Source organism: Stutzerimonas stutzeri (genome assembly GCF_019090095.1).
Taxonomy (GTDB): Bacteria; Pseudomonadota; Gammaproteobacteria; order Pseudomonadales; family Pseudomonadaceae; genus Stutzerimonas; species Stutzerimonas stutzeri_AN.
Genome location: NZ_JAGQFP010000001.1, coordinates 1,032,822 through 1,088,883, shown reverse-complemented (window position 1 = coordinate 1,088,883; position 56,062 = coordinate 1,032,822). Strand labels below are relative to the sequence as shown.

At 60.9% G+C, this 56,062-nt stretch carries 52 protein-coding genes and 3 tRNA genes (2 of these 55 only partly in view); 27 read left to right on the top strand and 28 right to left on the bottom strand.

The window, feature by feature from the left end; translation table 11 throughout:
- The 13 genes from KVO92_RS04650 to KVO92_RS04590 form a co-directional block, all read right to left on the bottom strand.
- Positions 1–318, bottom strand: partial view of a hypothetical protein gene (locus KVO92_RS04650; RefSeq protein ID WP_217474472.1) — the 5' end (the start) only. Its footprint begins 378 nt before the window's first position; the window shows 318 of its 696 coding nt (coding positions 1–318); it begins with the start codon at positions 316–318; the stop codon falls past the left edge of the window.
- Between the two features lie 2 nt (positions 319–320).
- Positions 321–1,439: a methyl-accepting chemotaxis protein gene (locus tag KVO92_RS04645; RefSeq protein ID WP_217474471.1), complete on the bottom strand. Its 1,119-nt coding sequence runs from the start codon at positions 1,437–1,439 to the stop codon at positions 321–323.
- A gap of 38 nt (positions 1,440–1,477) precedes the next feature.
- Entirely contained in the window at positions 1,478–2,272 is a 795-nt protein-coding gene (locus tag KVO92_RS04640) for an ABC transporter ATP-binding protein (RefSeq protein ID WP_217474470.1), read from the bottom strand.
- A gap of 9 nt (positions 2,273–2,281) precedes the next feature.
- Positions 2,282–3,271, bottom strand: coding sequence for an ABC transporter permease (locus KVO92_RS04635; protein WP_217474469.1), 990 nt, complete (start codon positions 3,269–3,271; stop codon positions 2,282–2,284).
- Between the two features lie 46 nt (positions 3,272–3,317).
- Positions 3,318–4,679 carry a CmpA/NrtA family ABC transporter substrate-binding protein gene (locus KVO92_RS04630; RefSeq protein ID WP_217474468.1) on the bottom strand — a complete coding sequence of 454 codons (1,362 nt, stop codon included), beginning with the start codon at positions 4,677–4,679 and terminating at the stop codon, positions 3,318–3,320.
- Between the two features lie 1,535 nt (positions 4,680–6,214).
- Positions 6,215–6,793, bottom strand: a complete 579-nt coding sequence (locus tag KVO92_RS04625; protein WP_021207457.1) for an ANTAR domain-containing response regulator — start codon at positions 6,791–6,793, stop codon at positions 6,215–6,217.
- 14 nt (positions 6,794–6,807) lie between these two features.
- Entirely contained in the window at positions 6,808–8,031 is a 1,224-nt protein-coding gene (locus tag KVO92_RS04620) for a CmpA/NrtA family ABC transporter substrate-binding protein (protein ID WP_217474467.1), read from the bottom strand.
- A 180-nt stretch (positions 8,032–8,211) separates the two neighbouring features.
- Positions 8,212–9,834 (bottom strand): BatD family protein, encoded by a 1,623-nt coding sequence (locus KVO92_RS04615; RefSeq protein WP_217474466.1) that lies wholly within the window; start codon positions 9,832–9,834, stop codon positions 8,212–8,214.
- Complete coding sequence (locus KVO92_RS04610; RefSeq protein WP_217474465.1) at positions 9,831–11,561, bottom strand: VWA domain-containing protein; 1,731 nt, start codon at positions 11,559–11,561, stop codon at positions 9,831–9,833. Before KVO92_RS04610 ends, KVO92_RS04615 begins: the two co-directional genes overlap by 4 nt.
- A complete protein-coding gene (locus KVO92_RS04605; RefSeq protein ID WP_217474464.1) occupies positions 11,558–12,571 on the bottom strand; it encodes a vWA domain-containing protein in 1,014 nt (337 codons plus the stop codon). Before KVO92_RS04605 ends, KVO92_RS04610 begins: the two co-directional genes overlap by 4 nt.
- Positions 12,564–13,058: a DUF4381 domain-containing protein gene (locus tag KVO92_RS04600; RefSeq protein ID WP_217474463.1), complete on the bottom strand. Its 495-nt coding sequence runs from the start codon at positions 13,056–13,058 to the stop codon at positions 12,564–12,566. Before KVO92_RS04600 ends, KVO92_RS04605 begins: the two co-directional genes overlap by 8 nt.
- On the bottom strand, positions 13,055–14,023 hold the full coding sequence (locus tag KVO92_RS04595) for a DUF58 domain-containing protein (RefSeq protein WP_217474462.1): 969 nt from the start codon (positions 14,021–14,023) through the stop codon (positions 13,055–13,057). The genes KVO92_RS04600 and KVO92_RS04595 overlap by 4 nt, the downstream gene beginning before the upstream one ends.
- On the bottom strand, positions 14,023–14,982 hold the full coding sequence (locus KVO92_RS04590; protein ID WP_021207450.1) for an AAA family ATPase: 960 nt from the start codon (positions 14,980–14,982) through the stop codon (positions 14,023–14,025). The genes KVO92_RS04595 and KVO92_RS04590 overlap by 1 nt, the downstream gene beginning before the upstream one ends.
- A gap of 346 nt (positions 14,983–15,328) precedes the next feature.
- Between KVO92_RS04590 and KVO92_RS04585 the strand changes: the two genes are divergently transcribed.
- Complete coding sequence (locus KVO92_RS04585) at positions 15,329–20,176, top strand: NAD-glutamate dehydrogenase (protein ID WP_217474461.1); 4,848 nt, start codon at positions 15,329–15,331, stop codon at positions 20,174–20,176.
- A gap of 146 nt (positions 20,177–20,322) precedes the next feature.
- On the opposite strand, the gene KVO92_RS04580 is transcribed toward KVO92_RS04585, so the two are convergent.
- Positions 20,323–21,246: a DUF6685 family protein gene (locus KVO92_RS04580; protein ID WP_217475425.1), complete on the bottom strand. Its 924-nt coding sequence runs from the start codon at positions 21,244–21,246 to the stop codon at positions 20,323–20,325.
- A gap of 167 nt (positions 21,247–21,413) precedes the next feature.
- Between KVO92_RS04580 and KVO92_RS04575 the strand changes: the two genes are divergently transcribed.
- Positions 21,414–21,650, top strand: coding sequence for a DUF2835 domain-containing protein (locus tag KVO92_RS04575; RefSeq protein WP_217474460.1), 237 nt, complete (start codon positions 21,414–21,416; stop codon positions 21,648–21,650).
- A gap of 97 nt (positions 21,651–21,747) precedes the next feature.
- Entirely contained in the window at positions 21,748–22,779 is a 1,032-nt protein-coding gene (locus KVO92_RS04570; RefSeq protein ID WP_217474459.1) for a quinone-dependent dihydroorotate dehydrogenase, read from the top strand.
- 105 nt (positions 22,780–22,884) lie between these two features.
- Here KVO92_RS04570 and rmf read toward each other — a convergent pair whose 3' ends face one another.
- Positions 22,885–23,100, bottom strand: a complete 216-nt coding sequence (rmf, locus tag KVO92_RS04565) for a ribosome modulation factor (RefSeq protein WP_021207445.1) — start codon at positions 23,098–23,100, stop codon at positions 22,885–22,887.
- 354 nt (positions 23,101–23,454) lie between these two features.
- Here rmf and rlmKL point away from each other — a divergent pair, with 354 nt between their 5' ends.
- Positions 23,455–25,635, top strand: a complete 2,181-nt coding sequence (rlmKL, locus tag KVO92_RS04560; protein ID WP_217474458.1) for a bifunctional 23S rRNA (guanine(2069)-N(7))-methyltransferase RlmK/23S rRNA (guanine(2445)-N(2))-methyltransferase RlmL — start codon at positions 23,455–23,457, stop codon at positions 25,633–25,635.
- A 108-nt stretch (positions 25,636–25,743) separates the two neighbouring features.
- Here the strand turns inward: rlmKL and dacB are convergent, their stop codons facing one another.
- Positions 25,744–27,252: a D-alanyl-D-alanine carboxypeptidase/D-alanyl-D-alanine endopeptidase gene (gene dacB / locus KVO92_RS04555; RefSeq protein WP_217474457.1), complete on the bottom strand. Its 1,509-nt coding sequence runs from the start codon at positions 27,250–27,252 to the stop codon at positions 25,744–25,746.
- A 224-nt stretch (positions 27,253–27,476) separates the two neighbouring features.
- Here dacB and KVO92_RS04550 point away from each other — a divergent pair, with 224 nt between their 5' ends.
- Entirely contained in the window at positions 27,477–27,821 is a 345-nt protein-coding gene (locus KVO92_RS04550) for a YggL family protein (RefSeq protein ID WP_217474456.1), read from the top strand.
- 5 nt (positions 27,822–27,826) lie between these two features.
- Here KVO92_RS04550 and KVO92_RS04545 read toward each other — a convergent pair whose 3' ends face one another.
- The 6 genes from KVO92_RS04545 to KVO92_RS04520 form a co-directional block, all read right to left on the bottom strand.
- Positions 27,827–28,900, bottom strand: coding sequence for an FUSC family protein (locus tag KVO92_RS04545; RefSeq protein ID WP_217474455.1), 1,074 nt, complete (start codon positions 28,898–28,900; stop codon positions 27,827–27,829).
- A 5-nt stretch (positions 28,901–28,905) separates the two neighbouring features.
- Entirely contained in the window at positions 28,906–30,237 is a 1,332-nt protein-coding gene (locus KVO92_RS04540; RefSeq protein WP_217474454.1) for a deoxyguanosinetriphosphate triphosphohydrolase, read from the bottom strand.
- Positions 30,238–30,416: 179 nt separating this feature from the next.
- Positions 30,417–30,719 carry a hypothetical protein gene (locus tag KVO92_RS04535; RefSeq protein ID WP_217474453.1) on the bottom strand — a complete coding sequence of 101 codons (303 nt, stop codon included), beginning with the start codon at positions 30,717–30,719 and terminating at the stop codon, positions 30,417–30,419.
- Complete coding sequence (locus KVO92_RS04530) at positions 30,716–31,096, bottom strand: phage holin family protein (RefSeq protein WP_217474452.1); 381 nt, start codon at positions 31,094–31,096, stop codon at positions 30,716–30,718. The genes KVO92_RS04535 and KVO92_RS04530 overlap by 4 nt, the downstream gene beginning before the upstream one ends.
- Before the next feature lie 17 nt (positions 31,097–31,113).
- Positions 31,114–31,515, bottom strand: a complete 402-nt coding sequence (locus KVO92_RS04525; protein WP_217474451.1) for a DUF883 family protein — start codon at positions 31,513–31,515, stop codon at positions 31,114–31,116.
- A gap of 219 nt (positions 31,516–31,734) precedes the next feature.
- Entirely contained in the window at positions 31,735–32,982 is a 1,248-nt protein-coding gene (locus KVO92_RS04520; protein ID WP_217474450.1) for an OprD family porin, read from the bottom strand.
- A 409-nt stretch (positions 32,983–33,391) separates the two neighbouring features.
- Here KVO92_RS04520 and KVO92_RS04515 point away from each other — a divergent pair, with 409 nt between their 5' ends.
- The gene (locus KVO92_RS04515; protein WP_217474449.1) at positions 33,392–33,634 is read left to right on the top strand and encodes a glutaredoxin family protein; all 243 of its coding nucleotides are present in this window, start codon (positions 33,392–33,394) and stop codon (positions 33,632–33,634) included.
- 164 nt (positions 33,635–33,798) lie between these two features.
- Here the strand turns inward: KVO92_RS04515 and KVO92_RS04510 are convergent.
- The 3 genes from KVO92_RS04510 to mobA form a co-directional block, all read right to left on the bottom strand.
- Positions 33,799–33,875, bottom strand: a tRNA-Pro gene (locus tag KVO92_RS04510).
- Between the two features lie 106 nt (positions 33,876–33,981).
- Positions 33,982–34,200 (bottom strand): YgdI/YgdR family lipoprotein, encoded by a 219-nt coding sequence (locus tag KVO92_RS04505; protein WP_217474448.1) that lies wholly within the window; start codon positions 34,198–34,200, stop codon positions 33,982–33,984.
- Positions 34,201–34,246: 46 nt separating this feature from the next.
- Complete coding sequence (mobA, locus tag KVO92_RS04500) at positions 34,247–34,852, bottom strand: molybdenum cofactor guanylyltransferase MobA (protein WP_217474447.1); 606 nt, start codon at positions 34,850–34,852, stop codon at positions 34,247–34,249.
- A 66-nt stretch (positions 34,853–34,918) separates the two neighbouring features.
- On the opposite strand from mobA, the gene moaB reads away from it, so the two are divergent.
- From moaB to KVO92_RS04485, 3 genes are all read left to right on the top strand, one after another.
- On the top strand, positions 34,919–35,458 hold the full coding sequence (gene moaB / locus KVO92_RS04495) for a molybdenum cofactor biosynthesis protein B (protein WP_217474446.1): 540 nt from the start codon (positions 34,919–34,921) through the stop codon (positions 35,456–35,458).
- Positions 35,458–36,669: a gephyrin-like molybdotransferase Glp gene (gene glp / locus KVO92_RS04490; RefSeq protein WP_217474445.1), complete on the top strand. Its 1,212-nt coding sequence runs from the start codon at positions 35,458–35,460 to the stop codon at positions 36,667–36,669. The genes moaB and glp overlap by 1 nt, the downstream gene beginning before the upstream one ends.
- A 189-nt stretch (positions 36,670–36,858) precedes the next feature.
- Positions 36,859–37,890, top strand: a complete 1,032-nt coding sequence (locus KVO92_RS04485; protein WP_217474444.1) for an acyltransferase family protein — start codon at positions 36,859–36,861, stop codon at positions 37,888–37,890.
- Positions 37,891–37,984: 94 nt separating this feature from the next.
- Here the strand turns inward: KVO92_RS04485 and KVO92_RS04480 are convergent, their stop codons facing one another.
- Entirely contained in the window at positions 37,985–38,293 is a 309-nt protein-coding gene (locus KVO92_RS04480; RefSeq protein WP_217474443.1) for an I78 family peptidase inhibitor, read from the bottom strand.
- Between the two features lie 187 nt (positions 38,294–38,480).
- Here KVO92_RS04480 and KVO92_RS04475 point away from each other — a divergent pair, with 187 nt between their 5' ends.
- From KVO92_RS04475 to KVO92_RS04420, 12 genes are all read left to right on the top strand, one after another.
- A complete protein-coding gene (locus tag KVO92_RS04475) occupies positions 38,481–38,882 on the top strand; it encodes a PA2779 family protein (protein ID WP_217474442.1) in 402 nt (133 codons plus the stop codon).
- A complete protein-coding gene (locus KVO92_RS04470; protein ID WP_217475424.1) occupies positions 38,879–39,829 on the top strand; it encodes a PA2778 family cysteine peptidase in 951 nt (316 codons plus the stop codon). The genes KVO92_RS04475 and KVO92_RS04470 overlap by 4 nt, the downstream gene beginning before the upstream one ends.
- A gap of 252 nt (positions 39,830–40,081) precedes the next feature.
- Positions 40,082–40,158, top strand: a tRNA-Val gene (locus KVO92_RS04465).
- A gap of 225 nt (positions 40,159–40,383) precedes the next feature.
- Complete coding sequence (gene thrS / locus KVO92_RS04460) at positions 40,384–42,306, top strand: threonine--tRNA ligase (protein WP_217474441.1); 1,923 nt, start codon at positions 40,384–40,386, stop codon at positions 42,304–42,306.
- Positions 42,306–42,857 (top strand): translation initiation factor IF-3, encoded by a 552-nt coding sequence (gene infC, locus KVO92_RS04455; protein ID WP_177493022.1) that lies wholly within the window; start codon positions 42,306–42,308, stop codon positions 42,855–42,857. Before thrS ends, infC begins: the two co-directional genes overlap by 1 nt.
- Positions 42,858–42,919: 62 nt before the next feature.
- A complete protein-coding gene (gene rpmI / locus KVO92_RS04450) occupies positions 42,920–43,114 on the top strand; it encodes a 50S ribosomal protein L35 (RefSeq protein ID WP_019339386.1) in 195 nt (64 codons plus the stop codon).
- A 27-nt stretch (positions 43,115–43,141) separates the two neighbouring features.
- Positions 43,142–43,498 (top strand): 50S ribosomal protein L20, encoded by a 357-nt coding sequence (gene rplT / locus KVO92_RS04445; protein WP_019339387.1) that lies wholly within the window; start codon positions 43,142–43,144, stop codon positions 43,496–43,498.
- Positions 43,499–43,663: 165 nt separating this feature from the next.
- Positions 43,664–44,680, top strand: a complete 1,017-nt coding sequence (gene pheS, locus KVO92_RS04440) for a phenylalanine--tRNA ligase subunit alpha (RefSeq protein ID WP_217474440.1) — start codon at positions 43,664–43,666, stop codon at positions 44,678–44,680.
- A 35-nt stretch (positions 44,681–44,715) separates the two neighbouring features.
- Positions 44,716–47,094: a phenylalanine--tRNA ligase subunit beta gene (gene pheT, locus KVO92_RS04435; RefSeq protein ID WP_217474439.1), complete on the top strand. Its 2,379-nt coding sequence runs from the start codon at positions 44,716–44,718 to the stop codon at positions 47,092–47,094.
- 3 nt (positions 47,095–47,097) lie between these two features.
- On the top strand, positions 47,098–47,400 hold the full coding sequence (gene ihfA, locus KVO92_RS04430; RefSeq protein ID WP_003282572.1) for an integration host factor subunit alpha: 303 nt from the start codon (positions 47,098–47,100) through the stop codon (positions 47,398–47,400).
- Positions 47,381–47,737: a MerR family transcriptional regulator gene (locus KVO92_RS04425; protein ID WP_025242142.1), complete on the top strand. Its 357-nt coding sequence runs from the start codon at positions 47,381–47,383 to the stop codon at positions 47,735–47,737. The genes ihfA and KVO92_RS04425 overlap by 20 nt, the downstream gene beginning before the upstream one ends.
- Before the next feature lie 81 nt (positions 47,738–47,818).
- Positions 47,819–47,895: transfer RNA gene (locus tag KVO92_RS04420), tRNA-Pro, on the top strand.
- Between the two features lie 93 nt (positions 47,896–47,988).
- Here KVO92_RS04420 and KVO92_RS04415 read toward each other — a convergent pair.
- Complete coding sequence (locus tag KVO92_RS04415; RefSeq protein WP_013716018.1) at positions 47,989–49,188, bottom strand: tyrosine-type recombinase/integrase; 1,200 nt, start codon at positions 49,186–49,188, stop codon at positions 47,989–47,991.
- Between the two features lie 35 nt (positions 49,189–49,223).
- Between KVO92_RS04415 and KVO92_RS04410 the strand changes: the two genes are divergently transcribed.
- The 5 genes from KVO92_RS04410 to KVO92_RS04390 all read left to right on the top strand — a co-directional run bounded on the left by KVO92_RS04410 (position 49,224) and on the right by KVO92_RS04390 (position 54,611).
- Positions 49,224–49,385 carry a hypothetical protein gene (locus KVO92_RS04410; protein WP_010791794.1) on the top strand — a complete coding sequence of 54 codons (162 nt, stop codon included), beginning with the start codon at positions 49,224–49,226 and terminating at the stop codon, positions 49,383–49,385.
- Positions 49,386–49,752: 367 nt separating this feature from the next.
- A complete protein-coding gene (locus tag KVO92_RS04405; RefSeq protein ID WP_254621281.1) occupies positions 49,753–50,958 on the top strand; it encodes a hypothetical protein in 1,206 nt (401 codons plus the stop codon).
- Positions 50,959–51,505: 547 nt separating this feature from the next.
- Entirely contained in the window at positions 51,506–52,879 is a 1,374-nt protein-coding gene (locus tag KVO92_RS04400) for a hemolysin family protein (RefSeq protein ID WP_217474438.1), read from the top strand.
- The gene (locus tag KVO92_RS04395) at positions 52,876–53,892 is read left to right on the top strand and encodes a CNNM domain-containing protein (RefSeq protein ID WP_217474437.1); all 1,017 of its coding nucleotides are present in this window, start codon (positions 52,876–52,878) and stop codon (positions 53,890–53,892) included. The genes KVO92_RS04400 and KVO92_RS04395 overlap by 4 nt, the downstream gene beginning before the upstream one ends.
- Before the next feature lie 182 nt (positions 53,893–54,074).
- A complete protein-coding gene (locus tag KVO92_RS04390) occupies positions 54,075–54,611 on the top strand; it encodes a phosphatidylglycerophosphatase A family protein (RefSeq protein ID WP_254621280.1) in 537 nt (178 codons plus the stop codon).
- A gap of 115 nt (positions 54,612–54,726) precedes the next feature.
- Here KVO92_RS04390 and KVO92_RS04385 read toward each other — a convergent pair whose 3' ends face one another.
- Entirely contained in the window at positions 54,727–55,023 is a 297-nt protein-coding gene (locus tag KVO92_RS04385; RefSeq protein WP_217474436.1) for a helix-turn-helix domain-containing protein, read from the bottom strand.
- Between the two features lie 340 nt (positions 55,024–55,363).
- Here KVO92_RS04385 and KVO92_RS04380 point away from each other — a divergent pair, with 340 nt between their 5' ends.
- Positions 55,364–56,062 carry the 5' portion of a type IV toxin-antitoxin system AbiEi family antitoxin domain-containing protein gene (locus KVO92_RS04380; protein WP_217474435.1) on the top strand. Its footprint extends 123 nt past the window's final position, so 699 of the gene's 822 nt are visible here — the first part of the coding sequence; its start codon is at positions 55,364–55,366; the stop codon falls past the right edge of the window.

Genomic DNA, 56,062 nt, shown 5'->3' with positions numbered 1-56,062 from the left:
CTCGAAGTCCGCCGGGTTCTGGCGGATCTGCTGCCACAGCGCGCGCATCGCCGGACGGTTTTCCTCGCCTTTCCATTGCTGCCAGAGCCGGTCGACGTGGTGGGCGACCTCCAATCGCTGCGCGGCGGCTGCGGCATCGGGTTGGCCGCCCAGGCCCCGGTGTTTCTGCACGAATTGCAGTACTTCCAGCGCATGCTGCAAGGCCTGGACATCGGTTGTGCTGAGGCGCTTGCGGTGCCGCTCGGCTGCAACGCGACTGAGATGGTTGCCGAGCAGCACCAGGCAGGCGGCCAGGGTTAGGGCGATCGATACTTCCATGGTCAGGCTTCCGTACGGCTGAGACGAGTGAGGTAGAGGGTCAGGCTGTGCAGCTCTTGGGCCTGGATGCGTTGGCGCTCGACGCCGGTCTCGACGTGATCAAGCTGGTCGCGCAACAGGCGGTTGCCGTGTCGCTGCTCGTCGAGGGCCGCTTGCAGGTGATCGAGTTCGGCCAGGCTCAGCTGGCTGCGCTGCGCCAACTGATCGAGTTCGGCGGCCAAGGCGCTGCTCTGTTCGCCGCTTTGCTCGAGCAATTGCTGGTGCTGGACGACTTCGGCCTCGACGCGACGAACCGCGTTGCCGGTCGTGGCGACCACGCTGGTGATGTCCTGGGCCGCGCAGTCGCTGGTCAGCGCCAGTTGGCGAACCTCGTCGGCCACCACGGCGAAACCGCGACCGTGCTCGCCGGCTCGCGCGGCTTCGATGGACGCGTTCAGGGCGAGCAGCTGGGTTTGCTTGGCAACGTTCTGGATGCTCAGGGCGGCTTTGCCGACGGCGGCCGTGTCCTGCAACAGCTGGCCGACTGCATCCGAGGTGCGCTGCAGGCTCTGGCGCACCTCGGTCATGCGGGTGCTGACGGAGATCGCGTTGTCGCGACCGGCCTGGCTTTGCCGGTGGGTGTCGGCGAAGGCTTGCATGGCCTGCTGGCCCAAGGTGCCAACCCGCTCCAGGTTCTGACTCAGCGCCTGGCTGGCCTCGGTCATCGCCAGCACTCGCTCGCCCTGGTCGATACTACTGTGCTCGGCGGTAGCGGCCATGCGCTCGAGGGCATCGCTGGCGAACTGCACCTCACTTCGTAAACGTTCGCCGCGCAGCGACTGAGCGCCGAAGGCGGCGACCAGATCCTCACGAGGCTGGTCGAGCCCTTGCTGTTGGCCGAGCATGGCCAGCAAATGCTCTCGGTGGCGCTGATGTTCGCGGCGTTTGCGCTGTTGCGTCAGTTGCAGACCTGCGGCGATGCAGGCGAGGGCCAGGGCCAGCCATTGCTGCTGCCAGAGGCCCGCAATACAGGCCATGGCCCAGGCGGCGAGCACCAGCCAATCCACGTAGGACTGCAAGGCGGCGGTGGTTGCGTGCGGCGCGGCGTGCGTTGTACGCGTGCCGTTCAAAACTCTGTCCATGCGCGTGATCCTTTGTCGATGACCTTCCTGGTGGCTTGTCAGGCCGCCGGCCGCTGCTGGCGCTGGTAGAGGAACTCCAGAACCTGCGCCCGGTAGGCGTGGTACTGGGCGTCGTGGGCCAAGGTCATGCGGTCGCGGGGATTTTTGAGCTCGACACGCAGGATCTCGCCAATGGTGGCCGAGGGACCGTTGGTCATCATCACGATGCGATCGGACAGCAGCACGGCTTCGTCGACGTCATGGGTGATCATGATCACGGTGTTGCCAAGGTCGGCGTGGATCTCCATCAGCGAGTCCTGCAGATGCGCGCGGGTCAGCGCATCGAGGGCACCGAAGGGCTCGTCCATCAGCAACACCTTGGGTTGCATGGCCAGCGCACGGGCGATGCCGATGCGCTGTTTCATCCCGCCGGAAATTTCGCTGGGGCGTTTGTCGCGGGCGTGGGTCATGTGCACCAGCTCGAGGTTGTGCTCGATCCAGTCGCGCATTTCCCGTTTGCTTTTCTGGCCCCGGAAGACTTCCCGTACCGCCAGTTCGACGTTTTCGTAGCAGCTGAGCCAGGGCAGCAGGCTGTGGTTCTGGAACACCACGGCGCGCTCCGGGCCAGGTTCGTTGACCTCGCGGCCGTCGAGGATCACGCCGCCGGTGGTGGCCTGATACAGCCCGGCGACGATGTTGAGGACGGTCGACTTGCCGCAGCCGGAGTGGCCGATCAGCGAGACGAACTCGCCCTTGGCGATGCGCAGGTTGACGTTCTGTAGCGCGCAGTAGAGCCCCTTGTCCGTGGGAAAGCTGATACCGACGCCGGTGAGTTCGAGATGGGCGTTGTTCATGTGATTTCCTCAGCGCAGGTCTGCGTTCTTGTCCCAGCTCACGCGGCGCTGGAGCATCAGCATGATGCGGTCCAGGGCGAAGCCGATCAGGCCGATAACGATCACCGCGACCATGATCCGGCCGAGCGAGTTGGAGCTGCCGTTCTGGAACTCATCCCAGATGAATTTCCCGAGGCCGGGGTTCTGCGCCAGCATTTCCGCGGCAATCAGCACCATCCAGCTGGTCGCCAGCGACAGCCGCAGCCCGGTAAAGATCATCGGAATGGCAGCGGGCAGGACGATGCGGCGCACATGACTGAGCGGCGACAGGCGCAGCACGCGGCTGACGTTGGTCAGGTCCTTGTCCAGGTTCGCCACGCCGACCGTGGTGTTGATCACCGTCGGCCACAGGCAGCAGAGCGCGACGGTCAGCGCCGAGGTGACGAAGGACTTGGCGAACAGCGGGTCGTCGCTGACGTAGACGGCGCTGACCACCATGGTCACCAGCGGCAGCCAGGCCAGCGGCGACACCGGCTTGAAGATCTGGATCAGCGGGTTCACCGCGCTGTATACCGTCTTGCTCAGGCCGCAGACGATGCCCAGCGGTACGGCGATCAGCGAGGCGAGGGCGAAGCCGGTCATCACGGTGTAGAGGCTGGTGACGATCTGTTCGAAGAAGGTCGGCTTGCCGGTGTACGGACGGATCTTCACAACGGCGTCGGGGTTCTTGGCCAGCGTGGCGGCGTTGCGTTCCTCCTGCCGAAGGTAGAAGGCGGCGGCCTTTTCCCGCGACTGGATATGCGCATCGACCAGGCCGGTGAACTGCTCGGCGACCTGGCTCGGCCCGGGGAATTGGCCGAGGCTGGTCTGAATGTTCGATGCCAGCAACTGCCAGAACAGCAGGAAGGCAAGGACGCCCACCAGCGGCATGATCACTTGCGGCAGCCAGCGCTTGAGCCGCGCCTGACGGCCAGCCTCCAAGGTCTCTTTGATGTTTTGCACGACGGCTGGGTTGCTCATCGATGTGTCCTCCTGGATCGGGAGGCCTGCGCCTCCCATGCGCGGATCAGAGCGTGGTATCGCCTTTGAGGCCGATCGCGAACTGGTCGAGGTAGGCGTTAGGCGTATGGCCGTCGTAGGTGATGCCGTCGATGGTGTCGGCCAGCGGCTCGCGAATGCCGTCTTCATCGGCGGGCGGCACGTCTTCGGCGCTGAGCAGGCCGTCGGCGATCAGCTCGTCGGCCGCCTGGCGGTAGATGTCCGGGCGGTAGACGCGCTTGGCGGTTTCCAGGTACCAGCTGTCCGGCTTCGCCTCGGCGATCTGGCCCCAGCGGCGCATCTGGGTCAGGTACCAGATGGCGTCGGAGTAGTAGGGGTAGGTCGCGTGGTAACGGAAGAACACGTTGAAATCCGGCACTTCGCGCTTGTCGCCCTTTTCGAACTCGAACGTGCCGGTCATGGAGTTGGCGATGACTTTTGCGTCGGCGCCGACATACTCCGGACGCGAGAGGATTTCCACGGCTTCCCGGCGGTTGGCGTTGTTGTCCTCATCCAGCCATTTGCCGGCGCGGATCAGGGCCTTGACCAGGCGCTTGTGGGTTTCCGGATGGGCCTCGGCCCAGGCCTTGGAGACGCCGAAGACCTTCTCCGACATGTTCTTGCGGATCGCATAATCCGCCACCACCGGCACGCCGATGCCTTTGAACACCGCCTGCTGGTTCCAGGGTTCGCCGACGCTGTAACCGTTGATCGTGCCGGCTTCCATCGTTGAGGGCATCTGTGGCGGCGGGGTGACCGAAAGCAACGCCTGGGCATCGATCTGGCCACTGATGTCGCCCTTGGCGGGCGCGTAGTAGCCCGGATGGATGCCGCCAGCGGCCAGCCAGTAGCGCAACTCGTAATTATGGGTGGACACCGGGAAGACCATACCCAGGTTGAACGGCTTGCCGGCGGCGTGAAATTGCTCGATGACCGGCTTGAGCGCGTTGGCCTTGATCGGATGGACCGGCTTACCATCGGCCATGGCTAGGTGGGGCTTCATCTGCTCCCAAACGGCGTTGGACAGGGTGATGGCGTTGCCGTTGAGGTCCATGGTGAACGCCGTGATGATGTCGGCCTTGGTGCCGAAACCAATGGTGGCGCCGAGCGGCTGTCCGGAGAGCATATGCGCGCCGTCCAGTTCGCCGTCGATGACGCGGTCCAGCAACACCTTCCAGTTGGCCTGGGCTTCGAGGGTGACGTATAGCCCTTCGTCCTCGAAGAAGCCCTTTTCGTAGGCGATGGCGAGCGGCGCCATGTCGGTGAGCTTGATGAAACCGAGCTTGAGCTCTTCCTTTTCCGGCGCCGCGGCCCAGGCGGTCAATGGCAATAGCGGCAGCAGGGCGGAGGCCACTAGCGTTTTCAGCAGCGTACGGCGGGTCTTGCGCATGATTTATCCCTCAATCGCGAAACGAAAAAAAGGCGCAACGGACGCCCCTCTGCATGCGCAGAGCGGGCACCGTTGACGCCTTTGTCAATTCGTCCCGATCACCGCCGTTGGCGACCCGAAGACGTGGTGCCAAGGTGATTGCAAGGGGCTTGCCAGGTTCTGCTTCGGCGCGAAATTCCTTTAAAAATCGATTTAAATCAAATGGTTGTGATTGTTTGGTCGCGAGGTGCCGTCAGTTGGCGGCGCGACGAGTAGCCGGGCGCGGGGAGCGAAGTTCGTGCAGCACGAGGCGGTCGGGCGCGCTTTTGGGGCCGCCGGGGCATCGCCGTCGCAGTCTTGAGGTATCCAGCGGCGCAGCCAGGGTGGCAGGCAGAGCCTGCTCCTACAGGAGCTGCGGATGCTTGAGGGATTTGCAGCGTAGCGGTGCTGCCTGACGGGGTCGGGTCCGTCTGTAGGAGCGGGCTCTGCCCGCGACCTTTGGGGCATCCAGCGACGCAGTCTTGAGGTATTCAGCGGCGCAACCACGGTCGCAGGCAGAGCCTGCTCCTACAGGGGCTGCGCATGCTGGAGGCACGTGCAGCGTAGCGGTGCTGCGTGACGGGGTCGGGTCCGTCTGTAGGAGCGGGCTCTGCCCGCGACCTTTGGGGCATCCCGCGGCGCGGTCTTGAGGCAGCCACCGGCGGGGCCAGGGTCGCAGGCAGAGCCTGCTCCTACAGGGGCGGCGGATGCTTGAGGGATTTGCAGCGTAGCGGTGCTGCGTGACGGGGTCGGATCCGTCTGTAGGAGCGGGCTCTACCTTTGGGGCATCCCGCGACGCAGTCTTGAGGTATCCAGCGGCGCAGCCAGGGTCGCAGGCAGAGCCTGCTCCTACAGGAGCTGCGGATGCTTGAGGGATTTGCAGCGTAGCGGTGCTGCGTGACGGGATCGGGCCGTCTGTAGGAGCGGGCTGCCCGCGACCTTTGGGGCATCCCGCGACGCGATCTTGAGGTATTCACCGGCGCAGCCAGGGTCGCAGGCAGAGCCTGCTCCTACAGGGGCGGCGGATGCTTGAGGGATTTGCAGCGTAGCGGTGCTGCGTGACGGGGTCGGATCCGTCTGTAGGAGCGGGCTCTGCCCGCGACCTTTGGGGCATCCCGCGACGCGGTCTTGAGGTATCCAGCGGCGTGGCCAGGGTCGCAGGCAGAGCCTACTCCTACAGGAGCTGCGGATGCTTGAGGGATTTTCAGCGTAGCGGTGCTGCGTGACGGGGTCGGATCCGTCTGTAGGAGCGGGCTCTGCCCGCGACCTTTGGGGCATCCCGCGACGCGGTCTGAGGCATCCACCGGCGTGGCCAGGGTCGCAGGCAGAGCCTGCTCCTACAGGAGCTGCGGATGCTGGAGGGACTTGCAGCGTAGCGGTGCTGCCTGATGGGGTCGGGGCCGTCTGTAGGAGCGGGCTCTGCCCGCGACCTTTGGGGCGTCCAGCGGCGCGGCTTGAGGCATCCACCGGCGTGGCCAGGGTCGCAGGCAGAGCCTGCTCCTACTGGTGATGCGGGCTTACTGCCCCAGCAGATCGTTCATTGCGATGATTTGTTCGGCCACCTGGATCAGCTTCTGCTGGCGGCTCATGGCCTGGCGACGCATGAGGGTGTAGGCCTCTTCTTCGTTGCAGCTGCGCATCTTCATCAGCATGCCCTTGGCCAGCTCGATGCGCTTGCGTTCGACCAGTTGCTGGTCGCGCGCATGCAGTTGCGCACGGATGGCCTGGTCGCTCTCGAAGCGGGCCATGGCGACGTCGAGGATCGGCTTCAAGCGCTGGGCCTGAATACCCTCGACGATGTAGGCGCTGACGCCCGCACGGATCGCCTGGCGCATGGCGTCCGGGTTGCTGTCGTCGGTGAACATGACGATGGGCCGCGGCTGGTCCCGGGTCACCATCACCACTTGTTCCATCACGTCGCGGCCGGGGGAGTCGGTGTCGATCAGCACCACGTCGGGACGAATCGCCTCGACGCGCTCGGGCAGATCGATGGTCAGGCCGGACTCCTCGATCACCTCGAAGCCGGCCTCTATCAGGGCGGTGCGCAGGCGCCCGACCTTGCGCGGGGTATCGTCGATCAGGAGGACACGAAGCATGGCTGTCTCCCTCTTCAAGGCAAGCTGAGTGGCGGCTCGGCGTCCGCCATCGCATGCAGGGTGAAACTGCGCGCGTAGCCGGCGGGATCGCTGCCGTCCCAGCGGCTGCCGTCCATGAGTGTGGCGCTGCGCATGGGCGAGTCGGGTATGGCGATCTGCAGCGCGGTCGCCGCATCGCGGTAAAGGCCGGTCTGCTGAACACTTTGCGCCACGGCGAGGTAGTCGGGATCCTCACGCAGCAGGCCCCAGCGCCTCAGCTGGGTCATGAACCAGAGGCCGTCGGAGTGGTAGGGCATGTTCACCTCGCCGTTGCCAAAGAAGCGCAGCGGGTGCTTGTCCATCCAGGCGTGGCCGAGCCCGTCTTCATACTGGCCGAGAAAGCGCGGTTCGATGGCCGCTACCGGCGCATCGACATAGTCGCTGCCGGCAATCAGTCGTGCGGTACTGCGTCGATTTTCTGGGCTTGCGTCAATGAAGCGACTGGCCTCGAGAATCGCCATGACCAACGCCCGAGCGGTGTTGGGGTGCTGGTCGACGAACTCACGGGTACAGCCGAGGACTTTCTCCGGATGGTCAGCCCAGATCGACTGGCTGGTCGCGATGGTGTAGCCCAGGTTCTCTTCGATGGCCAAGGCGCCCCAGGGCTCGCCGGCGCAGAATCCGTCGATGCGGCGTGCACGCAGGTGGGCGACCATCCGCGAAGGCGGCACCACCAGGGTGCGCACGTCTTCGAGTGGATGGATGCCGTGGGCGGCGAGCCAGTAATAGAGCCAGAGGGCATGCGTCCCGGTCGGGAAGGTCTGTGCCAGCGTGAGTTTCGCACCACTGTGGCGCACGCAGCGGTGGAGCGCGTCAGGATCGATCACGCCAGCGGCTTTTAGCGCGCTGGACAGACTGATGCTCTGGCCGTTCTGCGCCAGTCCCATGAGCACGGCCATGTCCTTGCGCGGGCCGCCACCGATGCCCAGATGCACGGCATAGATCAGACCGTAGAGGCCGTGAGCGGCATCCAGTTCGCCTTCGACCAGTTTGTCGCGCAGGCTCGACCACGAACTCTGCCGCCGAAGATTGAGCGTGAGCCCGTACGGCTGGGCGAAGCCCTGCGTGGCCGCGACGATCAGCGAGGCCGCATCGGTCAGCGCCATGAATCCAAGCTCGACGACGTGCTTTTCCGGCGCGTCGCTGCCTGCGACCCAGGCCAGTGGATCAGGCTTAAGGGGGGGATTGGAAAGTGGCATACAGGCAGGACCTTCGAAAGGCACCCATCGCGGGGAAGCGACTCGGGTGTGGATGATCATGTGGCCTGCAAAGCAAGCCATATGCCAAGGTCCTGCTGTCCAGTGCCGTTGTGCTCGCGCCGCCTGGGCGAGCCGCGGCGCCGGCGACGCGGTTTGGTTCGCGTTGCGTGGGGCCTGTCGTCAGCGTGGATACAGTGGCGGCAAGGCCCCGGACGCCGCCTCGCCGGTTGTCGGCCGCGCGGCTGGGAGGCTCTGGATCGCCTGCCATAGCGCTTCGCCTTGCCAGCGCTGGCCGGTTTCGCTGTAGAGCGCGCCGTTCAGGCCATCCAGGGCGTCCGAGAGCGGAACGAAGCGTGCCGCCATTTCCGCCAGGGTTTCCGGTTGCTGGCGTGCCCAGGCGTCCAGCGCATGACGTGTTGCCTGGGTGTCGTTGGCCAGACAGGCGCGCTTGAGATCGTCCAGCAGGCTGCGTGGCGTCGGGCCGCTCTGCACCGTGCGGACCACCGCTGGCTGACTGCGCGCCCGCAGCCACAGGCCGAACCCGAGCAGGGTGGTCAGGGCCAGTACCGCGCTGCTCAACTGCCATGGCCACAACCGCCGCGGCGGTGACAACGGATGAGCCACATCGGCCTCTTCGAGGGCGGCTTGCTGGAGTTCGGGATTTTCGGCGACCTGCAGGGTGCGTTCGGCAAGCGTGGTGCGCTCGAGCCGATCTGCCACGGTGTTCCACCAGACGACTTCGGTGGCCGGCAGCCGGTAGTCGCCGGCGTCGCTCGCCACCAGTGCCTCGCGCTGCTCCCGGCTGCCGGTAATGCCGTTCTCGTTCACCGTGTCGTTCAGGCTTGGTTGGTCGGGGTAACGCCGTAGGCCCGGTACTGGCGGCGGCTCGATCGGAGGCAGTTGGGCGCTGGACAGCCCCTCTGCTTTGAGCAGCAGGCTGCGGGTCAGGGCTTCGCCCAGCTGTGCGTCCTGCGGCTGCGGACTCCAGGCTTCGACCAGGGTCAGGTTGGCAGCCGGTAGCCAGGGCGCATCCTCGGGGTAATCAGCGGGCTTGGGCTTGACCTGCAGTGGGATCTCCGGCGATTTGACCTGGGTCGTCTTGCCGAAACGGGAGCCGTAGTAGTCGCCGCTGGGAGCGACCGTGGTTGCGCTGAACAGCTGGGCGGGGATGGTCAGCGTGCCACTTCTCTGTGGATACAGCGCATAGCGGATCTCGATCACGCCATGGCGGATGCCGTTGATGTCCTTCTCGTAAGTACGCGGTTCGCCGAGACGTTCGACCAGCGCGTCGCCGAATTGCAGGGGCGACAGGGTGCTGTCGTCGTAGAGCGAGACGGAATGATAGATACGCAGGGTCAGCACCACCTGCGCCTGCACGTAGACGCTTTCCTTGTCGAGGCTGGAGTCGATGAAGATCGGGGCGAGCTTGTCGCCGCCCTCGGCGCTGGACTCGCTGACGTTGAGCATGATGGCCTCGCTGCGCCAGTCGCCCAGCTGCAACGGAGGAATGACGACGTAACCGGTCCGCTGGGGTTGCAGCGTGATCAGCCACTGGGTGACAGCCCGCGTTTCGCCGTAGCTGCTGGAGAGCCCGTTTGTCTGCCGCGTTCCGAGCACCCGGAAGAGTCCGTCGAGCGGTTGCAGATCCGGCTTGCCGAACACCGTGGTGTCACTGGTCTCCAAGGTGAGCTCAACGGTTTCGTCCAGGCTTAGCTGCGTACGATCGACTCGCGCGACCAACGTCGCCGCGCTGGCCTGGCAGGCGAGCAGCAGCGCTAACAGCAATAAGGTCACCCGCGTCATCGATTCAGCTCCTGGCGCTTGCGTTGTTCGAGGAGAAACTTGCGACGTAGCAGCTCGCCGGGGTTGTCCGGAATCCTGCGCAGCCATTGCGCCAGCGCCTGGTCCTGCTCCGGATCGACGGCGGCTTCGCGCGGCTGCTCCGGCATACCCTGCGGCTCGCCCTGTTCGTTTGCCGCTGGCGGCTGGGTCGGCAGGGCATCCGACGCTTCGTCAGCGTTGCCCGGCTCCTGCTGATCGGGTGCTTCGCTGGCGTCACGCCGGTTCACGGCAGGACTACCGGGCGCTGGCGGTGGTTCGCTCTGGTCGGCGGAGTTCGGTTCCTGCGGAGGGCTCTCGGAGGGCTGCTCCTGCTGCGCCTGTTGCTCGCGCTGACGCAGGAGTGCCTCGACGATGGCCTTGTTGCGACGGGCCGGTTCCAGATCCGGGTCGAGTTCCAGCGCCTGATCATACGCTTCGATCGCGGCCTGCAGCTCATCGTTGTGGGCCAACGCGTTGCCGCGGTTGAAGTGCGCCGAGGGGGTATCGCCCTTGGCGAATTGCTCGGCGGCGCCGGCAAAATCACCGGCCTGATAGCGGGCATAGCCCTGCCACTGCGGGTCCTCGAATCGCTGCGCCGCGTCAGCCGGGCGCTGCGCTTGCAGCAGGCGCATGCCTTGCTGATCCGGACGCAACCAAAGGTCTTGCAATGTCAGCGCACTGGCCGGCTGCGGCATGGCCGTGATCAGCAGTGGCAGGCAGAACAGCCAGCCGCGCCGTCCCGCACATGCCGCCAGCAACAGCAAGGGAAGCAGCAGCCAGTAGCCTTGGTCCAACCAGCTATCCAGCTGGGTGGTGTCGTCCTGGTTCAGCAGTTCACCGTTGCGCTCCAGCAGGCCGAGGCTGCGCAGGTCGCCGTCATCGATACGGGCACCTTGATAGCGGCCGCCGAGCTCGGTAGCGAAACGGCGCAGGGTGCGTTCATTCAGTCGCGGGATCAGGATCGCGCCCGCGTCATCCTTCAGGAAGCTGCCGTCTTCCCTGGCGATGGGCGCCCCTTGCTCGGTACCGATGCCGAGCATCAGCAGCTGTTGCCCGCTCTCACCGAGCAACGTGGCGATGCCGTCACGCTCCTGTGCGTCCAGGCTGCTGCCGATCAGCAACAGCCGTCCACGCCCGTTCGCCCCTTGCTCGAGCAACTCGAGGCCGCCTTGCACGGCCAGATCCGCGCGGTGCCCGGGCTCAGGCATCAGGGTGGGCTGCAGGGCATCCAGCAGATTCTGTGTGGTGGTGATGTCATTGGAGAGCGGCACCAGAACATGCGCGCTGCCGGCAAATGCGATGACTGCGGTCTGGGCATCCTGGCGCGCCCGCAGCAGGTCGAGAATCTTGCGTTTGGCCTGTTCCAACCGGTTGGGCTGGACGTCGGCTGCGAGCATGGCCGGCGTTGTGTCGAGCAATACCACCAGCGGGTCGGCACGTGACAGCCGAGGCTGTTCGGCCTGCTGCCAGCTCGGTCCGAGCAGCGCCAGGCATGCCAACAGCCAGGCCGAGCCGAGCACCAGCCAGGGACGCCTGCTGTTGCGTAGCCTGCCACGCGTGAGCAACGCCGCATGGAACGCTTCGGGCAACAGGCGCTGCCAGCGGCCGATCTGCCGCTGGCGATGCCAGAGCCGCCACAGCAACCAGAGGGGCAGCGGCAGGATCAACAGCCAGAACGGCCTGAGCAGATGGGGCACGAGTTCGATCATGGCTGCTCTCTGCGCCAGAGAAGATGCCGCAGCGATGGCCGCCAAAGACGATTGGCCACCAGCAGCAGACTGATCAACAACGCGGCCGAGAGCGGCCAGGCATAGAGCGCTTCGGCGATGCGTGCTTGGGCCGGTTGCTGCGCGGTCGGCTCGAGCTCGTCGAGCGTCGCGCCGATGGCCTGTAACTCGTCGCTCGACCGGGCGCGGAAATAGCGCCCTCCGGTTTGCTCGGCGATCGCCCTCAGGGTTGCTTCGTCCAGCTCGGCACCCACCATGCCGAAATGCTGGAGGACGCCCCCGGCCTGGGCATCGGCGCCGATACCGATGGTATGGATCTTGATCCCTTCGGCCGCCGCCAGCCGCGAGGCCAGCACCGGGTCGATTTCTCCGCCGTTGTTGGCGCCATCGGTGACCAATACCAGGACTCGGCTCTGTGCCGGGCGTTCGCGCAGCCGCTTGATCGCCAGGCCGATCGCATCGCCGATGGCCGTGTTGTTGCCAGCGATGCCCACGACAGCCTCGTCGAGCCAGGTTCGTACGGTCTGGCGATCGAACGTCAGCGGGGCCTGCAAGTAGGCCTTGCTGCCGAAGAGGATCAAACCGACCCGGTCACCGCGGCGCTCGCTGATGAACTCGCCGAGCAGATGCTTGACCAGTTCCAGACGACTGATTTCATCGTCTTGCCAGTGCATGTCCGGGTAGTCCATCGATCCGGACACATCCACTGCCAGCAACAGGTCACGGCCACTGGTGGGCAAGGGCAGCGGTTCGCCGAGCCATTGCGGGCGGGAGGCTGCGAACAGCAGCAGCAACCAGACCACCAGGTAGGGCAGCTGCTGCCGCCAGGCGGGCAGGCTGACGGACGCGCGACGGCCGGCCAATGACTCGAGCTCGCTGAGGAAACTGACTTTCAGGGCCGCGTCGCCGCTGTCCGCGGCGGGCAGCAACCAGCGCATCACCCAGGGCAATGGCAGCAGCACGAATACCCACGGCCACGCCAGTTCAAACATGCTTGCGAATCCATATCTGCACGGATTGCTCGAGGTTCTGGATAGCCTTGTCGTCCAGTCTGCAATCGGCGCGGTAGACGCCATCGACCAGAATCATCCAGCGCGTCAGCCCGGCGGCCGGACACCGGCTGTCGAGAAATGCCAGCCAGGCACGTCCGCTGAGCGTGTGAGGATTATCGTTCGGGTAGCGGGTGCGGCAGAGTCGTTTGAGCAGGGCGTTGAGCTGCTGGAGCCACTGGTTGGCCGGGGCGCCGCCGTAGGGTTTGGCCAACTGCGCGAGCTCGTCCAGCGCGATCTGCCGCTGGGGGTCGATAGGCGTTTCGGCATCCGTTGCCCGCGCCGGACTCCTGCGTTGCCAGGGACGCAAGCGGAACAACAGGAGGACGCTGAGCAAGAGGGCCGCCAGGAACCACCAACCGGGCGCCGGAGGCCAAGCACTGATTGCGGGTGGGGCAATCAACGGCTCGAGTTGGTCGAGCGTGCTCATCGCGGTGCTCCGGGATGCTGCACGCTGAGGTGTTCGCGCAATTGATCGATCAGGTCACGCTGGGTATCCAGCGGCATCAGCGGCAAACGCAGGCGATCGGCGAGGCGCTGCCACCGTGCACTACGCGCTTCACCCTGACTGCGGTAGGCCTGGCGTATGAGTGGGTCATGGCTGTCCAGATCCAGGCGGGCACCGAACTGGGCGAAGCGCAGCAGCCCGGCCGCCGGCAAGGCATGGTCGAGCGGATCGAACACCGGAACCATCAGCAGGTCGACGTGACGGGCGAGCAGGGTCAACTGCTGCTCGGCGGCATCGCCGAGGGCACGCTCGTCGCAGATGACCACCGCCAGACTTCCGGGGCGCAGGACTTCGCGAGCACGTCTCAGGGCCAGCCCGAACGCATCCGGGTCGCTGCTCTGATCGGCATTCAAGCCGGCATTGGCGCGGGCCAAACGGTCGAGCAATTGCAGCAGACTTTGCTTGCTGCGCCGAGGTTTGATCTCGTGATGTTCGCCGTGACCGAAGACCAGGCCACCGACCCGGTCGTTGTGGCTCAGTGCTGCCCACCCCACCAGGCTGGCCGCCTGCGCGGCCAATACCGACTTGAAAGCCAGCCCGCTGCCGAAAAACAGCCGAGGACTCTGTTCCACCAGGATGTAGATCGGACGTTCACGTTCTTCATGAAACAGCTTGGTATGCGGCTCTTGAGTGCGCGCCGTGACCCGCCAATCGATGGTGCGGACGTCGTCCCCGGCCTGATAGATGCGCACCTGATCGAAATCCACACCGCGCCCGCGGAGCTTGGAGTGATGCAGGCCGACCAGTGGGCTGCGGCGATGCGGCGTCGAGAACAGCGGGACTTCGCGAACCCGATGCCGCATGTCGATCAGCGCGGCGAGGCCCACGCGCACGCCCGTCTGCGCAGCGTCGGCCTGCGCACGGTCGGATGAAGGCGAGGGGGGCATCAGGCCACCGCCACCACGTCGAGGATGCGCTGCAGGACGCGGTCCTGATCGATACCGGCGGCCTCCGCTTCGAACGAGAGGATGAGCCGGTGGCGCAGCACATCGAACAGCATGGCTTGAATGTCTTCGGGACTGACGAAGTCACGGCCGGCGAGCCAGGCGTGGGCGCGGGCGCAACGATCCAGCGAGATCGAGCCGCGCGGACTGGCGCCGTAGGCAATCCAACCGGCGAGCTCGGCATCGAACTTGGCCGGCGTGCGGGTCGCCATGACCAGCTGTACCAGGTATTCCTCGACCGCATCGGCCATGTACAGGCCCAGGATCTCTTTGCGAGCGGCAAAGATGGCTTGCTGGGAGACGCGGTGCTCGGGTGGGGTTTCGCCGTTGATGGCCTCACCACGCGCCTGCTGCAGGATCCGCCGTTCCACCGAGGCGTCCGGAAAACCGAGTTTCACATGCAGCAGGAAGCGGTCGAGCTGGGCCTCGGGTAACGGGTAGGTGCCTTCCTGCTCGATCGGGTTCTGGGTGGCCATGACCAGAAACAGCGGCGACAGGTCGTAGGTGCTGCGTCCTACGCTGACCTGGCGCTCGGCCATCGCCTCGAGCAACGCCGACTGGACCTTGGCCGGGGCGCGGTTAATCTCGTCGGCCAGCACCAGGTTGTGGAAGATCGGCCCTTGCTGGAAGACGAAGCTGCCGGTCTCAGGCCGATAGATTTCGGTACCAGTAATGTCGGCCGGCAGCAGGTCGGGCGTGAACTGAATGCGATGGAACTCGGCTTCCAGGCCGCCGGCCAGCTCCTTGATCGCCCGGGTCTTCGCCAGCCCAGGGGCACCCTCCACAAGCAGATGGCCGTCGGCGAGCAAGGCGACCAGCAGCCGCTCCACCAGCCGTTCCTGGCCGAGAATCTGGGTTGAAAGAAACTGTCGCAGCGCGACTATGGCTTCACGGTGATCCATCGTTGAACTCTTCTGCGGAGGCTTGTCGGGGCGTATGCCCGACGGCGACGACTTTAATTCATTTGCCAGGTGGCAGCCATGCGCCGCTCGGCAACTTCGGTGGCGTGCGGTGCCTTTTGCGTGCCGTTGGGCTTGGCGTCAGGCGGCGCGCAACCGCTCGCTCGGGCGATTCGTATTCAGGCGCGAAAGAAATGTGACTGCTGCGTCATTGGCGGCGCCAGAGAAGGGTAGGTCCGCGTTCATGCAATCGCTGTTTTGCTGAACTAACGTGGAACTTACACGTTGCGTTGCCAGTCAGGTGCCGCGACTGCCTTAGTCGAATTCCAAGCCAGAATGGAGCGAAAAAATGGCGTTCTTTACAGCTGCCAGCAAAGCCGACTTTCAGCAACAACTGCAAGTGGCGTTGGCGCAGCATGTCGACGAGAAACTCCTGCCACAAGTGGGACTCTTCGCCGAGCAATTCTTCGGAATCGTGGCTCTTCCCGAGCTGACAGAGCGACGCATGAGCGACCTGGTCGGCTCAACGCTGGCCAGTTGGCGCCTTCTGGAGCACTTCGACCCGGGCACCCCGGAAGTTCACGTCTTCAATCCGGACTATGAGAAGCACGGCTGGCAGTCGACCCACAGCGTGGTCGAGGTGCTTCATCCCGACATGCCGTTCCTCGTCGACTCGGTGCGCATGGAGCTGACGCGCCGCGGCTACGCCATCCATACGCTGCAAAACAGCGTGCTGCAGGTGCGTCGGGACGCCGACGGCAGCCTGATCGAGCTATTGCCCAAAGGCAGCGCCAGCGAAGGCAGCCAGGCCGAGTCGCTGATATTCGTCGAGATCGATCGTTGTGCCAGCGCCGCAGCGCTGCGCGAACTCGAGCAGTCGCTGCACGGAGTGCTGGCCGAGGTCCGCCTGGCGGTCAACGATTTCCCGGCGATGAAGGCCAAAGCCGAAGAGCACCACGCCCGTCTGGGTACGCTGCAGCTGGCCGACGCGGCTGAACTGTCCGAAAGCCGAGACTTCATGCGCTGGCTGGCCGACGATCATTTCACCTTCCTCGGCTACGAGGAGTTCACCGTGGTCGACCAGGGTGACGGTGGTCGCATCGTTTACGACGAGTCCTCGCTACTGGGCCTGTCACGCGTCTTGCGGACCGGGCTGGAGGAAGACGATCAGCTGATCATGCCGCCGGCCCTGGCCTATCTTCGCGAGCCGCTGCTGCTGTCGTTCGCCAAGGCAGCGACCCCGAGCCGGGTGCACCGGCCGGCGTATCCGGACTTCGTCTCCATTCGCGAATTCGACGAGCAAGGCCGTGTGGTCCGTGAATGCCGCTTCCTTGGGCTGTTCACCTCCTCGGTCTATACCCAGAGCGTGCGGCGGATCCCCTACATCCGCAGCAAAGTGGCCGAAGTGGTGAGGCGCTCGCAGTTCGACGATTCGGCGCACCTGGCCAAAGAGCTGATCCAGGTACTGGAAGTCCTGCCGCGCGACGAACTGTTCCAGATGACGCTCGACCAGCTGTTCAGCACGGCCATCGCCATCGTGCAGATCCAGGAGCGCAACAAGCTGCGTCTGTTCATGCGGATCGATCCTTATGGGCGGTTCTGCTACTGCCTGGCTTATGTACCGCGCGACAGTTATTCGACCGAAACCCGTCTGCGGATTCAGCAAGTGCTGATGGATCGCCTGGAGGCCAGCGGGTGCGAGTTCTCGACCTACTTCTCCGAATCGGTGCTGATCCGCGTGCAATTCCTGCTGCGCCTGGATCCGAACAAGCAGGTGCAGTTCGATCCCGCCCAGCTGGAAAACGAAGTCGTACAAGCCTGTCGCACCTGGCAGGACGACTACACGAGCGTGGTCATCGAACAGTTCGGCGAGGCGCAGGGCACCGGCATTCTCGCCGAATTCCCGAAGGGCTTTCCGGCCGGCTACCGTGAGCGGTTCGCCCCGCATTCGGCGGCGGTGGACATGCAGCACGTGCTCAGCCTGAGTGAAGAGCGTCCGCTGGTGATGAGCTTCTACCAGCCGATCACAGCGGTGGAAAACCGCCTGCACTGCAAGCTCTACCACATGAACACGCCGCTGCCGTTATCGGACATGCTGCCGATTCTGGAAAACCTCGGGTTGCGCGTGCTGGGCGAGTTCCCGTTCCACCTGCGCCGTAAGGATGGCCGCGAGTACTGGATACATGACTTCGCGTTCACGTACGCGGAGGGGCTCGAAATCGACCTGATGGAGATCAACGAGCCGCTGCAGGATGCCTTCATCGCCATTCATAACGGCCAGGCCGAAAACGATGCCTTCAACCGCCTGGTACTCACCGCTGGGCTGACCTGGCGAGAAGTGGCACTGCTGAGGGCCTATGGTCGCTACCTCAAGCAGATCCGCATGGGCTTCGATCTGGGCTACATCGCCAGCGCGCTGCTCAACCACACCGATATCGCCCGCGAGCTGGTGCGGTTGTTCAAGATGCGTTTCTACCTGGCACGCAAACTCGGCGAGGACGACCTGGCCGACAAGCAGGCACGCCTGGAACAGGCGATCATCACCGCGCTGGATGACGTCGCGGTGCTCAATGAGGACCGTATCCTGCGCCGCTACCTGGCGCTGATCAAAGCGACCCTGCGCACCAACTTCTACCAGGTCGATGCCAGCGGCAAGCCGAAGAGCTACTTCAGCTTCAAGCTCGACCCCCGGTCGATTCCGGAAATGCCGCGACCGGCCCCGAAGTTCGAGATATTCGTCTATTCGCCGCGCGTCGAAGGCGTGCACCTGCGCGGCGGCAAAGTGGCACGGGGCGGTTTGCGCTGGTCGGATCGCGAGGAAGACTACCGCACCGAAGTGCTGGGCCTGGTCAAGGCGCAGCAGGTCAAGAACGCCATCATCGTGCCTGGCGGCGCCAAGGGTGGCTTCGTTCCGCGTCGGCTGCCAACCAGCGGCTCACGCGATGAGGTGCTGGCCGAAGGCATTGCCTGCTACCGCATCTTCATCAGCGGCTTGCTGGACATCACCGACAATCTCAAGGATGGGAAAGTGGTGCCGCCGGTCAATGTGGTGCGTTACGACGAAGACGACCCCTATCTTGTCGTGGCGGCGGACAAGGGCACCGCAACCTTCTCCGACATCGCCAACGGCATCGCTGCCGAGTATGACTTCTGGTTGGGGGACGCATTCGCCTCGGGCGGTTCCGCCGGTTATGACCATAAGAAGATGGGCATCACCGCCAAGGGCGCCTGGGTGTCGGTACAGCGGCACTTCCGCGAGCGTGGCATCGATGTGCAGCGTGATCCCGTCAGCGTGATCGGCATCGGTGACATGGCCGGTGACGTATTCGGCAACGGCTTGCTGATGTCCGAAACCCTGCAGTTGGTGGCGGCCTTCAACCACCTGCACATCTTCATCGATCCGGATCCGGACGCGGCGCGCAGCTTCATCGAGCGCAAGCGCCTGTTCGACCTGCCGCGGTCGTCCTGGACCGACTATGACCCATCGCTGATTTCGGCGGGCGGCGGTGTGTTCCCGCGCTCGGCCAAGCGCATCACGATCACCCCGCAGATGAAGGCGCGCTTCGACATCGAGGCCGATCAGCTGACGCCAGCCGAGCTGATCCATGCGCTGCTCAAGGCACCGGTGGATCTGCTCTGGAACGGTGGCATCGGCACCTACGTCAAGAGCACCACCGAGACTCATGCGGACGTGGGCGACAAGGCCAACGATATCCTTCGGGTCAACGGCAACGAGCTACGCGCCAAGGTCATCGGCGAGGGCGGCAACCTCGGTATCACCCAGCTCGGGCGGGTCGAGTACTGCCTCCACGGCGGGGCGGCGAACACGGACTTCATCGATAACGCCGGTGGCGTGAACTGCTCGGACCATGAGGTCAATATCAAGATCCTGCTCAACGAGATCGTCAGTGCTGGCGACATGACGAGCAAACAGCGCGACAAGCTGCTGTTCGATATGACCGATTCGGTGTCCGAACTGGTGCTGCACGACAACTACAAGCAGACCCAGGCGCTGTCCCAGGCCGAACACCGGGCCCGTGAGGGCGGTGGCGAATACAAGCGACTGATCAGCGCGCTGGAAGCCGACGGCTTGCTGGATCGAGCGCTGGAGTTTCTGCCCAGCGACGAGGCGCTTGCCGACCGCGCCACGCTCGGCAAAGGACTGACCCGTGCCGAGTTGTCGGTACTGATCTCCTACAGCAAGATCCATCTGAAAGAAGCCCTGCTGCAGTCTCGGGTTCCGGACGACGCCTACCTGGCGCGTGAAATGGAGAGTGCATTCCCGCAAATGCTGGCCGAGCAGTATCGCGGTGCAATGTTGCAGCACCGACTGAAGCGCGAGATCGTCAGTACCCAGATCGCCAACGACCTGATCAACAACATGGGCATCACCTTCGTGCAGCGGCTGCACGAGGCGACCGGCTTGAGCGCGGCTAACGTTGCCGGCGCCTATGTCATCGTGCGGGACATCTTCCACCTGCCGCACTGGTTCCGTCAGATCGAAGCGCTGGACTACAAGATCCCGGCCGAGCTGCAGTTGAATCTGATGGAAGAGTTGATGCGCCTGGGCCGCCGGGCCACGCGTTGGTTCCTGCGCAATCGGCGCAACGAGCTCGACGCGGCGCGCGATGTCGGTCATTTCGGCCCTCGCGTCGCGGCGCTCGGATTGAAGCTCGATGCCTTGCTACAAGGTGCGACACGCGACCTGTGGCAGGCGCGCTACGAGCGCTACACCGAGGCGGGCGTACCCGAGCTGCTGGCACGGATGGTCGCCGGAACCAACCATCTGTATACCTTGCTGCCGATCCTGGAAGCAGCCGACGAAACCGGGCAGCCGCCAGCTGATGTGGCGGCGGCCTACTTCGCGGTCGGCGGCGCGCTGGAGTTGCCGTGGTATCTGCAGCAGGTGACCAGCCTGCCGGTAGAAAACAATTGGCAGGCGCTGGCACGTGAGGGCTTCCGCGACGACCTGGACGGTCAGCAGCGCGCCATTACGGTCTCGGTGTTGCAGATGAGCGACGCGCCTGAAGGTCTGGATGAGCGGGTGCAGCTGTGGCTGGAGCAACGGGAGTATCAAGTGGAGCGCTGGCGGCGGATGCTGGTCGAGCTGCGTGGCGCCAGCAGCGTCGACTACGCGATGTATGCCGTTGCCGGGCGTGAGTTGCAGGATCTTGCCCAGGGCGGCCCTCGACGCTAATGGTCAGATGCCCCCAGTGCTTCTGAGGGCTATCGACAGCTAAACGAACGCCGGCGCATTAGCGCCGGCGTTTGGTTTTGGCAGGGGATTTAGCTCGCTGTCACGGCTAGCCGATCGGGGCGATGACAGTGCCATCGGCCAGCGAATCAGTCTGTCTGCGCTGTTTGGTTGCCGAGACGGAAGCGGGTGATCTGGGGCAAGTCGCGCAGATAACGAATCATGTCCGGGGCGCCAGCGAGCTTGAGGCCTTCACCGAGGGCATTGGCGGTGGTGTGGCGCTTGTCGAGCAGAAGCAGCTCGGAATTGTCTGGGTTGCGCAGCAAGGTCAGGCGCGCATAGGGGATTTTCGCATCGAGCAGTAATCCCATGAACTGCGGATCATTCCAGGCCTGCGCCGGCATGGTTACCGCATGGTATTCGGTATCCAACGCATTCAGGCCGGATGCGTCGAGTCGATAATCGACCAGCGCACTGGGCAGATTCACTTCGAGTCCGCGCAGCCGCGCATAGGCGACGGCGCAGGCGAAGGCTTCCGCGTTGTGTTCGCCCGACCAGTAGATGCGTTCGCCGAGCCAGCTCGCCTGGCGCAGCTCGATGGGCGCCTGGGTCTCGAGGCCGGGGAGGGCGGTCGACAGGGTCCGGATGAAATCCTTGTAGCTGATCACACGCAGCTTCCGACAGGCCGGAGTGGCAGCGAAGGCTTCGAAGGTCGGGTAGGTCCCGCCGTCGGCGTTCTGGCCGCTGAGGCCGTCGATCTGGCGCAGATCCAGCGCCACATGAGTGCTCTCTTCTCGTCGTACGAGCCGTGTCAAGGCGGCTCGTGCCCTGGCCTTGTCTTCCTGAACGGGACCGGAAAGGGCGCTTCTCGGGAGATCGACGAATCGCTGCAAGCAAGGTCCGTCGTGCCAGAAAATACTCGGCGCCGGCTCCAGGAGCGGGGCAAAGGGCAAGCGCAGCTGGCTAGCCAGCTCTAGGACCTGACGCGGCGATTTGCCAGCCAGACCAAGCCTTTGGGCAAATTTGACGATTCGGGAAGTCACGGGCGGCACTGGCTCGGGCACGTTCATCATTGCGGACGAATGCTTGGAACTACAGCGGGAGTGTGGCAGAGCCGCCGACGCGGTGCACCGCATTTACCGAACCTTTGTGCGTGATTGAGCGCTACGCCGGGCAACGGGGCGCAACTGGCGAGGTGTTCGTATGGCAAAATTGCTGTGCTGATCAATGAGGAGCCTCCATGCCAAGCCTCGTGCTGGATATTGCGCTACCGGCGGAAAAACTGCTGGCAGTTTATCAAGGGCGCGCCAATCGTATCCTGATCAAGAGCCGGGAGGGGACGAGCGTCAGCCTGCCGGCACACCATCTGCGACCCTTTCTGACAAGTGCCGGTGTATTTGGTTCCTTTGAAATGGAATTTTCTTCCGAGGGCAAATTGCTCCGCTTGCGGCGGCTGCTACGAGCGGGGGCTCCGTAGCGGTCTCGATGCCTGAGGCTGTCATGTCGACCCGCTGGAAAGGGGCGTCGCCTGCTATACTCCCGCGCCATACTTTATCCAGGATTTTAGGCTACGTATGTATAACCTGGCCCGCCAGCTGTTGTTCAAGTTCACCCCTGAAACGTCCCATGAGCTGTCGCTCGATCTCATCGGTGCCGGCGGCCGTCTGGGGCTCAATTCCCTGCTCAACAAGGCGCCGGCCACGCTGCCGGTACGGGTGATGGGATTGGATTTTCCCAACCCGGTGGGGCTGGCGGCGGGACTGGACAAGAATGGCGAGGCGATTTGCGGCCTGTCCCAGCTGGGTTTCGGCTTCGTCGAGGTGGGCACCGTGACCCCCAGGCCGCAGCCGGGGAATCCTAAACCGCGCATTTTCCGCTTGCCCGAAGCCGAAGCCATCATCAACCGCATGGGGTTCAACAACCACGGCGTCGATGCGTTGCTGGAGCGGGTCGACGCGGCGCGCTTCAAAGGTATCCTGGGTATCAACATCGGCAAGAACTTCGATACGCCGGTCGAGCGCGCGCAGGACGATTATCTCCTGTGCCTGGACAAGGTCTATCACCAGGCCAGCTACGTTACGGTGAATGTCAGCTCGCCGAATACGCCCGGGCTGCGCAGTCTGCAATTCGGCGACTCGCTCAAGCAATTGCTCGACGCGCTCGGACAGCGTCGGGAAGACCTCGAAGTGCTGCATGGCAAGCGTGTGCCGCTGGCCATCAAGATCGCGCCGGACATGACCGACGAAGAAATCGCGCTGGTGGCCGAAGCGGTCTTTCAGGCGGGTATGGATGCCATTATCGCGACCAACACGACGCTCGGCCGCGACGGGGTGGCGGGGCTGGCCCATGCCGACGAAGCTGGTGGGCTTTCAGGCGCGCCAGTGCGCGAAAAGAGCACCCACACCGTTCGCGTTTTGGCCCAGACCCTGGCGGGCCGTTTGCCCATCATCGCCGTTGGCGGTATCACTGAGGGGCGGCATGCGGCGGAGAAGATCGAGGCGGGAGCGAGTCTGGTACAGCTGTACACGGGCTTTATCTACAAGGGCCCGGCGCTGATTCGCGAAGCTGTCGATGCGGTGGCGTCGCTTCAATCAAGAAAGAAGTGAGTCGAAGGGAAGGAGTTGCTGTCTGGTGGGGCTCCGTGAAGGAGCCCCTGGGCTTCAAGCCCGCCGCCCGGGTGGGGCGCGCCAGTTGAAGTCGGTGTGATCGTGTCAGCCGACTGCGTGAAGTTCGTTCAATCGATGAAGGCCGGCGGCGCCGGTCAGACCGTCCCAGTTGTCGCCACGACCCTCCCGCCAGCCGTTAATCCAGGCTTGGCGCACCTCCGGATGGGAGAAAGGACATAGATCGCGAGATTTACCGTGTATGCCATGCTGATAACCGCGTAGAAATGCTCGTTCCATCGGATCACGCTTGAGTCTTCTCATTGGGTATTGCCCTCAGTGGTTGACTGGTGTTCCTGTTGACCTCATGGCGAGATCGGCAGATAGACTGCCAGCGAAGCCCCGTTGCCGGCGTGACGGGGTTCTACCGGGCATCGTTGCGATGCCGGTCTGTGTCGAGTTCTAACCCAATGCTTCCAGCGCGGGAATGATCGTTTTGTAATAAGCAAGTAACCAAACCGTGGTGCCACCCATAAGGCAGGCGATACGTGCGTTTGCAGGCGCCTCGGTACGGCGAATTGCAGCGGCTGCACGATGAAAGCGGTCGAAGCCGTACCCCTATCGAATTTTTGACTCCGAGCCCGCTACCGAGCGGATCGAATACTCTCTGGACATGCCATGACTGATCGCCACGAACTCATCCTTACCTGTCCCAAAGGGTTGGAGGGCCTGCTACTCGACGAGGCTGTCAGCCTCGGGCTTCAGGACGCGCGTGAACAGACCGCGGCGATCCGCGGCGTCGCTGACATGGAAGTTGCGTATCGGTTGTGCCTCTGGTCACGGCTGGCCAACCGGGTCCTGCTGGTGATCGGTCGGTTCGCGACGGTAAACGCCGAAACCCTGTACGACGGTGTCCACCAGGTGGATTGGTCGGAACATCTTGAGGCGACCGGCAGCTTGGCCGTCGAGTTCAGCGGCCATGGCTCCGGCATCGACAACACCCACTTCGGCGCACTGAAGGTCAAGGACGCGATCGTCGATCGCCTCCGTACGGCCAGCGGCGATCGCCCCAGCGTCGACAAACTCAACCCTGACCTACGTGTCCATTTGCGGCTGGATCGTGGCCAGGCCGTGTTGTCGCTGGATCTGTCCGGGCACAGCCTGCATCAACGCGGCTATCGCCTGCAGCAGGGCGCTGCGCCGTTGAAGGAGAATCTTGCTGCCGGTGTTTTGATCCGGGCCGGATGGCCGCGTATCGCCGCCGCTGGCGGCGCGCTGACGGACCCGATGTGTGGTGTGGGCACCTTTCTCATCGAGGGCGCCATGATGGCGGCCGACATCGCGCCCAACCTGCGCCGCGAGCGTTGGGGGTTCAGCGCCTGGCTGGGCCACGTTCCGGCGTTGTGGAATCGAGTGCACGCCCAGGCGCAAGCGCGCGCCGAAGCGGGCCTGGCCAGGCAGCCGCTGTGGATTCGGGGCTACGAAGCCGACCCCCGACTGATTCAGCCGGCCAGGAACAATATCGAGCGCGCCGGTCTGGCGAACTGGATACGCGTGTACCAGGGTGACGTCGCGACGTTCGAGCCTCGGCCTGATCAGAACCAGAAAGGCCTGGTGATCTGCAACCCGCCATACGGTGAACGACTGGGTGATGAAGCGAGCCTGGTCTATCTCTATCAGAACCTGGGTGAGCGCCTTCGCCAGGCGTGCCTCGGCTGGGAAGCTGCTGTGTTGACCTCGGCACCCGATCTGGGCAAGCGCATGGGTATTCGCAGCCACAAGCAATACGCGTTCTGGAACGGCGCATTGCCGTGCAAGCTGCTGCTGATCAAGGTCGAGCTGGACCAGTTCGTTACCGGACAGCGCACCAACTCGGCCGAGCGCAAAGACGAGCAGGAACCGGTGCAGGAACTGGCGCGCCTCAGCGAAGGGGGGCAGATGTTCGCCAACCGGTTGCAGAAGAACCTCAAGACGCTTGGAAAGTGGGCGCGCAAGGCGGGCATTCAGTGCTATCGGCTGTATGACGCCGACATGCCGGAGTACGCCCTGGCCGTTGACCTTTACGGCGACTGGGTTCACGTACAAGAGTACGCTCCGCCGCGCTCGATCGACCCGGAAAAGGCCCAGGCGCGGCTCTACGATGCGCTAGGGGCGATTCCTCAGGCGTTGGGCGTTTCGCGTGATCGAGTCGTGGTCAAGCGCCGTGAGCGCCAGAGCGGAACGCGTCAGTACGAGCGTCAGGCCAGCCAGGGGCAGTTCCTCGAAGTCAGCGAAGGCAACGTCAAGTTGCTGGTGAATCTCACCGATTACCTGGACACCGGATTATTTCTCGATCATCGCCCGATGCGCCTGCGTATCGCCCGGGAGGCGGCCGGCAAGCGCTTTCTGAATCTGTATTGCTACACAGCCACCGCAACCGTGCATGCCGCCAAGGGCGGCGCGCGCAGTACCACCAGTGTCGACCTGTCGAAAACCTATCTGGACTGGGCGCGACGTAATCTGGCGCTCAATGGCTTGTCGGATCGGCAGCGCCTGGAGCAGGCCGACGTGATGAGCTGGTTGGAAGAGGATCGCGGCGAGTACGACCTGATCTTCATCGACCCGCCAACCTTCTCCAACTCCAAGCGCATGGAAGGAGTCTTCGATGTCCAGCGCGATCACGTTGCCTTGCTCGATCTGGCAATGGCGCGGCTGGCACCCGGCGGCACGTTGTATTTTTCCAACAACTTTCGCAAGTTCGCGCTGGATGCGGGCATTGTCGAGCGCTATGCGGTCGAGGAGATCACCAGTGCCACGCTGGACGAGGACTTCCGCCGTAACAGCAAGATTCATCGCGCCTGGAAGCTGCAAGCGCGATGATCGTGGTCGGGCGGTGGCTTCTTCTGTCGCGCTTTGCCGGCAGGTGGGGTAAAGCGCGCACGTGAGCAATAAAGGGCGCTGCCGGGCATGCCGTCAGCGCCCGGCGTGCTATCGCTGTGCTGTGCTGGTGGCGCTCGGCCGGTTGTAGAGGCTGACCAACACCTGATCCAGCACCGAGGAGGCACCCCAAGGCCGCGGGTGATTGAGGATCGCGACGACCGCCCAGGTATTACCCGCGCTGTCACGGCTGTAGCCGGCAATCGCCCGTACCGTGTTCAGCGTCCCGGTCTTTATATGCGCCTTGCCGGCCACGCCGGTGTTACGCAGGCGCTTGCGCATGGTGCCGTCGACCGCCGCGAGCGGCATCGATGAGATGAACTCGGCAGCGTAAGGGCTCTGCCAGGCCGCTTTGAGCAAGGCGGCCATCTCTCGCGCACTGACGCGCTCGGCGCGCGACAGGCCGGATCCGTTCTCGACCACCAGATGCGGCGAGATCAAGCCCTTTTTCGCCAGCCACTGACGAATCACCCGCTGCGCGGCTTTCGAGTCGTCGGCATCCGTTTCGTTACGGAACGCCGCGCCCAGGCTCAGGAACAGCTGCCGTGCCATGGTGTTGTTGCTGTATTTGTTGATGTCGCGAATGATCTCGACCAGATCAGGCGAATAAGCCCGGGCCACCATTCGCGCGTCCTTCGGCACGGAGTCGACTCGGTCACCGCCGAGGATATTGCCGCCCAGTTCCTTCCAGATCGCCCGAACGGCGCCGGCTGCGTAACGTTGATGGTCGAGCAGCGACAGATAGGTTTGGCCGCTGCAACCGGCGGCGAGTTTGCCGGTCACCACCACGGTAACGCCGTCGGCATCCTCGATGGGGTTATAGCGGATGTCCGGCCAGCCGGGGCACTTGGCCTTGGGCAACGCCTGGATGCGGTTATCGATACGGACTGCGGCAATCGGCGGTTCGACCGCAACCTCGACGTGGCCGTTGTCGTTGCGAGCGATGAAACGAAGCGCCTTCAGGTTGACCAGCAGGGCGTCGGGGCCGACCAGGAAGGGTTTGTTCTTGTCGTTGCCATCGTCATCGAAAACGGGCAGCGACGGCTGAACGAAATGGCTGCGGTCGAGCACCAGGTCGCCGGTTACGGTTTGCACGCCGTTGGCACGCAGATCACGCAGCAACAGCCATAGCTTCTCCATGTTGAGCTTGGGATCACCGCCGCCCTTGAGGTAGAGATTGCCGTTCAGCGTGCCGTTCTCGATCGGTCCGTCGGCGTAGAACTCGGTCTTCCATTGATGATTGGGGCCCAGCAACTCCAGCGCGGCGTAGGTCGTGACCAGCTTCATCGTCGAGGCCGGATTGACCGATACATCGGCGTTCACATAGGTCGGTGATGCGTTGCTGTTGAGTGGCAGCATCACAACCGACAAGGCGCTGCTCTCGATCTTGTTGGCTTTAAGTGCCTGAGCCACCTTCGGCGGCAATGTCTGGTTGATCGCTTCGGCGAAGACCGGAAAAGCCAGCGGTAGCGTCAGCGAGGCGATGGCGACACGGCTGAGAAACTTGCTTATGACGCTGCCCCGATCAGTAGCGCCATGCAGATTGGAAATCAATGACATGAAGGTTCCCTACAGCGTTCAGGGAAGAATGACGGGCCATTATGCCCACGTCCGAGAAGTGACGTACTTCTCATCCGACAAGCGTAGCCGGCAGGCACGGGTTTCAGCAAAAACAAAATAAAGAGGGGGTATAACGGTGTGGTCGGCGGACGCCTGTAATCGCACAAGTGCGGCGTTGCTGTTAGAGTGCGCGCCGTTATCTCGTTAGAAAAAGGACCGATTCAATGGCTACCAATCGCTCGCGTCGCTTGCGCAAGAAACTCTGTGTCGACGAATTCCAGGAGCTGGGGTTCGAGGTCAACCTGACCTATCGCGATGGCATCGAAGCCAAGGCTGTGGATGAGTTTCTGGAGGCGTTCCTGAACGAAGCCATCGAAGCCAATGGCCTGGGTTATATCGGTGGCGAGGACTACGGCTTCGTATGTCTGGCCAGCCGCGGCTCGGTCAACGAAGAACAGCGTGGTCAGGTCGAGGCGTGGCTCAAGGGGCGCAACGAACTATCCGAGTTCAACGTGAGCCCGTTGATGGACGTCTGGTATCCGGAGAACGAAATCAACACGAAGGCGTGATCGAGTCATTGCTGATCGGTTGCGGTGGTTCGCCCGGATTTACGCAAGGTAATCCGGGCGGCCAACCGGCGTAGCAAATACATCAGCAACGTCACGCCCAGCGCCACGCCTACCCCGATGGCGGCATTGACCAGCCGCAGCTGCGGCAAGTCCCAATCCTGCGCGAGCGTTTCAGCCAACAAGACGAAACTCAGCGTCGTCTGCAGCACGAAGAGGCCGTAGTGATGTGCCTGGAAGGCCCGACTGAGCATCACCAGTGGCAGCATGATCATCACCATCATTGGCGGATCGGCCAGACTGTGGCCCATGTAGATCAGTACCGCCGCTGCGCAGAAAATCGCCAGACCGGCTTGTAAGGCGCGGGTAAAGCTACGTTGCAGGTCCATCTGCAGGGTCGTGAAAACGGCCAAGGTCAGCCAGTAACCCCTCGGCAGTTCGCCAAGCGTTACGATCAAGCCGCCTGCGGCGGCGGCGAGCATGTAGGCCAGGGCATGCAGCCGCCATTGGCGAATGGGTGTGCGTCGCGCGCGCCGTCGCAGTACTTTCATCAAGCTCAACAGGCGCGGCATGTATGGCCACATGCGCAAGCCATGCAGGCCTCGCAGGCCGAAGGCGAGGAGGGTGACCCACAGGCCTCCTAGCGCAAAGAGCACGGCGATCGCCTGCGGGTTGTTGAAATCGCCGATGCCGTGCTGGCCTTGGCCGAGGCACAGGCAGATGGCCAGACCGATGCCAAGCTTGCCTGCCTCGCTGCCATAGCGCTGCAGCCACGCCAACAGCAGGCCGTAGAAGGCAAACAGGCCGAGGCTGATCAGGGGATGCGTCGCCGACCAGAAGCCTAGTCCGGCGCTACCTGCGCCGAGCCCGATCAGTAATAGCATCCGCAACATGCCGAGTCGGTGCAGCGGGTTCGCCTTGGCCGCCTGGAAGGCGCCAACCGTGGCCCATAGGAAACCGGCATGGCCGCTGAACAAGCCGAGCAGCAGCGGTAGCGCGCAGCCCAGACCAGCAACCGCTGCTGCGCCCCAGGCGGGGCGGCCCGGCTGCCAACCAACGAGTGTCCACCACGGCTTTTTCATCGGCTTCACGTCGGGCTCGAGCGTCCGGTCATTTCGCTGGCCATTTCGGTCGCGTAGCTGTCGGTCATGCCGGCAATGAAATCGATCACCCGCACGAAAGACTGATACAGCGGCCAATCGGGTTTCGGTGCGTTACCACCCAGCAAGTCTAGTATGCGACGATTCTTGAAGGACAATTCGCGGCCGCCGTGCTGCTCCACTGCCGCGCCACAAAAGGCGTTGAGCAGTATTTCGAGCGTGGTATAGGCGCCGATTTCGTGCAATGTCTTGCGTTTGTCCTGAAAGATCTTTTCCCGGGCCATGGCTTTGGCTTGCAGCACGCATTTCTTGGCAGGGCCATGCATGTGCTCGACCAGATCCCCGGTCAGCGTCCCCGCCAGCAGGGCTTGCTGCTGATCCACGAAGGCCCGTGCCGCGGCGTTGGTCAGGTGTTCGATGGCCTTGCCTCTGAGAATCGCCAGCTTGCGTCGGCGCGAATCTCTGGGGCCTAGCTGACGGTAGGTCTCCGGCAGATCGTCGCCGACCAGGTTCAGCAGCAGCGCTTCGACTTCGCTGTAGTCGAGCAGGTCCATCTCCAGCCCATCTTCGAGGTCGATCAGGCCGTAGCAGATGTCATCCGCTGCTTCCATCAGATAGACCAGCGGGTGGCGCGCCCAGCGCTGTTCGTCCAGCTTCGGCAAGCCGAGCTTCGATGCAATCTGCTCGAGCAGGGCCAATTCGCTCTGGTAGCAACCGAACTTGTGTTTCTTATAGCCGAGGGCCTCGGCATGGCGCGATGTCCACGGGTACTTGAGGTAGGTGCCCAGCGTGGCGTAGGTCAGGCGGGTGCCGCCGTCGAACTGGTGATACTCGAGCTGGGTCAGCACCCTGAATCCTTGCGCGTTGCCTTCGAAATTCAAGAAATCGGCTCGCTCGGCCTCGCTCATGTCATCGAGCCAACCTCGCCGCGCAGCTTGCTGAAACCAGTGACGAATGGCGTCCTCGCCCGAATGCCCGAACGGAGGGTTGCCAATGTCGTGCGCCAGGCAGGCCGATTGGATAATCATCCCGAGGTCGGCTGGGCTGCACCACTCAGGCATGCCGTCACGCAGCACTTCGCCCACGCGCATGCCGAGAGAGCGCCCGACGCAGCTGACTTCGAGCGAATGCGTCAGGCGTGTGTGGATGTGGTCGTTACTGGAGACAGGATGCACTTGGGTTTTGCGCCCAAGCCGGCGAAACGCGCCGGAAAAGATGATTCTGTCATGATCCTTGTGAAACGGGCTTCGACCGAGCTCTTCGTTGCTATGGACGGATTTACCGAGACGTTCACGGTTAAGCAGGGTGTGCCAGTCCAAAGAGCAACCTCCTTCATGTCGCCAATGGGCATAGGTGCGGCATTACGATCACAGAAACTGCAACGGCGTGTATGGCGCATGCAGAGGTCAGCCTACAGCACCCTGTGACCGCCGTGCCATACACCCATCGTTCAGGCAAGCCGTGCGTTGATGATGCACGGTTGGCTTCGCCACGTCCTCTAATGCCGGAGTCTGCTCACTAGCGGATAGAGCATGACGCCCACTCGGGCCAGTTTACCGAACCTGCCCAGGCGCCGGCCGAACAGCATCAGCGCCAAGCTGGTTGCGACCAGCAATGGCCCTTTGCGTGCGTGGTCGTCGGGTTCAGAGTTTCGGTGGGCAATCATCCCCTTCATTCGTTGAAAGGGATGCGCCAATGGCTGTGCGTGGTACAGCAGCTGCTGGCGATTCATTTCCATGCGCAGGCGGACGAGGTCCTTGCGCATGGCCAGATCGCTGGACGTGCTCAGAGGAAGGCTCATGGTAGTAAACGCTCACGATTGCGTGCCAACTCCTCGACCGTTGCCTGGAACGGCGAAGCGCTTTCTTTGGCGATATGGGTGGCTCGGCTGATGCAGACCACCAGCGCGATGGCATACAGCGCGCATAGGACGAGGATCGCGGCGATTGGATTGCTATCCCAGAACGCAATGACGATCGCAGCGGAGAGCCCGACCAGGATCAACAAGCCGAGTATCAGGCTGATGCTGGCCAGCAGAAACAGCTTGAACACTCGGGTGCGTTCTTCCTGGATTTCGATCCCGATCAGCTCCAGGTGCCCCTGAACGAGCCCCGCGAGGGCACCACCCATCTTCTTGATGGAGGGGGCCGGAGCCTCGTCGCTGTGCTTGGTTTCCATTGGATCCATTCCCCACATCAGCGGCGGGTGATCAGGCCGAAGAGAAAGCCAACGCCTGCAGCGATGCCGATCGACTGCCATGGATGAGTATGCACGTACTCTTCGGTGCACTGAATGGCGGCCTGGCTCTGCTCACGCAATGATCCTTCCTGCTCTTTGAGCATCTGCCGGGCACGGCTCAGGTTGGCGTTGATCTTCGTGCGCAGTTCCTCGGTCTGGGAGCCCGCGGTGTCCTGAGTGTGCTTCAGCAGGCGCTCGGTGTCTCCGATCAAGGTGTGGAATTCTTCGATGAGTGCGTTCTGCGCGGCCTGTAGGTTGCGGCGATGCGCTGATTTATCGAACAAGGGTGCGGAGGTACCCGTGGATGCATCGGGGATGGGCGTTTCGTCACTGGTGCCGAAAGTGGATTCGATAGACATCTGCAGCTCCTCTTCAGTCTCGCCGGGACGAAATAGTCCCAGTGCCTCAAGTTTCGAGCATGCCGATGGCGCAAGGTTCCCGTTTCGTTTGGCGGGTTTTTACCGGGATCAATGCGCGGCGTGTTACGGCGAGAGGTTTGCTGGTCGGTAGGAAGATAGAAAAAAGAAAACCCGCCGAAGCGGGTTCTCTTGAACTACTGCAGATGCAAGTAGCCGCTATTACATCAGCGGAATGGTGTAGCTGACAATCAGGCGGTTCTGATCGATATCGCGGGACGAATTGCTGCGGTAGGTACCGTTACGCCATTTCACGCCGAGGTTCTTCAGGGTGCCTTCCTGGAAAACGTAGCCGATATCGGTGTCGCGTTCCCATTCCTTGCTATCGCCATTCGCGCCGAAGTTGTCACCAGTGACATAACGGGTCATGAAGGTCAGGCCCGGAAGGCCAATGGCCGCGAAGTTGTAGTCGTAACGCGCTTGCCAGGATTTTTCATCTGCGTTGGCGAAGTCCGCTGCGAGCATTACATAGTTCACCAGATACGGATCGGTGCTGGCACCGGTATAGGCGAAACCGGTGTCGCCGCTCATCTTCTGGTATGCCAGGCCGAAGCTGTGGCCGCTAATCGAATAGGTGAACATGGCGCCGAACGCATTGTTGTCGACGCTAGACGAGCCGTCGTCGGTCGAGCGGGCATAACGCAGATCAGTCTTCAGCGACTGATCTTTGCCCATCGGCAGAACATGGATCACGTTGAAGGAGTGCTGTTTGTATACTTCTTCAAGGTTGCTGTAGTAGTACGCGCCCTTCAGGTCCTTCGTGAAGGAATAGGTAGCGCCCGCGAAAAGGAAGTCGTCAGGCTTGTCGCCAGTAGCACCGCCCTTACCGTTGTATTTCAAATCTTCGTAATTGGTGGAGTCGCGATCGTTTTCTTCGGTCAGGTAACCAGCATCGAGGGTCAGACCATCGATCTCGTTGGAGATGATTTGACCGCCTTTAAACGTTTGCGGCAGCAGGCGCGAGTCGCTGCGCGAGATCGCCATGTTCTTCGGTTCGATGGTGCCGACTTTCAATACTGTCTTGGAGATCTTTGCCTTGGCAGTCAGGCCTAGCGCCGAGAACTCATCAGGCGCTTCGTTGCCGAAAGAGCTCGGCATCAAGCCGGTCCCTGCCGTGTCGTCGCTGGAGTACAGGTTGACGCCCAGGAGGCCTAGAGCATCAACACCAAAGCCTACGGTGCCCTCTGTATAGCCGGACTCTGCGCGCAGAATGAAACCTTGGGCCCATTCTTCAGCCTTCGATTGAGCAGTGGATGCGTTGGAACGGTTGTCGCTGTTGTAATAGAAATTACGCAGTTCCAAATTGACCTTGCTGTCATCAACGAACGCAGCTTGAGCCATGGTCGGGATAGCCAGTGTTGCTCCCAGAGTGGCGAACGCCACGCCCCGGGCGATAGGGGTCTTGAGCATTTCTTATTTCTCCTCGTTGGATGATGCTCTGAAGTCGCTCTTACGGCGCCATGCAATAAAGCACTACATAAGTCTTCAAGCCCTTAGACCTTAGTCGCTAAGGCCTAAGTAAGGCGTGTCGTGGAATCCGCTTGGCAGATGTACCTCGTTCTCTCGGTACATCTTCAAGCAATTGCCACCAAGCGCACATACACACCCGGCCCTGCAGCTCTATGGCCGCTTGGGTTGCCGCATCCTAGCGGTTTGATCGCGTTACGTCGATTCCCTTAATCAAACCATCGTTTGAGTGCGTTCGAGATCACATTTTTTCTGACAAGGCAGGCCGGAAGTAGTAGACCGGCGTGTGACAGCCTCATCTTGTCAAGCCTGCTAGACTTGCTGAGCCAGTTTCGATGAGTCCTGCTTATATATGCATCTTCCTGAATGCCAACTGTTTGGAACGCTGGGTTGCCACCTTTGCGAGCAGGCCGAGGCGGTCGTCATGCCGTTGGTGGAGCATGGATTACTGGTGGAATTGCTGGATATCGCGGACCGGCCTGATTGGGTCGACGATTACGGGCTGCGCATACCTGTGCTGAAAAGAGTCGATACCGGAGCAGAGTTGGACTGGCCATTCGAAATGGATCAGGTCGTCTGGTTCCTGCGGCAATAAGACCAACACTGGACGCCTGTCGAGGCGGTGTCGCGGATTGCGGCTACCTTGTTCCTGGCGAAGAGGTGGGTCGGGACAGGCGGGAACGCGAGGACTTGAAACGAAAAAACCGGCCAGTGGCCGGTTTTTTCTGTGATCAGACTAATCGCGCTGATCTCGGGATATGGTCGGAGCGACTGGATTCGAACCAGCGACCTTCTCGTCCCGAACGAGACGCGCTACCAAGCTGCGCTACGCTCCGAAGATGGCGCGCATTTTACAGAAAAACTTTTGCTTCACAAGAGCTTAGAAGGTGCTTTTTTGCACGACGCCAAGCAGAGTGCTTGGCGTCGTGGCAATTCGACTCGTTACAGTTCGTTGACGGTGCGGACCTGGTCCTTGTTGACTCGCCCAGGTTTGCCGTCGATCCCTTCGAATTCATAGAAGCCGGCTTCCTCATCGTATTCAGGGCGATCCAACGTTTGGATTTCCCGTCCATCGTTCAGCGTGATGACGCTAGGGTTGGAGCAGCCGGTCAGGAGCGTTAGTCCGATCAGTAAAGCCAGAACGGGTGCGGTTGCGCGCATGAGTATTCTCCTTTGAGTGATGCGTCTGTGACGGCGGTCGATGACGCTAAGTTCCCGGAGGAGGAGGCCCGTACTCGGCAAGCAGGGTGGGCGAGTTCAAGTTCGCCAGGCGAATGTCGTGCGGGTCGAGCTCGAGCGCGCGGGCATGCAGCGCTAGCAGAACATTGCGGTTGCTTCGCTCGCCCGCTTGCCAGGCTTCATCTATCGCCGGAGCGAGGCAGGTCGGGATGATGCAGAACAGCGGTTCCCATTGAGCGCCTCGCCGGAGCATCACCGGCGTGGTCGGTTCCGCTTGGGCCGTTCTGTACAGCTGCGTGAGTAGTGCCTCATCGATCAGCGGCGCATCGCAGGGCGCGACCATCAGCCACGCATGGCGCGCGGCAGCGAGGCCTGCCCGAATGCCGGCCAGCGGGCCTGGAAAGTCCGGTTCGCTGTCGCTGACCAGACGATCGGCGAAGGCCGAATACTGCTGTTGATTACGGTTGCAGGAGATGAGCAGGTCATTGGTCAGCGGGCGTGCAACCTGATAAGGCCAGGCTACAAGCGGCTGGCCGTGCCACTCGACCATCCCCTTGTCTCGCCCGCCCATTCGCTGCCCGCGGCCGCCGGCCAGCAGCAGAATCGAGCAATCCGCTAGCCTTTGTCGTCGCATCAAGTGCTCCTTTGAAAGCCTGTGATATAACACCTTGGAACTGAATTCACCAATCGGGAAGCCTGTATGAGTCACCTCGCTGATCAATCCTTCGTTCCGTTGAATATCGCCGTTCTGACGGTCAGCGACACGCGCTCGCTGGAGACCGACACCTCTGGGCAGCTACTCGTTGATCGCCTGCAAGCGGCCGGGCACAACCTCGCATCGCGGGTGCTGCTCAAGGATGATCTGTATCGGATTCGCGCGCAGGTCGCGAACTGGATAGCCGAGGATGACGTGCAGGTCGTGTTGATCACGGGTGGAACTGGATTCACCGCACGGGACAGCACGCCCGAAGCGGTGGCGTGCCTGCTGGACAAGCAGGTCGACGGGTTCGGCGAGCTGTTTCGTCAGATTTCGGTAAGTGATATCGGAAGCTCCACCGTGCAGTCGCGGGCATTGGCTGGCTTGGCGAATGCCACCTTGGTGTGTTGCCTGCCAGGCTCGACTAATGCGTGCCGCACCGCCTGGGACGGCATTCTCGCCGAGCAGCTGGATGCGCGTCATCGTCCCTGCAACTTTGTGCCTCATCTCAAGCAGGCCGCGCCTTGTGAGAGTCGTTCCTGATGGCAGGCGAGATGCAAGCGTTGATGCCCGTGGAGGAGGCGCTGGAGGCGTTGCTCAAGCAGGCGCGGGAGACTCCAATCAGCGATGTCGAGCGCGTGTCGATCGACGAGGCAGAGGGGAGGGTATTGGCTGAGCCGCTGATCGCCACGCTGGACCTGCCGCCGTGGCCGAACAGTGCGATGGATGGATATGCCGTTCGTGTAGCCGATCTCGATGGGCGGCCGTTGAGGGTTTCCCAGAAAATCTTCGCCGGCACCCAGCCCGAGCCGCTGGAACCGGGTTGCTGTGCCCGGATCTTCACGGGTGCGCCCATCCCGGAGGGCGCCGACAGCGTCGAGATGCAAGAGAATGTCGAGGTGCTCGATGATGGTCGGGTGCGCTTCGTCGAGCTGGTACGCCCGGCACAGCATGTTCGTCCCCAGGGCGGCGAGGCTCGGACGGGCGATGAGGTGCTGGCGGCCGGGACGCGTTTGGGGCCTATCGAGCTGGGGCTTGCCGCTTCCTTGGGCGCGGCGCAGCTGAGCGTTTGCCGCAAGATCAAAGTCGCCCTGCTTTCCACGGGCGATGAGTTGGTCGATCCGGGGCAATCGCTTCGGCCAGGGCAGATCTACAACAGCAATCGCGTGCTGTTGCGTAATTGGTTGCACCGCCTGGGGTGTGAGGTCATCGATGCTGGCGTTGTGCGTGATGATCTCGCGCAGGTTCGCCAGTGCCTGGCCAGCTTGGGGGAGGTCGACTTGATCCTCTCCACCGGTGGCGTCTCGGTAGGCGAGGCCGATTTTCTCGGCCAGGTATTGCGCGAGGAAGGCGAGCTGACGCTCTGGAAACTGGCGATCAAACCCGGGAAGCCGCTGACCTGCGGTAGCTACCGTGGCGTTGCGGTGATTGGCCTGCCGGGCAACCCTGCCTCGACATTGGTCACTTTTGGTTTGCTCGCTCGGCCTTATCTGCTGCGCAGAATGGGTGTGTTGGAAAGCGAGCCCCTGAGTGTCCAGGTGCCCGCTGGTTTCAGCTGGACCAAGCCCGGCAAGCGTCGTGAATACTTGCGAGCGCGCCTCGAGTCTGGCAGGGCGATGCTCTACGCGAACCAGAGCTCGTCGATTCTGCGAAGTGCAGCCTGGGCCGATGGGTTGGTCGAAGTGCGTGAGCACACCCAATTGAGAGAAGGTGACCTGGTTTCCTTCATTTCGTTTGCCGAGCTGCTCGGCTGAACACACCTGGCGCCGGCTGCCGTGCAGGCGCCGGCGCATCCACGCAGTTCAACCATCCGAGCCTACATTACGTCGGGTCAGGTGGTTGGCTCGGTGTCGGCAATAAACTGATCACGTTTTTCATTGTCTACCTTTCCCGTCCGTGCCAGGTCTGGCTGCGATGCGTCTGGTCATACAAGGAGAAACGTGATGCAGGAGAGAAATGCCTGGGTCGATTACGCCAAAGCCATTGGAATCATCCTGGTTGTTTATGGCCATGTCGCGCGTGGGGTATTCAACGCCGGTTTGCCAATGGAGGAGGACTCCTACCTTCTCGTCGATAGCATCATCTACAGCTTTCACATGCCGCTGTTCTTCTTCTTGTCGGGTTTGTTCTTCTACGACTCGCTGATGAAGCGTGGGACAACCGGGCTGATCGTCAACAAAGTGGACACGGTGGTTTATCCGTTCATCGTATGGTCGCTGTTGCAGGGTTCGATCGAGGTGGTGCTGTCGAACTACACTAATGGTGAGGTCACTTTAGGGCAGGTGTTTTCGCTGCTCTGGTCGCCACGGGCGCAGTTCTGGTTTCTCTATGCGCTGTTTCTGGTGTTCGTGGTCTGCTCGTTCGTGTACGCCAAGGCGGATCGCCGATTCTTCCTTCCCTTGCTACTGGCCTTTGCTGTGCTTTATGTCTTCAAGCAGGATCTGGCGACGAACAATATCGGCAGGTTCATTTTCGGCAATGCGGTGTTTTTCGCGCTAGGCGTGTGGTTCAACGAGATCAGGACCTTTTTTCTCGCCCGTTACGTTCAGCTCACAGGGCTGTTTGGGCTGTTGTTCGTGGTCGGTCAGTATCTGTTCCACGTCACCTTCGGTTTGAACTGGGAGGTCGGTGGTCTACCGGTCCTTGCGCTTGCCACCGTGTCGATCTTTTTCGTGATTTCGCTTTCCATGTGGTTGGGGCGGGTTCGCATCGAGTGGTTGCTCTTCGTCGGCGCCTCTTCGATGACCATCTATCTCATGCACATCCTTGCCGGAAGTGGGGTTCGAGTGATCCTCAGCAGCTTCATGGGCATCGATTCGATCCCGGTGCACCTGGTTCTCGGGACGCTGATCGGGCTTGCGGCGCCACTGCTTGCCCAGGTCATCATCAAACGTTACGACCTGTATTTCCTGCTGGCTCCGCCGAAGTCCATTTCCGCGACGAGTCTGCGGACCCGCAGAGCGCTGGCGCACTGATCGGCCGGTCGACCAGCGGGCGCGCCGCCCGCTGGTGCTGGTCGTTTCGTCTCAGCGCTCCGACAGTCCGCGAGCCCTCCCGGGAACTGGCGAACTACCCGCAGTAGGCCTGCTGGATTACCGATGCATCGTCGGTCGTCAGGTTCAATCGGCCGGCGTTATATTCCAGCGTCACGACATCGCCGGGTCTGAGGATGCGTGCAATGGACGCGCCGCTTTCCTGGCGCGCCTGATCGAGCAGTGCCGGAGTTGCCTTCTGCCCGATGAGCTTATCTACCGCCGAGGCAGTGCAACGGTTGGCCGTTGCGCTCCCCGGGGCCTGGGTTCGTTCGGGCGATGATGATTGGCAGCCGAGCAGCACGGAACCGCACCACATCGCTGCAATCAGGGGGATGGCTCGCATAGTTGGTCTCCTTGCATGAAAAAAGGGGTAAAGGGGTGTTGTCAGCGGATGCGCCGATATGAGGATAAGCGGTATGAGGCGAAACCTTGGTACGCAGGGGAACTGGCGTAACAGTGGCGCCGTCTTAGTTCTGACGGCCCGTCGCTAACTGCGCAGGCTACCGAACAAAAAGATAAGGAGTTCCGCCATGTTCAAATCTTCCGTCATGAAGCGTGTAGCCGCAGTAGTGGCAGCGATGCATTTCATGCTGTTCGCGCAGATCCCGATGGCCCAGGCGGCGATGATCGGTACGCCCGAAATCATTGCCGAACATCAGCAGCAAGTGGACCGTCAGCAACTGCTGACGATGCTTGAAGATCAGGATGTGCAGAAGAAGCTGGTTGCGATGGGAGTCGATCGTGACCAGGTCGAGCAGCGAATCAACAGTCTGACACCGGCGGAACTTGCCCAGTTCAATCAGCAGTTGGACCAGGCGCCTGCAGGTGCTGGCGCGGTGGGGATCATCGTGCTGTTTCTGGTGATCTTCATCATCACTGATCTGCTGTGCGCGACCAACATCTTCAACTTCGTTCACTGCATCAACCGTTGATTCGGCGACTGACGTTACTGCTCGCCTTGATCCTTCTCGGGGCGTGCGCGCGGACTCCGATCGTTCCGGTCGGTACCGCGGGCCTCCCCGAGCGGGTGGAGCTGAGCCAGGTGCCGTTCTATCCGCAGGAAGATTATCAGTGCGGGCCGGCGGCCTTGGCTACGATGCTGACCTATCGCGGCGTCGATACGGACCCTGAGCGACTGGTCAAGCGTGTCTACATCCCGCAGCGCAAGGGCAGTCTCCAGGTCGAAATGGTCGCGGCAGCACGTTCGCACGATCTGCTCGTGTATCCGCTGGAAGGGCGACTGGAGGCGATATTGTCCGAAGTGGCGGCGGGGAACCCGGTCCTGGTGCTGCAGAATCTGGCGTTCGACCGCTGGCCTCAATGGCACTTCGCGGTCGTTGTGGGATACGACCTGGCCGATCAAACGCTGGTGTTGCGATCCGGCACTACGCGTCGTTGGACCGGCAGTTTTCGGCAGTTCGAGCGAAGCTGGGCCAAGGGGAATCGCTGGGCCGTGGTCACTGTCGCCCCGGATCAACTGCCCCACACCGCGAAAGAGACGGTCTGGCTGCAAGCGGCGAGCGATCTCGAGCAAACCGGTCGCCAGGCGGCCGCCATAAAGGCTTACGAAACCGCCGCACAGCACTGGTCCAGCGGTTTGTCGTGGTTCGCACTAGCCAATGCGCTTTATGCGCAAGGCGATAAGGGGGCGGCGGAGCAGGCATTGCGGAAGAGTGTTCGGCGTGACGGCTCGTTCGCGGCGAGCTGGTTCAACCTGTCGCAGGTGCTCGCGGAGCGCGGTTGCCGATCCGAGTCGTTGGCTGCGCAAGCATGCGCGCGACAGCTTGCTCCGGCGGACAAGCGATTCCAGGCGCGTCTGCCTACGCCGAGCGGAACGGCCGATGCGTGCGAAGCCGTTCCGTTATGCCCTGCGCGGTAGCTATACGTAGGGGCATTCGCTCAAGCTGGCTGGAGTAGGACGCGCCGATACTCAGTGGTGCGCCGAATTAGCTCGATTGAAAGCGCTTGATATGCAGCCTGACAAAACGCTCTAAAGCGTATCTCGATTGAATGGTGATGCTTTGAGCGCCGCCATGGCAGCGTCTCGCTCCAAAAAATACAAATATTCAGTGGCTTAGCGAAAAAAGCGCTTGACTCTATCCAGCGAGTCTCTAGAATGCGCGTCCATCGGAGGCACATAGCTCAGTTGGTTAGAGCACCACCTTGACATGGTGGGGGTCGTTGGTTCGAATCCAATTGTGCCTACCAATTCCGAGAAAAGGGTCGCGCTAGCGACCCTTTTTTTATGCGTCGCTTGTCAGTCTGGGTGCTTTCTGAAAGCATCCGCTGCTTAACTTTCCAGAGACTTCGGCTCGCCTGGATCAGCCTTCGGGCTCCCGCCACTGTGCGGCGGGGCATTCGGCGGACCGCTTTCCTGGCTCATCCCAACCCACGTGGCCTTTGGTAGGGGTCACCACTAGGAGAGGAGGCGCCATGCCCACCATTACTCTTCCCGACGGCAGTCAGCGTTCGTTCGATCATCCGGTTTCGGTCGCCGAGGTTGCGCAATCCATTGGTGCAGGCCTTGCAAAGGCTACGCTCGCAGGCAAGGTCAACGGCCGTCTGGTCGATGCGTGCGACCTGATCGACAGCGATTCGACCCTGCAGATCATTACGCCGAAGGACGAAGAGGGGTTGGAGATCATTCGCCACTCCTGCGCTCACCTGGTTGGGCATGCGGTCAAGCAGCTCTATCCGACCGCCAAGATGGTAATCGGGCCGGTAATTTCGGAAGGTTTTTATTACGACATCGCTTTCGAGCGCCCCTTTACGCCTGAAGATATGGCGGCAATCGAGCAGCGCATGAAAGAGCTGATCGATACCGAGTACGACGTGATCAAAAAAATCACGCCGCGCGCCGAGGTAATTGATGTGTTCCGCGCGCGTGGTGAGGACTACAAGCTGCGGCTGGTCGAGGACATGCCTGACGAGCAGGCCATGGGCCTGTACTACCACGAAGAATACGTCGACATGTGCCGTGGCCCGCATGTGCCCAACACCCGCTTTCTCAAGTCGTTCAAGCTGACCAAGCTCTCAGGCGCCTACTGGCGTGGCGATGCGAAGAACGAGCAGCTTCAGCGCGTCTATGGCACGGCCTGGGCCGACAAGAAGCAGCTGGCAGCCTATATCCAGCGCATCGAAGAAGCAGAAAAGCGTGACCATCGCAAGATTGGCAAGCGCCTGGATCTGTTTCATACCCAGGAAGAGGCACCTGGAATGGTGTTCTGGCACCCCAATGGTTGGACCATCTATCAGGTCCTCGAGCAATACATGCGCGGCGTGCAGCGGGCCAATGGGTACCAGGAGATCAAGACGCCTCAAGTCGTCGACCGCAGCCTGTGGGAGAGGTCCGGGCACTGGGGTAACTACGCCGAGAACATGTTCACGACCGAGTCGGAAAGTCGCGACTATGCGATCAAGCCGATGAACTGCCCGTGCCATGTCCAGGTATTCAACCAGGGCCTCAAGAGCTATCGCGAATTGCCGATGCGTCTGGCCGAGTTCGGTTCCTGTCATCGCAACGAGCCGTCTGGTGCATTGCACGGAATCATGCGGGTCCGTGGCTTCACCCAGGACGATGCGCACATCTTCTGTACGGAGGAGCAGGTCAGTGCCGAGGCGGCAGACTTCATCAAGCTGACCATGCAGGTATACGCCGACTTCGGTTTCAGTGAGATCAAGCTGAAGCTGTCTACCCGCCCGGAAAAACGTGTCGGTGACGACGCATTTTGGGATCGTGCCGAAGCGGCACTTGCCGGTGCATTGAACGAGGCGGGCCTGCCGTGGGAGTACCTGCCGGGCGAGGGTGCGTTTTACGGTCCGAAGATCGAATTCACGCTGCTTGACTGCCTCGGGCGCTCCTGGCAATGCGGCACCTTGCAGTACGATCCGAACATGCCTCAGCGCCTGGATGCGAGCTACGTCGCGGAAGACAATAGCCGTAAGACGCCAGTCATGCTCCATCGGGCAATTCTGGGGTCGTTCGAGCGCTTTATCGGGATTCTGATCGAGCACTACGAAGGCGCTTTCCCTGCCTGGTTGGCTCCAACTCAAGCTGTGGTGATGAATATCACCGATAAGCAGGCCGATTTCGCACTGGAAGTGGAGAATACGCTTAACCAAAGCGGCTTCCGTGCCAAGTCTGACTTGAGAAACGAAAAGATCGGCTTTAAAATCCGCGAGCATACCTTGCTCAAGGTTCCCTATCTTCTGGTTATCGGAGACAGGGAAGTAGAGACACGAGCCGTTGCTGTGCGCACCCGCGAAGGCGTTGATCTGGGCTCCATGCCCTTGGATGACTTCGCGCAGCTGCTGGCACAAGCGGTTTCCCGGCGTGGTCGCCAAGAATTGGAGTAATGACTATTAAGCGTGAAATGAGACAGGATAAACGAGCTGCACCCAAGGCCCCGATCAACGAGAATATCTCGGCTCGTGAGGTCCGTTTGATTGGTGCTGATGGCGAGCAGGTTGGCATCGTCTCGATTGATGAAGCGCTTCGTATAGCTGAAGAAGCCAAGTTGGATCTGGTGGAAATTTCCGCCGATGCGGTTCCGCCCGTTTGCCGGATCATGGATTACGGCAAACACCTGTTCGAGAAGAAGAAGCAGGTTGCTGCGGCGAAGAAGAACCAGAAGCAGATCCAGGTTAAAGAAGTAAAGTTTCGTCCAGGGACGGAAGAGGGTGACTACCAGGTCAAGCTACGCAACCTGGTGCGTTTCCTGAGTGACGGGGACAGGGCCAAGGTATCGTTGAGATTCCGCGGTCGTGAGATGGCCCATCAGGAGCTGGGGATGGAATTGTTGAAGCGGGTCGAGGCTGACCTGGCTGAATACGGTTCGGTCGAACAGCATCCAAAGATGGAAGGACGCCAACTGATCATGGTCATCGCTCCCAAGAAGAAAAAGTAACCTCCAGGGCACTGGCAGGCCTTGCGGTTATTTGAAATCACCCACACTGTGGAGTATCGAACATGCCAAAGATGAAGACTAAAAGTGGCGCTGCGAAGCGCTTCAAAAAGACGGCGAATGGCTACAAGCACAAGCACGCTTTCAAGAGCCACATCCTGACCAAAATGTCTACCAAGCGTAAGCGTCAGCTGCGTGGTACATCTCTGATGCACCCGTCTGACAACGCAAAAGTAGAGCGCATGCTGCGCGTTCGTTAATTCGGTCAAGACTCAGAGGAATAACTCATGGCTCGTGTTAAGCGTGGCGTCGTCGCTCGTCGCCGTCACAAGAAAATTCTGAAACTCGCTAAAGGCTATTACGGCGCTCGTTCGCGCGTGTTCCGTGTTGCCAAGCAGGCGGTGATCAAGGCTGGCCAATATGCCTACCGTGACCGTCGTCAGCGCAAGCGTCAGTTCCGCGCTCTTTGGATCGCTCGTATCAATGCTGGTGCTCGTGTAAACGGTCTGTCTTACAGCCGTTTCATCGCTGGCCTGAAAAAAGCGGCTATCGAGATCGACCGTAAGGTTCTGGCCGAACTGGCAGTGAACGAAAAAGCAGCTTTTGCTGCGATTGTCGAAAAAGCCAAAGCTTCTCTGGCCTAAGCCCATCGACAATCGAATCTTCGGATTCGTAGCGTCACCGATAGGGGAAGAGCCTTGGGCTCTTCCCCTATTTCGTATCTGAAGGGGCATTTGCAAAAGTGCACCTCGCGTAAAGCCTGCGCTGATCGCCTGGTGCGGTTCTGCAAGAACCTCTGGAGGTTGTACATGGAAAACCTGGATGCACTGGTCTCGCAAGCGCTTGAGGCGGTGCAACATAGTCAAGACATCACCGCCCTGGAGCAGATCCGGGTCCAGTATCTCGGCAAGAAGGGCGAGCTGACTCAGGTCATGCAGACCCTGGGCAAGCTGTCCGCGGAGGAGCGCCCGAAAGCCGGCGCGCTGATCAACGCAGCCAAGAGCCGTGTTCAGGATGAACTGAACGCCAAAAAGGCAGACCTTGAACAAGCGGCGCTGAGCACCAAGCTCGCTGCCGAGCGCATCGACGTGACACTACCCGGTCGGGGAGAGACCTCCGGTGGGCTGCATCCGGTAACGCGTACGCTGGAGCGGGTCGAGCAGTTCTTCAGTCATATTGGTTACAGCGTTGCCGAGGGGCCGGAGGTCGAGGACGACTACCACAACTTCGAAGCGCTCAATATTCCCGGCCATCATCCCGCCCGGGCGATGCACGACACCTTCTATTTCAACGCCAACATGCTGTTGCGTACGCACACCTCGCCGGTGCAGGTGCGCACCATGGAGTCGCAGCAGCCGCCTATCCGCATCGTTTGTCCTGGTCGTGTGTATCGTTGCGATTCGGACATAACCCATTCGCCCATGTTCCATCAGGTGGAAGGCCTGCTGGTGGACGAGGGCATCAGCTTTGCGGATCTCAAGGGCACGATCGAGCAATTCCTACGTGTGTTCTTCGAGAAACCGCTGGGTGTTCGATTCCGTCCATCATTCTTCCCATTCACCGAGCCGTCCGCTGAGGTGGACATGCAGTGTGTCATGTGCAGCGGCAATGGCTGCCGCGTCTGCAAGCAGACCGGTTGGCTGGAGGTGATGGGTTGCGGGATGGTGCATCCGAACGTGCTACGCATGTCCGGCATCGACCCGGAAAAATATCAAGGCTTCGCTTTCGGCATGGGGGCTGAACGGCTGGCCATGTTGCGATATGGCGTCAACGATTTACGCCTGTTCTTTGATAACGACCTGAGGTTCCTGGCGCAATTTCGCTAGGTCCAGAGTCCAGTCAAGCTATTTAGGAGAGCAGGATGAAATTCAGCGAACAGTGGTTGCGTACGTGGGTCAATCCGCAGGTTTCCCGTGAGGACCTGGTCGCGCGATTGTCGATGGTAGGTCTCGAGGTCGATGCGGTCACGCCCGTAGCGGGTGAGTTCTCTGGCGTTGTGGTAGGCGAGGTGCTGAGCACCGAGCAGCATCCGGACGCGGACAAGCTGCGCGTCTGTCAGGTCAGCAATGGCAGCGATACCTTTCAGGTGGTCTGTGGTGCGCCCAACGTGCGCCAAGGTTTGAAGATTCCGTTTGCCCAGATCGGCGCGCGATTGCCGGGTGATTTCAAGATCAAGAAGGCGAAGCTTCGGGGCGTCGAGTCCAATGGCATGCTCTGCTCTGAAACCGAACTGCAGATCGGTGCTGACGATAGCGGCTTGATGGAATTGGCCAGTGATGCTCCGGTTGGCTTCGATCTTCGTGCTTACCTCGGGCTGGACGATGCGAGCATCGAGATCGGCTTGACACCGAATCGTGGCGATTGCCTTTCTGTCGCCGGGTTGGCTCGCGAAGTCGGAGCGATGTATGGCGCAGCGGTCACCGGCGTCGAGATAGCTCCCGTCGCGCCGAGCCATGACGAGGTGCGCCCCGTTGAGGTGCTCGAGCCGAAAGCCTGCCCGCGTTATCTCGGGCGCGTGATTCGCAACGTCGACCTGTCGCGGCCCACTCCATTGTGGATGGTCGAGCGGTTGCGTCGCTCCGATATCCGCAGCATTGATGCGGTGGTGGACGTCACCAACTATGTGATGCTCGAACTCGGCCAGCCGTTGCACGCCTTCGATCTTTCCGAAATCAAGGGCGGAATCAGGGTTCGGATGGCGGCTGATCAGGAGAAGCTGGTACTGCTCGATGGGCAGGAGGTGACCCTGCGCAGCGATACGTTGGTCATCGCCGACCATGAGCGCGCGCTTGCAATTGCGGGCGTGATGGGCGGGGAACACAGCGGTGTCAGTGCCACGACGCAGGATCTGTTCCTGGAGAGCGCCTTCTTCGACACCATTGCGCTTGCCGGTAAGGCGCGTTCGTATGGTCTGCACACCGATGCCTCGCATCGGTATGAACGGGGAGTAGACGCGCAGCTCGCGCGTCGCGCCATGGAGCGTGCAACTGCGCTGTTGATGGAGATCGTCGGAGGTAGTGCCGGTCCCGTGATCGAGGCTGTCAGCGAGGCAGATCTTCCTCGTGTCACTCCGATCCTGCTGCGTAAGGACCGCATCGAACAAATGCTGGGCTTGGATATGCCGCGCGATCAGGTCGTTGCGCTGCTGTCCGCCTTGGGATTGGATGTGGTTGAGTTGGATGAAGGGGCGTGGGAAGTCAGTGTGCCCAGCCATCGATTCGACATCACGCTCGAGATCGATCTGATTGAAGAGTTGGGTCGTCTATATGGCTATGACCGTCTGCCGGTCCGTTATCCGCAGGCGCGACTGGCGCCTGAAGCCCGTCCCGAGGCGCGTGCAGAGTTGCCGGCATTGCGTCGGCTGCTGGTTGCTCGCGGTTATCAAGAAGCAATCACGTACAGCTTCATCGATCCCAAGCTGTTCGAGCTCTTCAGTCCGGGCGTCGAGCCACTGCAACTGGCCAATCCGATCTCCTCGGATATGGCGGCCATGCGTTCAACGCTTTGGCCAGGGTTGATCAAGGCCCTGCAGTACAATCTGAATCGTCAACAAACGCGGGTACGTCTGTTCGAAAGCGGTTTGCGCTTTGTCGGTCAGCTTGGTGAGCTGCAGCAGGAGCCGATGCTGGCGGGTGTTATCACGGGTAGTCGGCTGCCGGAGGGCTGGGGCAACGATCGGGCTGCGGCGGATTTCTACGATTTGAAGGCCGATGTCGAAGCCTTGCTCGGGTACGCGGGCGACGCTGTCACCTATGGTTTCGCTGCTGCCGAACACCCGGCGCTGCATCCTGGACAGACTGCACGCATCGAGCGTGACGGCCGTCTGGTAGGGTATATCGGCAGTCTTCACCCGGAACTGGCGGCTACGCTGGGTATCGATCAGCCAGTTTACCTGTTCGAATTGCTGGTCTCCGAGATCAGCGAAGGGCGCCTGCCGCGTTTCGCTGAGCTATCCCGCTTCCCCGAGGTGCGGCGCGATCTGGCTGTTCTGGTGGCGCGTGAGGTATCGGCGGGCGATGTTTTGCAGTGTATTCGCGACGCGGCTGGTGCCAACCTGACAGACCTCAAGCTATTTGATGTTTATCAAGGTAAAGGTATTGATCCGCTTAGCAAAAGTGTGGCAGTCGGCTTGACCTGGCAACACCCTTCGCGCACTCTAAACGACGACGAGGTGAGTGGTGCGATGCAGCAAATCCTCTCCTCCCTGGAAGAAAGGTTTAATGCCACGTTAAGGAAATAGCGTATGGGGGCTCTGACGAAAGCTGAAATGGCGGAACGTCTATATGAAGAGCTAGGCTTGAATAAGCGCGAGGCCAAGGAACTGGTCGAGCTGTTTTTCGAGGAAATCCGCCAGGCGCTGGAGCATAACGAGCAGGTGAAATTGTCCGGTTTCGGCAATTTCGACCTGCGTGACAAGCGCCAGCGTCCCGGACGAAATCCGAAAACCGGCGAGGAAATTCCGATCACGGCACGGCGTGTGGTGACGTTCCGGCCAGGGCAAAAACTTAAAGCCAGAGTCGAAGCCTATGCTGGAACCAAGTCATAACGACGAGTTGCCGACAATCCCGGGTAAGCGCTATTTCACCATCGGTGAGGTGAGTGAGTTATGCGCGGTTAAACCCCATGTGCTGCGCTACTGGGAGCAGGAGTTTCCGCAGCTGAACCCCGTGAAGCGTCGCGGCAACCGCCGCTACTATCAGCGGCAGGATGTATTGATGATCAGGCAGATCCGGTCGTTGCTATATGAGCAAGGCTTCACCATCGGCGGTGCTCGACAGCGCATGTCAGGTGATGAAGCCCGCGAGGACACTACTCAGTATAAGCAGCTGATCAGGCAGATGATCACGGAGCTTGAAGATGTACTTCAAGTACTCAAAAACTAAGCGGCATGAATAAAAAACTTTCACCTATTCAGATGCTTAGTGTATAGTTCGATCCGCTTTCAGCAGAGCTGGAAGCACTGTCGGGGCGTAGCGCAGCCTGGTAGCGCACTTGCATGGGGTGCAAGGGGTCGAGTGTTCGAATCACTCCGTCCCGACCAAAAAACCCTAGAAAATCCAGTCACTTAGCGGTGACTGGATTTTTTTATGGGCGCTTCACGCGTAGAAGCGTAGGGACTTTTGCGGGACTTTTTTCATCCTGCCATTCTCCTCAAAATTGTCAGGGCCGGACCGCGCGAGTCGGTAGCCGAAATCCTGTTGGCTTCATCGATCAGTTTGCCCAACTCGGCGGCTGAGTAGTGACTGGTGATGCTACCGTTCTTGTGCCCCAGCAGAGCCTTCCTGTCTTCCTCCGTTACCCCGGCTGCCCGAAGTCTTCGGCCGAAGGTGTGCTTCAGATCGTGAACGCGGATCGAAGCAAATCCAGCTGGGGCAGGGCGCATAAAACGCTCCTGGAACTTCTTCGCTGCTCTGACCCTGGCTTTCTTCCATGCCGAATCGTTCATTCGGTGAACGGGAGTTGCCTTGCCGTTTCGATCGGGTTGTCCGTAAGGAAATACCCAAACCGGATCAAGTCCACGCTGTCCCTCGATGACCGACTTGGCTACGTTGTTGAGCACAACGAGGCGCTCGTCGCCGTTCTTGACCCCGGAGCTCTCATGTCGGCCACCAAAATCCGCCGGTATGAGAAACACGCTGGTGTTGAGCTCAGGAATCGGTATCTCCCAATCCCAGCGCAGCTTCACAACCTCCTGTTCGCGTGAGCCGCTGTTGACCTTGTACAGGGCCATGCGGCGCAAATGGTCAGGCAGTTCGGCGAAGAGAATCGACTGCTCTTCCCAGGACATCGGGTAGGGCATGCGTCTGGTTTTCTTCTCTTCCAGCTTGGTGATCATCGGCACTACGTCGAGCCAGGGACGCTTCTGCTCATCACGCCATTTTCGGGCGCACAGGTTCAGAATGCGTATGACGCGCTCCAGGGCGATGTTCACCGTGCGGTGTGAGACGCCAGGCTTCAACTTTCCATCGCTGGTTCTGCTGCTCTTGAGTCGATCCCTTATGTAGGGAGCCAGGGTCTCATCGTCGACATGAGTCAGAGGCTGGTCGCCAATATACGGATCCAACTGCTCCAGATAGATGGCCGTGAGGCCTATCGACGGCTGATCCTTGTACTCGATCAGGTAACGCGTAGCGGCTTCCCGCCAGGTTCTGATCGTGCGGACGCCATAGATCTTCTGTTCCCGGAGCTTTTCCAGCTTGTGTATCAGGTACTGCTCTGCCTCCTTCCTATCGCTTGATCCAGTGCTTTCCTGAATTCGCTGACCTCTGAAGACCTTGTCGATGTGCCAGATCCCGTTCCTTTGGTAGAGGCCGCTAATGGTTTTTCGCGCCATGTTTTTTCTCCTTGGCGCTCGCTGCGGGAGTGATCATGTCCCTTGGCACCTTCCTTTTCAATGATGGCCCGGTCGATGTAGGCGTCTGCCCAGGCATCCAGCTCTTGCCGATCAAAGCCGATGCCTTGCACTCCAATGCGGAATTCCCGCACGTAAGGCCGGACGGTTTTGTTGAATTCTGTGCGGCACATGCCTAGGTAGGCGGGGGCCGCACTTGCTCGCAGGATTCGGGGTGGGCAGGTGATCAAGCGTGCGGCTATCTGTTCAGATGATGCGGGCATGAATGTCGCCTCCTTGTTGGCCCTGATCCGTGCTGCAGATGCTGTCCGCTGCTCGCTGGGCGAACAACGTGGTGGAGGGGGCTGCGGAGGGTTTGGTACAACAACCGTTTTGGCTCGGTTTGACCTGATGGATCGTGGCGTATGGCCTGTCGTTGGCTGGTACGGTGATATCAGGCTTAAGGATTGATGCGTGTCTCCCGAAGAGGTATCCCAGCAACCTAGTTCCAGTCCTGGTGGCCCAGTCAGTCGTGAGGAGATGTACGCAGAGGTGTGGCGGCTTCCCATGACCAAGATCGCGGATCACCACCGTGTTTCTTCCAGCTTCTTGGCGCGCGTGTGTGCCCGCATGAATGTCCCGCGGCCGCCGCGTGGGCATTGGGTAAAGCTGGAGAATGGAATATCGAGTCCTCAGCCATCCTTGCCTGATGCTGGGCCTGGTGACCTTCAGGTATGGCGCAGGGGAGATGCTCTTGGTGCTGTTTCTCGACCGGTACCGAAGGCACCTGCACCGCGCAAAATCAAACCCGAACAGCTCCGCATATCGCGATCAAGTCAGCATCCTGTTGTCGTGGGGGCGTATGAGGTCTTTGAGCAGGGGCGCGTCATCGACCAAGGATTCCTCAAGCCAGGTAGGCAGCGCCTGGTGGATGTCGTGGTGACCAAGCCTCAGCTTGAGCCTGCCCTGACGCTGGCGAATCAGCTGTTTCTCAAGCTGGAGGCCGCCGGCCATCGCGTGATGTTTGCACCGAGTGACCGAACCTATGCCCGGGCCTCGTTTGATGAACATGAGCACCCACCCAAGAAGCCAAGGCACCGGCATCCGGCGTTGTGGTCACCATCCAAGCCCACAGTGGTTTTCGTCGGGACGGTTGCCATTGGACTGACGTTGTTTGAGATGACTGAGGAACTGGAGGCCCGCTACATCGATGGCAAGTACATCCCCACCTCCAAGATACCGTCGCAGCAAATGCGCCGCTTGAGCTCAACCTGGAACTGGTCGACTCGGATGGACTTTGCGACCGGCCGCCTATGTATAAGGGCGTTCTCGCCATATCCGTGGACTGATTGGTCTCAGAGTTGGAGGGAGGCCAAGCAAGGCCCGCTACGTGGCCAGCTTGATGAGATCGTGCAGCAACTCACAGACGCCGCGCCTGTAGTTGCCCGATTGGTAGAGGAGGCCGAGGAGCAGGCCAGAATTCGGCAGCAGGAGGGGATGGAACAGATTCGCCGGCGTGAGGAGAGAGAGCGGATTCGACTGCAAAACGAAGCAAGGGAGCAGGCGAGGACTGATTTGTTGAGTGCCATCAAGCATTGGGATGACATAAAGCGGATCCAGGCCTTTTTCAGTGATGCGGAGAGCTCTGTATCGAATCTGCCCATCGCCGAGCGATGCATTGCTATGGACAAGCTCGCTCAAGCGCGTGAGCTTATTGGCGAACTGGATCCGCTACAGGCGCTGCTGGAATGGAAGGGGCCTCAAGAGCGCTGAGCTTGGTTCTTTCCTAATTTCCGTGTACCCACGCCCCTGTTGGTCATGTAAGCCAGTCGATCGAGGGGAACGTGCCTCTATTGAGCATTCGCATGAAAACCGTCAAGCGTCAGGACTAACACCATTCAGCTGCATGCAAAACTGACAGGTTTTCGCATAGTTCGCCACTAGGGGTGGCAGTTCGAGCGTGCGTCTACTATTCGGCCGGTAGCCGCCAGCGGCGGAGGACGTAATCGACCAAAAGCAGTCATACCATTTCCTCATAAAATAGAGGCGCTTTGGGCGGGTTAGGTACGAACGGCATGGTTATATCGGGTGCCCGATCTCGCTTTCGCATTTGTATTCAAATGTTAGGAATTCGTTTCACGGTGCTAGAAACCACCATCTACGCGCCTTTGTAAGCATTTTCTGCACTGATCATCAAAGTGGCCTGTGGCTAGGGAAGGAATATAATGGAGGCCCTTTGTCACTTCGGATCCATTGTGGACACATCAAGCCCCAGCGGTTGTAGACGCTCTTCTGAAACAAAAAATGATGAGGTGATGCGGTGATCGAACCGACCCTCACTCTCCTGTTCGGTACCCTCGTTATCCTGGCGATCATTGCGGCAAACGGCTACTTCGTCGCCCAGGAATTCGCCTACATGGCCGTCGACCGTACGCGGCTTGCCGTATTGGCTGCCGACGGTGATGCCTCCGCCAAGCGCGCGCTTGAAGTGACGAAGCGAACCAGCTTCATGCTGTCGGGTGCCCAGTTGGGCATCACCGTGACAGGTCTGCTGGTCGGTTTCGTGGCTGAGCCATTGGTTGGTCAGTCGCTCGGTGTTCTGCTGGGCGGGGTAGGCATTCCGGCAGAGGTTGGCGTAACCGTCGGTACGCTGCTTGCCTTGGTGGTTGCCACGATTATCCAGATGATTTTTGGCGAGCTCTATCCGAAGAACCTGGCAATCGCCAATGCCGACCCTCTGGCCAGAGGTCTTGCCCGCTCGACTCTGATTTACCTGACGGTATTCGGTTGGTTGATCGGCTTTTTCGACAAGTCCGCCAACCTGTTCCTGCGCCTGCTGCGTATCGAGCCTGTCCATGATCTGGATGTAAGCGTCTCGGCTGATGACCTGCCGCGCATCATCTCTGACTCGCGTGACAGCGGAGACCTTCCTGTAGAGCTCTCGCTGATGCTGGATCGCATTCTTGACTTCCCCCAGCAGGACGTCGAACACGCCATGATTCCGCGGTCGCAGGTTGACTGGCTCACGCCTGAGACGACGTTGCTCAAACTGCGCGAACTCATGGCCAGGGGTCATACCCGCTACCCGGTCATCCACGAGGACACCCCTGTCGGCGTCGTTCACCTCACGGATGTCCTGTTACGACTATTAGCAGGGGATACTGAAGATACTGTTGAGTCGGTGATGAGACCGGCCACTGTCATTCCTACCCTGATGGCGCTGCCGGATGCTCTTGCTGAATTGATTCAGACCAACAACCAACTTGCCTGCGTCATCGATGAATACGGCAGCTTCGTCGGCGTATTGACTCTTGAGGATCTCGCGGAGGAAATCGTCGGCGAAATTACCGATGAGCATGACGAAGATAATGCCGACCCGCTCATACCGGGCGGTGACGGCATCTGGATCATGGATGGCGATGTGCACCTGGACGAAGTCGAACGTGCGCTCGGCTATGACCTGCCTCATGAAGAGGTTGAAACCATCGCTGGTTTGTTGATCGCGGAGCTGGGTGCTTTGCCCGCCGAAGGCGACATCGTGACGATAACCTTGCCTGAGGATCCCTCGGAGCTGGTTTCCGATCTGCCCGTGGAGCGTCAGCTAGTGATCGAAGTGCTGCGGGTTGAACGCTATGTGCCGACCCAGGTACGTGTCACGCTTGTCGAGACGATTAAGCAGGAGGAAGCGCAATGAATGATCCTCTGATCGTCACGTTGGTGACCATGGCCCTCATCGTGCTCAGCGCAATCTTCGTCATCATCGAGTTCGCGTTGCTCGGTGCGCGCCGTCACCGTCTCGAAGAGCTGGCTCCGACCAGCAGTTCTGCACGCGCCGCGTTGCGCGGCATGAACGACCTGACCCTGATGCTGGCTGGTGCTCAGCTGGGCATCACGTTCTGTACCTTCGCATTGGGCGCCGTGACCAAGCCTGCTGTCGACAACTGGCTCGGCCCGCTGCTGATCGTCTGGGGCGTGCCCGAGTGGGCGGCGGGAGGTGCTTCCTTTGCGCTCGCGCTCTTCGTGGTGACCTTCCTGCACCTGGTGGTTGGCGAGATGGCACCGAAATCCTGGGCGATTGCACACCCGGAACGTTCGGCACTGGCCGTGGGGCTCATATCACGCGCTTACATCTGGCCATTGCGCCCCCTGATGAAGTGGGTCAACCGGATTGCGAACCGTCTGGTCACGGCGTCCGGTGTCGAGCCTGTCGAGAGCGCTGCGGTGGGCGGGCAGGATATCGCCACCATTCGTAGACTCGTCGAGCACTCAGCTGAGGTCGGAACGCTTCAGCCTGGCCTTCAGCAGCAGATTTCCAGCCTTATTGATCTCGGCACCCTGCCGATCGAGGAGCTGGTAACGAGTGACGCCATCCCGGTCCACGTCAAGTTTGAAGCGTCCGTAGCGGATGTACGTGCCATCGCTGCTCAGTCAGGCCATCTGCGTATCCTGATTCTCGGCGCCGGCGACAAGCTGCCTCTGGTCGTTCATCTGCGTGACACTCTGCTTGAGCCTGATACGCGTCCTGCGCGGGAAATCGCCCGCCAGGTTTTCGTTCTGGACGCTAAAACGCCGGTCTATGAGTCCCTGGCGCTCATGCGTAAGTCGAGCGTTCAGCTTGCCGTGGTCATGCAAGACGGGCAGTTGAAAGGGGTGGTAACGCTCGCCGACATACTGGAGCGCATATTGCCTCTTGCGACCGCCTCCTAGCCGGCTTCCCTGTCAGCCAGGTGTTCATGTGATCAGGCGTGTACTGACAGAGCTTGCCGTTGCTGAGGCCTGATGCATCAACACCTTCTGGCTTGTTGTTCTTCCAGCTCAGGAGGGTTAGCTACCTCTGGCTAACCCTCCTGCAGCCTGTTCCAGATGTATGAGATGGATCTGCGATTTCGATGATAGAAACCTTGGTGGTGCAGGTAGCAACGGGGTTCGGTCTCGGCGAGCTACCGTTCATGCCCGGAACCTTCGGATCGTTGCTTGGTTTGCCTCTGGCCTGGTGGTTATTGGGTCATCCTCCGAGGCGCCAGGCTTTCATCGCGGTGATACTGCTGGCACTGGCTGTGCCGCTCTGCCATTGGGCTTCGCTGTGGTTAGGGGGCGGGGATGTTCCACAGATCGTTGCAGACGAGTACCTAGTATTTCCGGTCTCGATGATCGGGCTTGCTTCAATCCGCCGGCCCTGGATGTTCCTGACAGCGTTCGCACTATTTCGCTTGTTCGATGCCCTCAAATTACCGCCGCTGAATCTTCTTGAAGCTGTCGGCGGTGGGGTAGGTATCGTGCTCGACGATCTAATGGCGGCTTTTTACACCTGGATCGTGATCGCGGTTGCTATTCGTTTACGGCAGTGGTTCTGTAAAAAAAGGCGGCCATATGAGCTCAAAGAGAACTCATCGAACCCGTTCATATCCATGTTCAGGTGGCGGTAGGTTCAAGCCTGGCGCCACCACTGTGGATGATAGGCACAGTAGATGCCCTATCTGCTGGCGATCAGCTTTCCGACCGGTGTACCTGCGAGCAATACCTCTTCGGTGTTGATTGATCTCATTGGCGTCCCCGGGTACGTCCTGTTTGTTTGATTTCTTCAAGCGAGACAGGTCGCTCATGCTTGAACAGCTCAGCGATTTGGCGTTTGGCAGCAAGTGCTGTAGCGATGAGCGCCAGAGCATCAAGGCTGACCTGACCATTGGACTCGAACCGCTTAATGGTCGATTCGGAAATACCCGTCCTCTTCGCCAAGGATTTGCGGGGGAGGTTCTTTGCGAGTCGCATTTCTCGGGCGTTAGTGTCGATCTTTTGGGGAAGTTCGCGGGAAGTGAGCAAGGAGTGGATCTGGATCAAAAGTGAGCCTCATTTAATGGACCATTTATGATCCAATATCCCTCGTTTAGGCTTTTAGTGGTTCAAATATGATCCATTATTTTCCATGGCCTAGATTGATCTGGGGCCGAGAGTCGCCATGCCCTGATCTTCATACTCAAGCACGTGAACGTGTTGGCGAGCTGGATCCGCTACAGGCCTTGCTGGAATGGAAGGGGCCTAGGGAGCGCCTATAGCAATGTTCAAGAGTTCCTTGTGTGGGTTTATAAAAACTAAATTTTGCTCACTAATGGTGAGTATTTTTTGGTTTCTATAAACCATCTTCTTGCTTTAGGTTTATAAAAGCTCTATTTTGCTCACTATGAGTGTGCAAAAGTCTAAAAAATTAAACTCCTTGCTTGCAGGGCTCGGCGACAGCGACCTGGTATCCAGTAGCTGGTTGAAGGCTCATGGCTACAGCAGCAACCTGGTAGCGCGATATATCGCGAGCGGCTGGCTGGAATCGCCTGCGCGTGGAATCTATCAACGACGAGGCGGACGTCTCACCTGGGCTGCTGTAGTGCACGCGCTGCAGGAAGTAGAGCGATTACCGCTGCATGTTGGCGGGCGTTTTGCCTTGGCTTGGCATGGGCACGAGCACTACCTGCGGTTGGGCGAGCGTGAGAGGGTCACTCTATATGGCCCTGGAAGCCTCCCAGCCTGGGTGGAAAAGCTTCCCTTGAAGGCTGAGGTGGTGCTGTGCGGCAAAAGCCCATTCAATCTGTCGGCATTGTCATTCAAGGCCGACACGGATGACGAAGCCTTAAGGGATCTTGGGCTCGAGTGGGTTGATGCTGATGGCGACCGCGGCCGCATCGTCGTCGCAACACCTGAGCGCGCAATCCTCGAGCTGTGTGATGGCGTGTCAGACGCGTCGCTCGTTTATGAAGTGGATGCGCTGATGCAGGGCGCGGACACCTTTCGTCCCCAGAGGGTAAGTATGCTGCTGCGACATTGCACCAGCATAAAAGCCAAGCGCTTGTTCCTAGCCCTCGCAGAACGCCACCAGCACGCCTGGGTG

Coding starts and splice junctions, on each gene's coding strand:
- KVO92_RS04525 (WP_217474451.1), bottom strand. CDS start 31,515: ATGTCTATCGAATCCACTTTCGGCACCAGTGACGAAACGCCCATCCCC.
- KVO92_RS04620 (WP_217474467.1), bottom strand. CDS start 8,031: ATGCCACTTTCCAATCCCCCCCTTAAGCCTGATCCACTGGCCTGGGTC.
- KVO92_RS04390 (WP_254621280.1), top strand. CDS start 54,075: ATGATAGAAACCTTGGTGGTGCAGGTAGCAACGGGGTTCGGTCTCGGC.
- KVO92_RS04575 (WP_217474460.1), top strand. CDS start 21,414: ATGCCAAGCCTCGTGCTGGATATTGCGCTACCGGCGGAAAAACTGCTG.
- rpmI (WP_019339386.1), top strand. CDS start 42,920: ATGCCAAAGATGAAGACTAAAAGTGGCGCTGCGAAGCGCTTCAAAAAG.
- KVO92_RS04610 (WP_217474465.1), bottom strand. CDS start 11,561: ATGATCGAACTCGTGCCCCATCTGCTCAGGCCGTTCTGGCTGTTGATC.
- KVO92_RS04515 (WP_217474449.1), top strand. CDS start 33,392: ATGCATCTTCCTGAATGCCAACTGTTTGGAACGCTGGGTTGCCACCTT.
- KVO92_RS04630 (WP_217474468.1), bottom strand. CDS start 4,679: ATGCGCAAGACCCGCCGTACGCTGCTGAAAACGCTAGTGGCCTCCGCC.
- KVO92_RS04580 (WP_217475425.1), bottom strand. CDS start 21,246: ATGATGAACGTGCCCGAGCCAGTGCCGCCCGTGACTTCCCGAATCGTC.
- KVO92_RS04475 (WP_217474442.1), top strand. CDS start 38,481: ATGTTCAAATCTTCCGTCATGAAGCGTGTAGCCGCAGTAGTGGCAGCG.
- KVO92_RS04395 (WP_217474437.1), top strand. CDS start 52,876: ATGAATGATCCTCTGATCGTCACGTTGGTGACCATGGCCCTCATCGTG.
- KVO92_RS04480 (WP_217474443.1), bottom strand. CDS start 38,293: ATGCGAGCCATCCCCCTGATTGCAGCGATGTGGTGCGGTTCCGTGCTG.
- KVO92_RS04590 (WP_021207450.1), bottom strand. CDS start 14,982: ATGGATCACCGTGAAGCCATAGTCGCGCTGCGACAGTTTCTTTCAACC.
- KVO92_RS04410 (WP_010791794.1), top strand. CDS start 49,224: ATGTCCCTTGGCACCTTCCTTTTCAATGATGGCCCGGTCGATGTAGGC.
- KVO92_RS04520 (WP_217474450.1), bottom strand. CDS start 32,982: ATGCTCAAGACCCCTATCGCCCGGGGCGTGGCGTTCGCCACTCTGGGA.
- KVO92_RS04530 (WP_217474452.1), bottom strand. CDS start 31,096: ATGGAAACCAAGCACAGCGACGAGGCTCCGGCCCCCTCCATCAAGAAG.
- pheS (WP_217474440.1), top strand. CDS start 43,664: ATGGAAAACCTGGATGCACTGGTCTCGCAAGCGCTTGAGGCGGTGCAA.
- dacB (WP_217474457.1), bottom strand. CDS start 27,252: ATGTCATTGATTTCCAATCTGCATGGCGCTACTGATCGGGGCAGCGTC.
- KVO92_RS04415 (WP_013716018.1), bottom strand. CDS start 49,188: ATGGCGCGAAAAACCATTAGCGGCCTCTACCAAAGGAACGGGATCTGG.
- KVO92_RS04550 (WP_217474456.1), top strand. CDS start 27,477: ATGGCTACCAATCGCTCGCGTCGCTTGCGCAAGAAACTCTGTGTCGAC.
- thrS (WP_217474441.1), top strand. CDS start 40,384: ATGCCCACCATTACTCTTCCCGACGGCAGTCAGCGTTCGTTCGATCAT.
- infC (WP_177493022.1), top strand. CDS start 42,306: ATGACTATTAAGCGTGAAATGAGACAGGATAAACGAGCTGCACCCAAG.
- KVO92_RS04640 (WP_217474470.1), bottom strand. CDS start 2,272: ATGAACAACGCCCATCTCGAACTCACCGGCGTCGGTATCAGCTTTCCC.
- KVO92_RS04485 (WP_217474444.1), top strand. CDS start 36,859: ATGCAGGAGAGAAATGCCTGGGTCGATTACGCCAAAGCCATTGGAATC.
- moaB (WP_217474446.1), top strand. CDS start 34,919: ATGAGTCACCTCGCTGATCAATCCTTCGTTCCGTTGAATATCGCCGTT.
- KVO92_RS04600 (WP_217474463.1), bottom strand. CDS start 13,058: ATGAGCACGCTCGACCAACTCGAGCCGTTGATTGCCCCACCCGCAATC.
- rlmKL (WP_217474458.1), top strand. CDS start 23,455: ATGACTGATCGCCACGAACTCATCCTTACCTGTCCCAAAGGGTTGGAG.
- KVO92_RS04645 (WP_217474471.1), bottom strand. CDS start 1,439: ATGGACAGAGTTTTGAACGGCACGCGTACAACGCACGCCGCGCCGCAC.
- mobA (WP_217474447.1), bottom strand. CDS start 34,852: ATGCGACGACAAAGGCTAGCGGATTGCTCGATTCTGCTGCTGGCCGGC.
- KVO92_RS04635 (WP_217474469.1), bottom strand. CDS start 3,271: ATGAGCAACCCAGCCGTCGTGCAAAACATCAAAGAGACCTTGGAGGCT.
- KVO92_RS04505 (WP_217474448.1), bottom strand. CDS start 34,200: ATGCGCGCAACCGCACCCGTTCTGGCTTTACTGATCGGACTAACGCTC.
- KVO92_RS04605 (WP_217474464.1), bottom strand. CDS start 12,571: ATGTTTGAACTGGCGTGGCCGTGGGTATTCGTGCTGCTGCCATTGCCC.
- ihfA (WP_003282572.1), top strand. CDS start 47,098: ATGGGGGCTCTGACGAAAGCTGAAATGGCGGAACGTCTATATGAAGAG.
- rmf (WP_021207445.1), bottom strand. CDS start 23,100: ATGAGAAGACTCAAGCGTGATCCGATGGAACGAGCATTTCTACGCGGT.
- KVO92_RS04425 (WP_025242142.1), top strand. CDS start 47,381: ATGCTGGAACCAAGTCATAACGACGAGTTGCCGACAATCCCGGGTAAG.
- KVO92_RS04625 (WP_021207457.1), bottom strand. CDS start 6,793: ATGCTTCGTGTCCTCCTGATCGACGATACCCCGCGCAAGGTCGGGCGC.
- KVO92_RS04595 (WP_217474462.1), bottom strand. CDS start 14,023: ATGCCCCCCTCGCCTTCATCCGACCGTGCGCAGGCCGACGCTGCGCAG.
- KVO92_RS04405 (WP_254621281.1), top strand. CDS start 49,753: ATGACCAAGATCGCGGATCACCACCGTGTTTCTTCCAGCTTCTTGGCG.
- KVO92_RS04615 (WP_217474466.1), bottom strand. CDS start 9,834: ATGACGCGGGTGACCTTATTGCTGTTAGCGCTGCTGCTCGCCTGCCAG.
- KVO92_RS04585 (WP_217474461.1), top strand. CDS start 15,329: ATGGCGTTCTTTACAGCTGCCAGCAAAGCCGACTTTCAGCAACAACTG.
- glp (WP_217474445.1), top strand. CDS start 35,458: ATGGCAGGCGAGATGCAAGCGTTGATGCCCGTGGAGGAGGCGCTGGAG.
- rplT (WP_019339387.1), top strand. CDS start 43,142: ATGGCTCGTGTTAAGCGTGGCGTCGTCGCTCGTCGCCGTCACAAGAAA.
- KVO92_RS04570 (WP_217474459.1), top strand. CDS start 21,748: ATGTATAACCTGGCCCGCCAGCTGTTGTTCAAGTTCACCCCTGAAACG.
- KVO92_RS04545 (WP_217474455.1), bottom strand. CDS start 28,900: ATGAAAAAGCCGTGGTGGACACTCGTTGGTTGGCAGCCGGGCCGCCCC.
- pheT (WP_217474439.1), top strand. CDS start 44,716: ATGAAATTCAGCGAACAGTGGTTGCGTACGTGGGTCAATCCGCAGGTT.
- KVO92_RS04535 (WP_217474453.1), bottom strand. CDS start 30,719: ATGAGCCTTCCTCTGAGCACGTCCAGCGATCTGGCCATGCGCAAGGAC.